Source organism: Mycobacterium sp. NPDC003449 (assembly GCF_053588415.1).
In genome coordinates this window covers 1-57,312 of sequence record NZ_JBSFPX010000013.1, presented here as the reverse complement: position 1 = coordinate 57,312, position 57,312 = coordinate 1, and the positions used below count along the sequence as shown (strand labels likewise).

Below are 57,312 nucleotides of genomic sequence, written 5' to 3'. Positions count from 1 at the left end.
GCGAGGATATGGAATCCGGCGATCTGCACGCACCGCCGTTCCGGTTCTTCGGTAACGCCGACGGGGTGTTCTTCATGTTCGATCCGCTGCGCGTGCAGTCGATCCGCGATCAGCTGCACGATCTGCTGCCTGCCCAGCTGTTCAGCGGGGGCGACCCCCGTTCGGTGCTGAGCAATCTGCTCACCGCGTCGGGCCACGGCCAGCCCAAGCTCGCGGTGATCCTGTCCAAGTTCGACGTGCTGCGCGCGCTGCGCGACGTCGAGGGCTCGGAGTGGAGCCTGGTGATGTCCAACGGCGGGGCGGCCTACCTGCGCGACACCTCCGACGGCCACCACTACGACGAGGCGGGCGCCCAGCTGCTGCACGAGGAGGTGCGCAGCCTGCTGATCCGGCTGCACGGCGGCGCCATCGTGGCGGCCGTGGAGAACCCGGCGAGCGGCATCCGGTTGCCCACCCGCTATTTCGCGGTGTCCGCGCTGGGGCATCCGCCCAACGGAAACCGGTTGCACGCCAGGGGGATCGCCCCGTTCCGGTGCGTGGACCCGGTGCGCTGGGTGACCAGTGGATTCGGGGTGCTGTAGGGCGCGTCCGCCGCGCTCTTTATGGTGGGCTGCGTGGGTAGCAACCAGCGCGCGAAGATCGTGATGAGCGACGACGAGATCGCCGGGTTCATCGAACGCAGCCGGACCGCCACCATGGCCACGGTGCTGCCCGACGGCAGACCGCACCTGGTCGCCATGTGGTACGCGGTGCTCGACGGCGAGGTGTGGTTCGAGACGAAGGCCAAATCGCAGAAGGCGGTCAACCTACGGCGCGACCCGACCATCACCGTGATGATCGAGGACGGCCTGACCTATGACACCCTGCGCGGGGTCTCCATCGACGGCAGGGCCGAGATCATCGATGACCCGGAAACCCTTCTGCGGGTGGGGATCAGCGTATGGGAACGCTACACCGGGCCCTACACCGAGGAGATGCGGCCGTTCGTCGACCAGATGATGAACAACCGCATCGCGGTCCGGGTGGTGCCGGGCCGGCTGCGCAGCTGGGATCACCGCAAACTCGGTATGCCCGAGATGCCGGTCGGCGGGAGCACCGCCCAGTATCTGGCGGTTGAGGCCGGCTAACCCGAGGGCCGCGGCCGGGGCTTGAGCCGCGCATTCGGCAGCGGCGGTGCGGGCAGGCGCTGGAGACCGCCGTCGCGGCCGACATACCCGTGCACCTCGCCGAACCGGACGTCGCCGGCCTGCCACAGCTCCCGGTAGGCGGCGATATCGGCGTGGCTGCGGCCGACGAAGTTCCACCACATCACCAGCTCCTCCTCGAACGGTGGCCCGCCCAGCAGGATCAGCCGGGCCGGGCTGTCGCCGCGGTTGGCGAGGTGCAGCGCCGTGGCGCCGGGTGCCTGATACGCCAGATCGGCCGGCTCCAGCGCGGTGCCCGCCACCTCGACCGAGCCCCGGTCGAGCAGGACGCCATGTTCGAAGGACGGGTCGACGTCGAGGGCCAGATCGGCGCCGGGGTCGAGGTCGACCTGGGCGCCCAGCAACGGGGTGAAGGTATGCACGGGGGAGTGCGCATCGGCCAGCTCCCCGAGAAACACCCGCAGAGTGGCGCCGTCGACGGTGCGTGGCTGCGGTGCGTGGTGGGCGAAGTCGCGGCCGGTGTCGCGGTCGGAGTCGGGTAGGGCCACCCACAGCTGCACCCCGTGCAGGGTCGAGGTGTTGTCCGTCGACACCTCGGAATGGCAGATCCCGGCCCCGGCCGTCATCAGGTTGAGCTCACCCGGGTGGATCAGGGCGTGCACTCCGGCGCTGTCGCGGTGTTCGATCTCCCCGGCGAACAGCCAACTGACGGTCTGCAATCCGGTGTGCGGATGCGGGGGCACGTCCATGCCGGTGCCGCCGCGGACCTGGTGCGGCCCGTAGTGGTCGGCGAAGCACCACGCGCCGATCAGGGACCGTTCCCGTTGCGGCAGGGTGCGCCGGACCAGGAGCGCCCTCGGGCCACCGAGCGGCACCTCACGTGCATGCAGGACGCCGGTGAATGCCGAAGCGCCACAGGTGACCTCGGCGGGGGCGGGATCGGTGTTGCTCATGCGGTTGCCTCGCAGGCTCGGCTCCCGCATTCCCACCCGATGATTCGCTCGCAAGCGTCGCTCATGAACGCCACGCTAGTGCGGTTCCGTCGCGGGGGAGTGCGGTTAGCATGGCGCCATGACCCGGGCACTGACCGCCGATGACATCCGCGGCGCTGATTTTCCGAAGCCGCCGATCGGCAAGCGGGGCTACGACAAGAAGTCGGTGGACGACTTTCTGCAGCTGGTCGCGCGCCGCCTGGAGGGGCGGGGCCATCTGAGCGCCGAGGACGTCCGCAACATCGCCTTCCCGAAACCGCCAGTGTTGCAGCGCGGCTACGACGAGGATGAGGTGGATCGCCTGCTCGACGATGTGGTCGCCACTCTCGAGCGGTGACCGTCGGACGGTAGCAACAAGTTTGGGGACGGTGCCGGCACTGCGCCTCGCGGCGAGTGGTCGCTCGAAGCGACGGTTCTAGGTGTGGGGCCCGGGGCAATGCCCGACACCGTCGAGCTGTGTAACGACACGCCCCGGGCCCGTATTCCTCCCCCACTGGAAAGCTGCCTCCCCGCTGCCGTCCCCTCGAAAGCGGCAGCGAGAAGGCCTGGTAGCAAGCTTCTGGATCAGACCGCAGTTCAGGCGACGGCGTCGGGAAACACCAGCCGCGTCTTGCGCATCGGGTAGCCGTTGCGCTCGGCCAGCGAGCGCAGCTGCTTGAGCGCGAAGCTACGGCCACGGCCCCCCTCGGGGACCATGATGCCCGCCCACAGCCCTTCGGCCTTCGGCAGTTCGCAGGCCTCGCGGGCGCACAACCAGCGCCGCGGGCATTCGCGGCAGATGGCCTTGGCTGCGTCGTCGGGGGTGGAGGTCCACCGTTCCGGGTCGGCGGTGCACACGCCGAGCGGGATTCCGTTGGCCATCAGTGCGGTCATGGTGCGTCTCCTGTTAGGGATTTCGTTGCGGTGTCCACCGCGTTGGGAGGAACGCTATAGGAAGAACCGTAGCGATGCAACAGTTTGACGTGAAGTCGCCGGTCGCGCGTTATCGCATTTTGTATACGCAATGACGCAATACAACCAGCGTAAAGCCGGGTTAACTCCAAAACCGCACGTCAGCGCCGTGTTATTGACTCCGGCATCAACCGTGGCATCGGTGCGGTTCGTACCGGTCCCAAGACGTAGCACCGAAATGGTTTGCTGGGACCCGCCGTCAGTCGAGGCGTAGCGGTGCTGCGGTCTGGGGTTAGGATTGACGGGTCCCGGCGGTCCACTCCAGCAGCCGAACCGAGCAGAGAGAACTTCAGCGAGGAACTCATTCCGAGATGACAGACGCGGAGTACGACCTCGCCACCGGCGAATTCGACGTCGGCCTGATCCGCGCCGGAGCGGCCGCCGCCGCGCGCAGGCGCGAACTCGACATCAGCCAGCGCAGCCTGGCCGCGGACGGCATCATCAACGCCGGCGCGCTGATCGCCTTCGAGAAGGGCCGCAGCTGGCCGCGTGAACGCACCCGCCTCAAGCTCGAAGAGGTGTTGCGCTGGCCGCCGGGGAGCATCGCGCGGCTACGACAGGGGGGATCGGTGCCCGCCGCGGTATCCGCCGTGCCCCCTCCGGCCGCGGTTCCCGCCGCCGCGTCACCGCCCCGCGCGATGCCGGCGCCCGCCGGGGTGACGAGCAGCGACGAGGTGCCGCTGATCGCGCAGGCCGTGCTGACGGCGGTGAACACCCTGGAGACGACGATCGAAAGCCTGCCCGCGGTCACCGATCCCGAATTCACTCCGAGGGCCACGGCGGTCCTCGGCGATCTGCGGCAGCTCGAAGCGGTGGCAGCGCGGGCCGCCCGGATCAGCATGGTGACCCCGCCCCTGATCAAGGCGCTGAGCGCGGTACGTCGCCACATCGACGGGCTGACGATGCGCGCGGCGACCGCTCCCGGTGCGACGCTGGGGCAGCGGCTCTACGCCGCCCGGCGCGATGCCAACCTCACCATCGCTGAAACCGCGCAGGCGGCAGGCGTTCCCGAAGACGCCGTGGCCCAGGCCGAAGCCGAACACCCGGTGGACGCGGGCACCGTGCACGCCATCGAGGCGCTGGTCGCGGCGCTGCGGTAACCGACTCAGTGCCGGTCGTCGCTCTTCGGGAAATGGTGCGCCAGCATCGCGGCGATCTCCAGGAACTTGCGTCGCACCGGCGTCGACATCTCGCGGGTGTTGACCACGCCGCCGGGCCGCAGGTGGCCGTCGAAGGGCACCTCCACGACGGCCTGGCCCTGACCGGAGAACTGACCGGCCAGGATCGAACGGGTGCGTTTGTCGGCATGCCCGTCGGAGTCGTTGAGCACCACCACAGTGCGCTGCAACAGCTCGGTCATCCCGCGGGCGGACAGCCAGTCCAGGGTCTGGCCGGCCGTGGCGGCCCCGTCGACCCACGGTGAGGACACCACGATCAGGGCGTCGAGGTCGCGCAGCACCTCCTGTGTGACCGGCGAATCCATTGTGGAGCTGCAGTCGACCACCGAGATGGAGAAGTGTTTGTCCAGCCGGCTGGTGGCCTCGCGGTAGATCGCCGCGTCCAGCACCCGGCGCCGCGCGGGTGTGCCCTCGCCGGCCAGGACGAACAGCCCGGCCGAATTGTTGCCCACCCGGCTGCGGACGTCGGCGAAGGTGTCCAGGTGCTTGTCGGAGGCCAACTCCCAGTACGAGCTGTGGGCCTGCGGGTCGATGCGGCTGCCCAACTTGCCGAATGAGGTGTCGGCATCGATGGCCACCACCCGGTCGTCCTGGCGGAGCTCGGCGAAGATCGAGCCGATGCTGGCCGAGACCGTGGTCTTGCCGACCCCGCCCTTGCCCATCACCCCGATCTTGTAATGCCCACGCAGGACGCTCTTGATGGTCGCCTCGAGCTCGGTCTGGCGGACATCCTCGGGTGAGGGCCCCGGATTGATCAGGCCGAAGGTGGCCCGGTAGACGAACAGCCGCCAACCGCCGCTCGGCGGCTGACGGCGCGGCGGTACCAGATCGTTGACCCGGATCCGGTCGGCATAGGACCCCTGCGGGTGGGCGGGCGGCGCGCCGGGATCGGAGGCGAACCCGCCGTCGGGCGGCCAGGGAGCACCCGGGGCCGGGGCGCCGTATGGCTGCTGCGGCTGCTGCGGCCCGGGTGGGCCCGGCGGCTGCTGGGGCGGCGTCGGCCAGCCCGGCGCCTGCGGTGCCCACGGGTCCGGCGGGTACGCGCTCGGCGCGACCGGGTGACCATCATGCGGCGCGGGAGGCGGGGACGGCTGGGGTTGGACCGGTTGCGCCGTTTGGGTCGCCTGGGACTCGCGGAACGAGGTCCGGGCCCGTTCGGCGTCGGGGTCGGCGGGAACCCCGTGACCGGAATCCCCGGCGTCCACGTTCGCGGCCTGCGGGTGCGCCGGATCGACGGGTGGCCGGCCGGGTATCGACGGCGGCTCGGGCGCCCTTCTGGTCGGGCGGGTCGGCCCGTCGGGTTCGAAATCGGACTCCTCGGGTCCTGTCCAGCCAAGCTCTCTACGCAAGGTGTCGTCGGGGTCGGTCACGACTAAATCTCCTCCGAAAAGTCACACGCGATGAGAATCTCGACCGCACTCAAAGTATCGGCTACAACCCAAGATGACCGAAGGGCCCATGCGGTTCCGGAGGCCAGCAAACGAAGCCCGGGTCGGCGGTGGGCACGGGTTCGGCCGGGCCAACGCGGTGCGGGTTGCGCGGCCGGAGGTGCCGTCGGCGTCATCGCGGGTAAACGCCCTGTGGCATGGCGAATCCGCACGTGGAACCGCCCGGTCCGGTCGCCTCGGAGGTGGCGTCCCCGGCTCGAAATTGGTGCGCCGCGGGTGGTGAACCCGCTGGTAATCTCGGTTCCGGCGGAGGGGAGGCCGGGATGAGATCGGGCAGCGATGCGGTCGAGTTTGGCAAATCCGGATTCGGCGACGCTCGGATCGTGTCTGCCGCCGAGTCCCCGATTCTGGCCGCAGGCCAGCGCGTCATCGGGGGCATGGGAGCCACGACCGGAGTGGGCGAACCGGAGGACGGTATGCGGTTCGGCGAGGGTGCGCAGCGCTTCCGGGCCGCCGGCCGGACGCTGATCGGTGCGGTCCCCGGCGACGGCTGGGCCGGCGCCGGTTCGTCGGCCTATACCGACCGGACCGACGAACTTGTCGGCCGAACCGGGGCCATGGTCCGGGCGGACGAACTGGTGGCCTCGGTGCTGTCCCGGCAGGCCGAGCAGATCGCGGCCACCCGCGACGGGCTGTACGCGCAGTCCGGCTGGCTCGCCGATATGAGCCGGATGACCGGGGCGGCGGGCCTTCCCGCTATCGGCCCGGCCGCGCGGGCCAGGGCCGAGTTGGCGATGGTGGCCAGATCGGTCGGTGAGTCGACCGATCAGCTCATGACGATGCAGGACAACGCCACCGCCAACGCCGCCGAGGTACGGGATGCGGTGAGCCTCTATGCCGGGATCTCCGGAGCTGAGACACCCGATGACGATTCCGACCCGCCCCTCGGACGGCTGGCCGAGGACCCCGCCCATGAGCCCGAGGAGCCGGAGGAGCCGGCAAGTGCGCCTTCGGGCGGTGACGCCACCGAGAACCCGGCGCCGGCCGTGGAATCGGCGGCCGCGCAACCCCAGACCGCACCGGCGCCGCCGGCGGCCACCGGAGCGGGGGCCGGGTCCGGCGCGGACATCGCGGGTGCGCTGGCCGGGGTGATGGGGTCGATCCTCGGCTCGCTGACCGGCCTGCTCGGCGGCGTCGCGCAGACGGCAGGTCAGGCCGCCCAGACCGCCACCCAGGCCGCGCAACCGGTCGACCCCGTCGGCGCCGACCGGATCGACGAGGCCACCGAGGTCGACGAGCCCGCCGAGCGCGATGAGGGCAAAGACGATGAGCCCGCAGACGACGGCCGCGACGGCACCGGGGAACCGGCCGACGGCGAGGCCTTGGCCGAGGGACCCCGCGAGTCCGGTCCGGACGACGATTCCGCTGGAGAGGGTGACGCGGGTGCCGCGATGACGCTGCCGCCGGATCTGCAGGTCGCGTCGATGCGGGGCGCCGGTCCGGAGCCGGCGCCGGTGCTGGTGGAAGCGGATTTGGAACAGGCCCAGCTACGTGCGCCGGGGGCGGCTAGATTAGAGCCCGATACTCCCGGATTTGTTGCGGTCGTCGCGACCTAGCGGGTGCGGGATATCAGGAGTCGAGGGGATTCATGTCGGGAGATTTGCGGGTTACGCCCGCGCATTTGCGCGAACTGTCGGCCAAACAGGAGCAGGCCGCGGCCGCCCTGACCGCGGCCACCCAGGCGGTCGACGGTGTGGACGCCGCCGTGCGCGGGTCGCACGGACCGATCTCGTGGTCGACGGCCGCTGCCGTCGCGGCGGCCCAGAATGCCCGCCGGGCCGCGGGCACCGGGATCGCGACGGTGTCGCAGGAGCTCGGTGCGAAGCTGACCAGCGCCGCGGGCCGCTACGACGGCACCGACGCGTCAATGGGCGTCGCCATCGACGAGACGGTCCGGTAGGGGCAGCGATGACATCCGCCTATGACACCGGACAGGGCGCGCCCCATATCGACGATGTGGTCGCGGTAGAGGTGACCATCGACGGCATGCTGGTCATCGCCGACAAGCTCCAACTCGCCGACTTCCCGCCCTCGCTGGGGATCCGGTTGAACATTCCCCAGCCCGATCTGCGCAAGATCGTCTGGGAACAGGTGGAACGCGATCTCACTGCCCAGAGTGTGCTGGACGTGTTCGGTGCACCGCATCCCGAGGTCGCGGCCATGCTCGACACTCTCAGCCGGGCCGACCGCACCCTGGAGGGGCGCTGGTGGCGCCGTAGCGCCGGGCAGATGATCCGGTTCGTGGTGTGCCGCAAGGGTGCCCGCCATGTCGTCGCCGCCCGCGACAACGACATGCTGGTGCTGCAGCGGGTGGCCCCGCAGGTGGGGCTGGCCGGCATGGTGATGACGGTGCTGGGCGAGGGCTCGCCGGCGAGCGTCGAGCCGCTGACCGGAGTCGCGGCCACCCTGGCCAACTGCCGCACCGCCAATGAGCTGACCGGTTACGGTATTCCGCCGACCTCGGCGCGGATCTACGCCGGGATCATCTCCGAGCCCGACGGCTGGGTGGAGATCGTGGCCACCGAACGGCACCCGGGCGGAACCAGCTCGCAGGTGGATGTCGCGGCCGGGGTGCTGGATTCCAAGCAGGGCCGGATCGTCTCGATTCCCCGCAAGGTGAACGGCGAGCTGTACGGCAGCTTCCTGTCCGGGACCAAGGACAATCTGCAGCGCGCCCTGGACGGTCTGGTGGAGTTCCTGCCGTCCGGGTCGTGGTTCGACAAGCCCGAGGCGGACAGCCCCCATTCGCATTGAGAGAGGCCGCGACGGTGGGTGACATGCCGCCATTCGATCCGGACGACGCTGACGATCACGACAGCCTCGCGGCGCTGGATTTCGTCTACGCGCCCGCCGGCGCCGAACCTGCCGAGGACCAACCGGGGGTTCCGTTGTTCTCGGTCACCAATCCGCCCGAGACCGTCACGGTCTCGGCGTATATGGACGGCCGGGTGCACCGGATCGAGCTGGCGCCGAAGGCCGTCGACATGACCGAACGCGATCTCGCCGACGAGATCGTGCTCATCGCGGACCTGGCCGGTCAGCAGGGCCGATCCGCCCAGCACTCGCTCATGCTCGAGGGCATGCGCGAGTATGGACACGACGATTTGGCAACCCGAGACTTTCTGACCCGTGAATTGAACCTGCCCACGCCCGAGCAGGCTGAAGATGCCCGGGCTCAGGTCTTTTCGACCCGTTACGGAGGCGACCATGGCTGACCCCCTCGCTGGGATGTTCGGTAGTGCGGTCGGCATGCTGTCCAGCTCGCCGGCCCGCGCCCTGGAGATCTTCACCGAGATCACCAACTACGACGAATCCGCGTGCGACGCTTGGGTGGGACGGATCCGGTGCGGTGACACCGACCGGGTGACCCTGTTCCGGGCCTGGTATTCGCGGTCGAACTTCGGCCAACTGGCCGGGGCGGCCGAGATCTCGATGAACGGGCTCAACGCGCGGATCCCGATCGGCGGCATCTACGGCCGCGACATCAGTTACCCGATCAACTCGCCGTTGGCGATCACCATGGGTTTCGCGGTGCAGGAGGCCGCCGAGGGCAACTACGCCGATGCGATGGAAACCTTGGAGGCCGCCCCGGCGGGGGGCTCGGACCATCTGGTGTCGTGGGTCAAGGCGGTGATCTACGGTGCGGCGCAGCGCTGGACCGACGTCATCGAAGAGGTCCGCGGCGCGGACCGGTGGCCGGACAAGTTCCTGGCGGCGGCGGCGGGGGTGGCGCACGGGGTCGCGGCGGCCAACTTGGGATTGTTCACCGAGGCCGATCGTCGGTTGACCGAGGCCAACGACACCCCGGCCGGGCAGGCCTGCGCCCCGGCGATCGCCTGGTACCTGGCCATGGCGCGGCGCAACCAGGGCAACGAAGAGTCCGCCGTGGTGCTGTTGGAATGGCTGCAGGCCAATTTTCCGGAGCCGAAAGTCACTGCGGCGCTCAAGGATCCGGCGTACCGACTGGAAACCACCACGGCCGAGCAGATCGCCGCCCGCAAGGATCCGTGGGACCCGGCCAGCGTGGTCGCCGACACCTCGGCCCGGGAGAAGCTGCTGGCCGAGGCCCAGGCCGAACTCGACCGGCAGATCGGTCTGAGCCGGGTCAAGGAGCAGATCGAGGCGTACCGGGCGGCCACCCAGATGGCCAGGATCCGTGCCGCCCGCGGGATGAAGGTCGCCCAGACCTCCAAGCACATGATCTTCGCCGGGCCGCCAGGCACCGGCAAGACCACGATCGCCCGGGTGGTGGCCAACATCCTGGCCGGCCTCGGGGTGATCGCCGAACCCAAGCTGATCGAGACCTCCCGCAAGGACTTCGTGGCCGAGTACGAGGGCCAGTCGGCGGTCAAGACCGCCAAGGCCATCGACCGCGCGCTGGGCGGGGTGCTGTTCATCGACGAGGCCTACACGCTGGTGCAGGAGCGCGACGGCCGGGCCGATCCGTTCGGCACCGAGGCGCTGGACACGCTGCTGGCCCGGATGGAGAACGACCGGGACCGTCTGGTGGTGATCATCGCCGGCTACAGCAACGACATCGACCGGCTGCTGGAGGCCAACGACGGCCTGCGGTCGCGTTTCGCCACCCGCATCGAGTTCGACTCGTACTCGCCCGATGACATTGTCGAGATCGCCAAAGTCATTGCTAAATCTAATGACTCGGATCTGGACGACGAGGCCGGCAAGCGGGTGCACGAGGCCGCGGCGTTGCTCAGCCAGCGCAGGCTGAATGGCAAGCCGGCCCTGGACATCGCCGGCAACGGGCGATACGCGCGCCAGCTGGTGGAGGCCGGCGAGCAGAACCGCGATATGCGGCTGGCCCGGACCCTGGACTTCGAAAGCCTGGGTGTGGAGCAGCTCAGCGAGATCAACGGTGAGGATATGGCGACAGCGATTGCGGCGGTGCACAGCCGCCTGAACATCGGCGAATAGGCAAGCGATGGCAGGGTTTCGGCTCACCACCAAGGTCCAGGTCAGCGGCTGGCGCTTTTTGTTGCGCCGCGTCGAGCACGCCATCGTGCGCCGGGACACCAGGATGTTCGACGATCCACTGCAGTTCTACAGCCGAGCCGTGTTCGCCGGGGTGGTCATCTCGGTGCTGGTCTGCCTTGGCGCGGTGCTGTTGGCGTATTTCAAACCGCTGGGTAAGCAGGGCAGCGACCAATTGCTGGTGGATCGCAACACCAATCAGCTGTACGTGATGATGCCCGGCACCAACCAGTTGCGGCCGGTCTACAACCTGACCTCGGCGCGGCTGGTGCTCGGCAACGCCGGCAATCCGGTCGCGGTCAAGTCTGAAGACCTCAACCGGCTGGCCAAGGGCCAGTCCATCGGCATTCCCGGCGCCCCGTACGCCACGTCGACCGGCGCACCCGCGTCGGCGTGGACGCTGTGCGACACCGTCGCCAAACCGGACAGCTCGGCACCGGAGGTCGAGAAGTCGATCCTGATCCAGTCGTTGGACCCGTCGGCCGGCGCGATGCGCCCCGATCAGGGCATGTTGGTGTCATTCGAGGGCGCCAACTGGCTGATTACCGAGGGCGGGCGACACACCATCGACCTGGCCGACCGGGCAGTCACCTCGGCGGTCGGCATCCCGGTGACGGCCAGGCCGACGCCCGTGTCGGAGGGACTTTTCAACGCCCTTCCCAATATGGGGCCGTGGCAGTTGCCGCAGATCCCGGCCGCGGGCGCGCCGAATACGCTTGGGCTACCCGCCAATCTGGTGATCGGCTCGGTGTTCCGGACCGCCACCGAGGACGAGCCGCAGCATTACGTGGTGCTGCCCGATGGGGTGGCGCGGGTCAACGGCACCACTGCCGCGGCGCTGCGGGCGACCAACTCCTACGGACTGCTGCAGCCGCCCGCGGTGGAGGCCAGCGTGGTCGCCAGGATCCCGGAGCAGGTGTATGTGTCGCCACTTCCGGACAAGGCACTGAAGATGCTACTGCGCCAGGAGGCCCCGGTGCTGTGCTGGTCCTGGCAGCGAGCACCCGGGGACCAGGCTCCCAAAACCACGGTCATCGTCGGCCGCCGGCTGCCGATCACGTCTGCTTCGCTCGGTACCGGCATCGACCAGATCGACGGTGACGCAACGGTTTATATCGATGGTGGGCAGTTCGTGCGGTTGCAGTCGCCGGATCCGCGGGTGGGGGAGAGCCTCTATTACATCGACCCGCAAGGTGTGCGCTACGGCATCGCCAATGACGACGCGGCGAGCAAGCTGGGGCTGTCCGGTCCGGTGAACGCGCCGTGGCAGGTGGTGGGTCTGCTGGTGGAGGGCCCGGTGCTGTCGAAGGAGGCGGCGTTGCTGGAGCACGACACCCTTCCGTCGGATCCGAATCCGCGCAAGGTCGAAGAGAGACAAGGGTCATGACGACGAGGAAGTTCACCCCGACGATCAAGCGCGGGCCGCGGCTGACCCCGGGTGAGATCAATGTGACCCCGCCGGACGATCTCGGCATCGAGATCCCGCCGTCGGGCATTCAGAAGGCGCTGCCCTGGGTGATGGGCGGCTGCATGATCGGCATGCTCGCGATCATGGCATTCACCGGTATCCGGCAGCTGTCGCCGTACATGCTGATGATGCCGCTGATGATGGTCATGGGGACGGTCGGATTCATGGCGGGCGGCGGACCCGGGGGCAAACGGGTACCCGAGATCAATGCCGACCGTAAGGAATACCTGCGCTATCTGGCGGGCCTGCGGACCAGGGTGACGTCGTCGGCGTCGGCGCAGGTGGCGTTCTTCAGCTACCACGCACCGCATCCCGACGACCTCCTTTCGGTCATCGGCACCCACCGGCAGTGGTCACGGCAGGCGAACTCCGACTTCTTCGGCGCGGCCCGGATCGGCATCGGCGCCGAGCCCGCGGTTGACCGGTTGCTCAAACCGAACACCAGCGGTGAACTGTCCGGCCCACAGGGCGCACCACAACCGCATCTGGAACCCGTCAGTCATATGTGGGTGACCAAGTTCCTGCGCACCCACGGCCTGGTCCATGACTGCCCCAAACTCGTTCAGCTGCGCACTTTTCCGACGATCGCCGTGGGCGGCGACCCGGAGGGGGCCGCGGGTCTGCTGACCGCGATGGTCTGCCAGTTGGCGGTCTTCCACCCACCGGATCTGGTGCAGATCCGGGTGCTCACCGACAACCCGGAGGATCCGAACTGGGCCTGGCTGAAGTGGTTGCCGCACACCCAGCATCAGACCGACACCGATGCGGCCGGCCCCACCCGATTGGTCTACACCCGCCCCGACGGGTTGTCGGATCTGACCGCACGCGGACCGCACAGCGCCGACGCGGCGCCGGGCGGCCCCTATGTGGTGGTGGTCGACCTGACCGGCGGCAAGGCCGGGTTCCCGGTGGACGGCCGGGCGGGCGTCACGGTGCTGACGCTGGGCAATCATCGGGGGTCGGCCTACAAGCTGCGGGTCGACGCGGACGGGACGGCCGACGACAAGCTGCCGAACCAGAGTTTTCGTGAGGTCACCCGGGTCAGCGACCGGATGCGGCCGGCCCAGGCCAACCGGATCGCGCGCAAACTGGCCGGCTGGTCGATCACCGGGACGATCATCGACAAGAACGTCCGGGTGCAGAAAAAGGTCTCCACCGAATGGCATCACCTGGTGGGCGCCAAGACGGTCGAAGAGGTCACCCCGGCCCGTTGGCGGATGTACACCGACACCGATCGGGACCGGCTCAGGATCCCGTTCGGTCACGAACTCAAATCCGGCGAGATCATGCACCTCGACATCAAGGAGGGTGCGGAGTTCGGCGCCGGACCGCACGGCATGCTGATCGGCACCACCGGTTCGGGTAAGTCGGAGTTCCTGCGGACTCTGATCCTGTCGTTGGTGGCCACCCACCACCCCGATCAGATCAACCTGTTGCTCACCGACTTCAAGGGTGGCTCGACGTTCCTCGGCATGGAGAAGCTGCCGCACACCGCCGCGGTCGTCACCAATATGGAGGAGGAGGCCGAACTCGTCGGCCGTATGGGTGAGGTGCTGACCGGTGAACTGGACCGGCGCCAGTCGATCCTGCGTCAGGCCGGTATGCAGGTGGGCGCCGCGGGTGCGCTGTCGGGTGTGGCCGAGTATGAGAAGCACCGCGAACGCGGCGCCGATCTGCCGCCGCTGCCGACCCTGTTCGTGGTGGTCGACGAGTTCGCCGAACTGCTGCAGAACCACCCCGACTTCCTCGCCCTCTTCGACCGGATCTGTCGGGTTGGGCGCTCGCTCCGGGTACACCTGCTGCTGGCCACCCAGTCGCTGAACACCGGCGGTGCGCGCATCGACAAGCTCGAACCCAACCTCACGTACCGGATCGCGTTGCGCACCACCAGTTCGTCGGAATCCAAGATGGTGATCGGCACCCCGGAGGCGCAGTACATCACCAACAAGGAGAGTGGTGTCGGGTTCCTGCGGGTGGGCATGGAGGATCCGGTGAAGTTCCGCAGCGTCTACACCGGCAACAACCATGTGCCCGCCGAGATCGAATCGGTCGACGGCAAACCCAAGCCGAAGGCGCAACGCCAGGCCAAGGTGCGGATCCACCAATTCACCACAACCCCGATCTTCGATACGGCGGTGTCCTAAATGAGTACAGAGGCCGAACCGCGGGTGCTGCGCGAGGTGGTGCTCGGACAGCTGGGGACCGGTGAGAGCCGGGCGTACAAGATGTGGCTGCCGCCGTTGACCGATCCCACCCCGGTCAACGAGCTGATCGAGCGTGATTATCAGCGTAGGCCGCTGCGGTTCGGGCTCGGGATCATGGACGAGCCCCGCCGGCACCGCCAGGAGGTGTGGGGTGTCGACGTTTCGGCGGCGGGCGGCAACATCGCGATCGGTGGTGCGCCCCAGACCGGTAAGTCGACATTCCTGCAGACGCTGGTGCTGTCGGCGGCGGCCACCCATTCGCCACGGCAGGTGCAGTTCTACTGCATCGACCTCGGCGGCGGCGGCCTGATGTACCTGGAGGATTTGCCGCACGTCGGTGGTGTGGTCACCCGCGCCGAACCCGATCGGGTGAACCGCGCCGTGGCCGAGGTCAAGACGGTGCTACGGGCCCGTGAGCAGGTATTCAAGCAATACCGGGTGGGGTCGATCGCGGCCTACCGCGATATGCGCGACGATCCCAACAGTCCCGCGGCGCAGGACCCGTTCGGCGATGTGTTCCTGGTGATCGACGGCTGGCCGGCCTTCGTCGCGGAGTTCCCCGACCTGGAACCGACCATCCAGGACCTGGCTGGTCAGGGGCTGGCCTACGGTGTGCACGTCGTGATCGCCACCCCGCGCTGGACCGAGCTCAAGTCCCGGGTCCGCGACTATCTGGGGACCAAGGTCGAATTCCGGCTCGGTGACGTGAACGAGACCCAGATCGACCGGATCACCCGGGAGATCCCGGCGAACCGGCCGGGCCGTGCGGTCTCGATGGAGAAATTCCACCTGATGATGGGGGTGCCGCGGCTGGACGGTGTGCACAGCGCCGACAACATCGTCAACGCCATATCGTCTGCGGTGGAACAGATTTCGTCCCGCCACACCGATCATGCCCCGCAGGTGCGGGTGTTGCCGGACAAGATCTACCTGCATCAGTTGGATACCAACCCGCCGGGACCGGACGCCGATTACCGGACCAGGTGGCAGGTACCGCTGGGATTGCGCGAATCCGACCTGTCGGTCGCCTACAACCAGATGAGTGTGACTCCGCACCTGCTGATCTTCGGCGCACCGAAGTCGGGGAAGACCCGGATCGCGCAGGCGGTGGCGCAGGCGATCTGCGCACGCAACAGCCCGCAGCAGGTGCGGTTCATGCTAGCCGACTACCGGTCGGGTCTGCTCGATGCGGTGCCGGAGACCCACCTGCTCGACGCCGCCGCGATCAACCGGAACCAGGCGACCTTGGAAATATCGATCCAGGCGCTGGCCTCAGAACTGCAGAAGCGTCTTCCGCCGCCCGATCTGACCACCGCACAACTGCGGGCGCGATCCTGGTGGAAAGGTCCCGACGTGGTGCTGTTGGTCGATGACTGGCACATGATCGTCGCCGCCTCGGGCATGGCACCACCGATGGGGCCGTTGGCTCCGCTGTTGCCTGCCGCCGCCGATATCGGTCTGCACATCATCGTGACGTGCCAGATGAGCCAGGCGCAGCGGGCGACGATGGACAAGTTCGTCGGTACGGCCTATGGCGCCGGTTCACCGACCTTGTTCCTGTCCGGGGAGAAGAACGACTTCCCGTCGCGGGAGATCATTGTCAAGAAACGGCCCCCTGGCCAGGCGTTTCTGGTTACACCCGACGGCAAAGAGGTCATTCAGGCGGCCTATGTCGACCTACCCGAAGAAGAAGTGTTCTCACCACCCCCGGAGGGCAGTTAGTATTTGTTCAACGCACTCAGCAACGCTGGCGGCGGCCCGCCAGCAAAGGATTCGGGGGACAGATTCCTTGACCGTCTGGCAAATCGCTGCCATACCGTCCGCGAGTGCTTGTCCATAAGATTTGTGAAAACGAAAAGGAGTCCACGCAAATGGAACCGTTGATGCACAATCCGGGTGCCGAAGCCGTCGCGGCACAGGTCATCGCAAACGCGGCCCGTGGTCTGGCCGGTGGCACCACCGCCTCGGCGGCAGTGACCGGACTGGCGCCTGCCGGAGCGGACGAGGTCTCGTTGATGGCTGCCGCCGGCTTCGCGTTCGAAGGTGTCGAGGCCCTGACGCAGAACACGTTCGCGCAGGAAGAGCTGGCGCGCGCCGGCACGGCGTATTCGCAGGCCGCCGCCACATATGCCGCCGTTGATGCGGCCCAGGCCACCACGTTCTAGCCGGCCGAGCCGCGCTCGCCAGTAGATAGGTCATCGCCAATGGTCGCGCTTCCACTGCCGCCGATCTGGGCCGCATTGCCGCCGGAGGTGAACACCGCGCGCTTGATGCTCGGTGCCGGCCCGGCGCCCATGCTCCAGGCGGTAGCGGGCTGGGAGGGTCTGGCGGTCCTGTTGGAGAGCCAGGCAGCCGAGTTGGCTGGGGCGCTCAGCAATCTGACATCGGTGTGGAGCGGCGCAGCAAGCGAACGCGCTGTCTCAGCAACCATGCCGATGGTCGTCTGGCTGCATACGACGGCAATGCAGGCCCAGAAGCGGGCGCTGCAGGCCGGGGCTCAGGCGAGCTCTTACAGTCTGGCGATGGCGACGACGCCGCCGATCCCGGAGATCGAGCAGAACCACGTCACCAACGCCACCCTGAACGCCACCAACTTCCTCGGCATCAACACCGTGCCGATCGGGCTCAACGAGATGGACTATTTCGTCCGGATGTGGAATCAGGCAGCGGGAGCGATGGACGGCTATCAGGCCGAAACCACCGCCAACCTAATGTTCGAGCCGATCATGCCGATGCAGCCGATCGTGATACCCGGCGTGGGCGAGACCGGTGCGGCTGCGGTGCTCGCCTCGACGGCGCCGCGGACCGCGGAGGGTGTGCTCCGTAATGGAATGGTGACGGGGCTCGGGATGCTGGCCAGCGCCGAATCCGCCAAGTTGACGGCCGGGCGTATCGGGTCGGGAATCGACGGTGCGGAGCGCGCGGCCGAGAGCGGAGCCCAGAAGGGCCAACAGGCGGGCCAACAGCAGGGTCAGCAAGAGCAGGGTGGCCAGGCCATGCAGCAAGGTATGCAGATGGCCATGCAGATGGGGTCGCAGGCGGCCCAGGTTCCAGCGCAGTTGGGCCAGATGTTCCAGAGTCAGATGCAGACGATCACCCAGCCGCTGCAGCAGGTCACCCAGATGGTCAGCCAGTTCAGCGGAATGGGCGGCGCCGACAGGACCATGCAGGTCGGACTGATGGGGGCCAGTCCGTTCTCCAGTCACCCGATGCTGGGCGGCAGCGGGCCGGCCTCGGGAGCCGGTCTGGTGCGAGCTGCGTCGCTACCCGGCGCGGGCGGTACACCGGCGCGCACACCGCTGTTGTCGGGAATGTTGGGCATCAGCGGGGAGCCGAAGCCGATGCTCGGAGGAGCCGGGTCGGGTGCGGGTGGCCCGGTCGCACCGGTCGGCGGCGGTTCCGGCGGCGGCGCTCCGGTGGCACCCGCGAGCAAGAACGACAAGAAGAGTGAGCCGAACAAGGACGGGATTGTCGCGCCGACCGCGCTCACCTATAACGACGACGCCGACGATGACGACGACTGGTGAGTCGTCGACCGATAACAGACTTTCCGGCCTAGGGGTCGGGAGACTCGCCATTCTGTGGTGGGGACACAGGAAGAAAGGGACGAACTCAAATGACGAACATGGAAACAGATGCTGCAGTCCTCGCCAAAGAGGCCAGCAACTTCGATCGGATCGCGGGTGAACTCGACGGCGTGATGAAGCACGTCGACAGTGTCGCCGGCGGCCTCGTGTCGACGTGGCAAGGGGAATCGGGTGGCGCGGTGCAGCAGGCGTTCCTCCGGTACCAGGAAGCCGCGGCGAAGCAGCGGCAGGAACTGAGCGATATCTCTACGAACATTCATGGTTCCGGTACCCAGTACACCGCGACCGACTCGGATCAGGCGTCCGCCGTGCATCAGGTCGCGAGCAGCCTCGGCCTGAATCACTGATCGCGACCAACCAACTAATCAGGAGGAGTGAGTTATGTCAGGACAGCAGGTATGGACATTCGGTGCGATCGAAGGTGCAGCGGGCGACGTGCACGGGTCCGCAAAGGTCGTTGAGGGTCTGCTGACGGAGGGCAAGGGATCCCTCGCGGCGCTGCAGTCGGTGTGGCAGGGTCAAGGTCTGGATTCGTACCAGTCCGTTCAGATGCGCTGGGACACCACCGCCGCTGAGCTCAATACCGCTCTGTCGAACCTCGCGAACACCATCAGCGAGGCCGGTCAGGCCATGATGCACACCGAAGGCAGCGTCGCCAGCTCGTTCGGTGGCTAGTTCTCGCGATGCACAACTGGTGGGCGGAAGTCGACCTGGGTAAGCCGGGTCGAACCCGCCCACCATGTGTGCTTGGGTGTAAAGATCACAACCATCTGCATTTACTTTGAGGGGTTCCAATGTCGGCCGACTATGACCGGCTCTTCCATTCGTCGGAACCGGACAAGCCGGTCGACGATGCCACGATCACCGTGGACCGAGACGCCATTGCGAACATGATCTCGTCGACCAGGCCGGTACCGGTGAACGAGGCAAGCTCCACCGAGCATCCGGTCACGCCGATGCCGACCGCGCCGGAAACACAGACCCAGGCGGCGCCGTCCCGGCATGCCGAGACCGCGCCGCAGATGCCGCCGCCGATGCCGCCGCCGCCGGCCAGCGCACCGCAGTGGCCGCAGAACCCCCTGTTGCGGGCTCCGCAGGGGCAGCAGCAGTTCGCAGCGGGCGCGCGCCATGAACAGCAACGGGCGATGCCCGAACCGGCGGCGCGGGTGGCGCCCGGGCCGGCACCGTCGCAGTTCAACGATTTCGATCCGGAGATCAGCGGGGCATGGCGCGCAGGCCAGGCCATCCCGGCACCCAGCGCGCCCGGCCCCACGTCGGCCGCCTCCATGGGCAACCATCGCGCCATCGACGCGCTGTCACACGTCGGGGTGAAGACCGCGGTCAAGATGCCCTCGCAGCGGGGTTGGCGGCGCTGGCTGTATCTCATGACCCGGATCAACATGGGGCTGTCGCCCGACGAGACTTACGAACTGGAATTGCACAACCGGATCCGCCGTAATGCGCGTGATTCGTATCAGATCGGCGTGTTCGGGCTGAAGGGCGGCGTCGGCAAGACCGCGGTCACCGTCGCGCTCGGATCGGCGATGGCCAAGATCCGCGGTGACCGCATCCTGGCGATCGACGCCGACCCAGACGGCGGTAATCTCGCCGACCGGGCCGGGCGGCAGTCGGCGGCGACCGTCTCGGATCTGTTGGCCGATCAGGAATTGGCCCGCTACAACGACATTCGTGCTTACACCAGCATGAACTCCTCCAACCTTGAGGTGTTGTCCTCGGAGGACTACAGCGGTGCCCAACGAGAGTTCAACGACGACGACTGGAAGGGCGCGACAAACGTCGTGTCCCGCTACTACAACCTGGTTCTCGCCGACTGCGGTGCCGGCCTGTTCCAGAAGTCCTCGCGCGGTGTGCTGTCCACGGTCTCGGGCATGGTGATCGTGGCGAGCGCATCGATCGATGGTGCCCGCCAGGCCGCGGTCACGATGGATTGGCTGCGTCAGAACGGATATCAGGATCTGCTCGGCCGGTCCTGTGTGGTGATCAACCATGTCACGCCGGGTAAGCCGAATGTCGACGTCGAGGATCTCGTGCAGCAGTTCGAGCGGCATGTCCCGCCCGGCCGGGTGCTGGTGCTGCCGTGGGACAAGCACATCGCTGCGGGTACCGAGATCCAGCTGGATCTGCTCGGAGATACGTTCCAGCGGCGCATCACCGAGCTGGCCGCCGCCCTGTCAGACGACTTCGACAGGCTTGAACGCCGTTGACCGCCACCGCCGCCGCCGCCGACTCGTCGAGTGTGACGCCGGGCCGGCCGTCGACCACCCGGGTCACGGTCCTCACCGGTAAGCGGTTGACCGATCTGGTGCTGCCCGCATCGGCGCCGATCGAGACATACATCGACGAGACCGTGAGCGTGCTCGGCGATCTGCTTGAGGACACACCCAAAGAGACCCTGGCCGGGTTCGATTTCAGCGAGCAGGGGGTCTGGGCGTTCGCACGTCCCGGTGCGCCGCCGCTGAAGGCCGACGAATCGCTCGACGACGCCGGGGTGGTGGACGGTTCGTTGCTGACCTTGGTGTCGGTCAGCCGCACCGAGCGCTACCGGCCGTTGGTCGAGGATGTGATCGACGCGATCGCTGTCCTCGACGAAACCCCGATCTTCGAACGTCGTTCGCTCAATCGGTTTGTCGGACTGGCTATCCCGATTGTCGCCGCTGCGATCACGGTGATGTCCCTCGTCGCATGGAGCCAGACCGGTCACAGCTGGTTCTGGCCGGTGGCGCTGGGACTGTTCGGCCTGGGGATGCTGGGCGGAAGTTTCGCGGCGACGAGCCGTTACGACAACATCGACATGGCCGAGAGCCTCCTGATGGCCGCGACGGTGCTACTGGGCGGCGCTGCGGCGCTGGCGGTTCCGTTGCCGGAAGGTGTCGACGGGCTCGGGGCTCCACAGATCGCCGGGGCCTCAGCCGTGGTGTTGCTGTTGACGCTGGCGACCCGCGGTGGCCCGCGCCAGCGCGCCGAGGTGGCCTCGTTCATGGCGGTGCTGTCGATCGCGGTCACCGCCGCGGCCGTGGCGTTCGGCTACGGGTGGGGAACCTGGGTGCCGGCCGGCGCGATCGCGTTCGGGCTGATCGTGGTGACCAACGCGGCGAAACTCACTGTCGCCGTGGCGCGTATCGCCCTGCCGCCGATCCCGGCGCCCGGCGAGACCGTGTCCAACGACGAACTCCTGGACCCGGTCATCACACCCGATGAGGTCGACGACGCGTCGCCCACCTGGAAGGCGATCATCGAGTCGGTACCGGAATCGGCTGCGCGGCTGCACGAACGCAGCCAATTGACGCGCCAGCTGCTGATCGGTTTCCTCTCGGCCGGGGCGCTGGTCCTGGCGGTCGGCGCGATCGCGGTCGTGGTGCAGGGGCATTTCTTCCTGCACAGCATGATCGTCGCCGGCCTGGTAACCGTCATCTGTGGCTTCCGGTCCCGGCTGTACGCCGAACGCTGGTGCGCCTGGTCGCTGCTCGCCGCCGGGATCACGGTCCCGACCGGCGTGATGGTGCGACTCTGCCTCTGGTATCCGGAGCGCGCCTGGATGGTACTGGCGGTCTACGCCGCGCTCGGCCTGGTTGCGGTGATCACCATCGGCGCGACCGACAGCGCGCGCCGGACATCCCCGGTGACCAAGCGCATCCTCGAACTGTTCGACGGTGCCGCCATTGCCGCGGTGATTCCTCTGCTGTTGTGGATTGCCGGCGTGTACGACCTGCTGAGAAACCTGCGCCTGCACTGATGGCGCGCGCACGGCATGTTGCGACCGTCATTGGGGTTTGTGTGGCCGTCGCCGGGTGTGGCTCGACGGTGAATGGAAGTGCGTACCCCGCTGCAGATTTGGGCATCTCGCCGCCGGCGCCTCCACCGCCTCCGGTGGTGTTTCCCGCCGCTGATGCGGCAGCGAAGTTGCTGACCCGCGGTGAACTGGAAGCGTTGGTCGGCGGAACAGAGATGACCGAGCTTCAGTCGCACACCGAGCAGGACCCCAGGTCCGACGGTGTCGAGCCTGAGAATTGTCGCTACCGAGGGTTGGCGGGCATGACGTTTACCTACGTGGTGGCGCAGGCGATGGCGGGAAATACCAACCGGGCGAAGGAAGGCCCGATCGCGGCGCAGGTCATCGCTGTTTTCGCGGACCGTAATGAGTCGGCCGCATTGCTCGATCGCACCCGAAGTGATTGGGCGTCCTGCCCTCCGGGGCAGGCGTTCACAGTCGGCGATCAACACTGGGTTGCCGGGGAGATCACCGACGCCGCGGACGACCGCATCAGTTCAATTGTGGACAACCAGGACGTGCCCGGTGGTACGTGTCGGCATGTGATGTCCAGGCGGGCCAACGTGACAGTGGAAACGGTCGCGTGCGGCAAGGGTGACACCACGACTCAGGCAAATGCGATCGCCGACCGGTTGCTCGCGAAGTTCCCTGGATAAGTGCATTCGGCAGCCACTGACTTTCCTTAAGCTCAATCGGACACAGATCACTCAGGGGGAACCATGAACCAGCCCGGACCCGACGGGACCCAAGCCTGGCCCGGCCGTCCAACAGCACCAGAATCCGAGCAACCTGGCACCCCTCCTGAGCCTGAGCCCGATCTCGGTTCAGCCCCCACCGTCGAAGTTCGGGCGTCGAGCCGACCCCAGCAACCACCGCCCGGTCCGTCGCCCACCGACGCCACCATGGAGGCCGCGGCCTGGCATCGACAGCAACAGGGCCAGCAGCCACCGGCACCACCAAGGCAGCCGTCTCAGAACCCTCCACCGCAGGGATATGTCAGCGCGCCCCAACAGTTCGGCACCCCCGGTGCGCCGCCCCCGCAGTTCAGTGCACCCAGCGTTCCGCGTACACCGCCGCCTCACCAGGCGGCGCCGCAGTACCCGCCGGGCCAGTACCAGCAGCCCGCCGGACCGGTTGGCGGCTATCCCCCCGGCTCGTACCCTCAGCAGTCGTGGGGTCCGGCGCCGCACGCGGGCATACCGGTGGCGCCGGTGGCGGCGAGGAACAGGCCCAAGGGTTCACGTCGCACGCTTCTACTGGTCGCTGGCGGTGCGGTGGTGCTATTGGCCGCGGTGGCCATCTTGGGCTTTGTCCTGCCCAGCGCCCTTGGCGGTAAAGAGTTGAACGTCGAAGCCGCGCAGACCGGCGTCCACGATGTTCTCACCGACAAGACCAGGGGCTACGGGGCCGCCAGTGTCACCGGCGTGAAATGCAACGACGGGCAAAATCCAGAGGTGAAAAAGGGCGCAACGTTCACGTGCAACGTGACGATCGACGGGAAGCCGCGCAAAGTCACCGCCACGTTCACCGATGATGACGGCGCATACGAGGTCGGTCGCCCTCAGTAGGTGACGCTGCGGGCCACGCTATTGAATCTGTCGCGACAGTTCCGGGACCAGGGCGTCGTTGAGATGCTGGTTGGCGAGATACCCCCCGGGACCGGTAAGCGCAGCGACGGTGTCGGGATCGTCGACGATCACCAACTTGCCTTGGTATCCGTTGAACTGAGGTGGCAATCCGGCGAAACCCCCGCTGCCGGCAGCGGAGTCGGTCCGAATGACGACGAGTGCGTCCGTCTCGATGCTGTACACCCCAGCCGGGTCGGGCATCGGTCGAGTTTCGCCGGTGTCGGTGGGTTTGGTCGCGAGATCCTGCCGATACCGGAATCCGATGCTCTCCAGGTAGTCGGCGGCAGTTGACGGAGTCAGGACCTCTGCGACACCGGTATCCGAGTAGATCACCGCCTCAACGGATTTCCCGGAAAATGCCGGGTTCTGATTCTTCACATCATCCTGCTGTGACCGCACTCCGTCGATGAGTTGCTTGGCCTTGTCGTCATACCCGAGGATCTGGCCGACCCAGGTCAGGTGGTTCTGCCACCTCCATTTCTCGGCGGCGTCGGTGGGTCGGGTCACTGTCGGCGCGATCGCCTCGAGCTTGGCGAAGGTGCTGTCATCGAGGTCTCCAGTAGCGATGATGACGTCCGGTTTGGCGGCGGCCACCGCAGAGGTATCGGTGAACCCCGTCAGGACGGCCGGGTCGCTGGTGACCGCCGACTGCTCCCAGCCGGGTAGCGCGCTGGTGGGGGAACCGATCGCCACCGGCTGGACGCCGAGTGCGAGCACGGCGTCGGCATCGCCTGGCCCGATCGCGGCCACCGCCTTCGGCCGTGCGGTCAGTTCAGTGGTGCCGTGAACGTGACTGAGCGTTCGGGCCGAATATGACGGCTCACCTGGGCCTCGGTTCAGCGCCCATACTCCCGCGCCCCCGGCAGCCAGCACGACGGCGATCACTGCTGCGGCGATCAGCATCCGTTTGCGGCTTTGGCCGGATTGCCCAGAACCCTTGGGCCGTACCGATTCGGCGGGTGGGCCCGCGAACGGCGCTGCCTCGGTATGGACCTGGTTCGGGGCGGAATACCAGCCGCTCGGATAGGTGACCTCGGGTTGCGGGTAGTAGGGCGGATCGGTCTGGGCCGGCGCAACCGGTGACGGTGGTGACGGCCACCCGGTACCGCCCCGCCCCGGCGGGACCGGACGCGTCTTGATCACCGTGGTGGTGTCATCGAGCGCTGCCGCCGCGTCGGCCGCGAGTTCGCGAGCGGATTGATAGCGCTGGCGGGGGTCCTTGGCCATGGCTTTGGCGACGACCGCGTCGATGGCCGGCGGCAGATGAGGCAACCGGTCGGTAGGCCTTGGCGGAGGCAGCGATAGATGCCCGGTGGTCACGGCGAGGGCGCCGCCGCCGTCTCCGGCGAACGGGGTTTTCCCGGTCAGCATGCGGTACATCGAGCAGCCCAACGCGTAGATATCGGCGCGGTGGTCGACCTTTTCACCGGTCAGCGATTCCGGCGCGGCGTAGGCGAGGCTCGCCATGACCATGCCGGTCTGGGTCAGGTGAATATCGTCATCGGCCGCTCGCGCAATCCCGAAGTCAGCCAGGAAGATTCGCTCATCGTTCTCGGCGAGCAGGAAGTTGGCGGGCTTGACGTCACGGTGCAGCAGCCCTCGCCGGTGCGCATAGTCGAGGGCGTCAGCCACCGCGGCGACGATCTTCACCGTCCGCGCCGGAGTCATCCGGCTCTTGAGCGTCTCGCGGTCGGCGTCGCTGCCGGCCACATACTGCATGGCAATCCAGAGCAGACCGTCCTGCGTCTCACCGCGGTCATACACCGAAACGATGTGCGGATGGTCCAACTGGGCCGCCAGGTCGGCCTCCCGAAGGAACCGCACCCGGAAATGATCGGCCCGCGTGCGGTCGGAGTGCAGCACCTTCAGGGCATCCGATCGCGGCAGGGTGGGATGAGCCACGCGATACACCGTGCCCATCCCGCCTTCACCGAGGACAGCCTCGATCCGGTAGCCGGCCACCACCGATCCCACGTCGAGCGCCATGGCTGAAGGTCCCCCGATCTACGATCCGTCGACAGTTGCGCGAGCGTCGATCATGAAGCCACCAGCATCGCGTATTGCGCTGCGGTTAGTTGATGGGCGTCGGTCATTTGAGGCGACTGCGCCTCAATGACGTATCGGTCTGCGACCACGACGCACGTGACGACCGACACGCGCCTTCCTTCGCTCTGAGAACACCGCGATCCCTCCAGCCGAGGCACCGCTGCGATCGGTGTGCCGCCCGACTCCGCGGCGTCCTTGGAGAACTGCTCGGCGACTTTTTCGGCGGCTTCGTTGTCGCGCGCCTGATAGACGATGGCACGTCCGACACTCCGCAGGTCCACGCCATTGCTGTCGAACAACTCCTTCGACGTCGCCGGTGATCCCATGAAGTGCAGCGTGGCATGTGGTCCGTACACCAGGTCCCCGACGCCCCCGATGGTCACACGGTCGGTTTGCGGCACGGTTTTGGCCGAAAGTCCCGTCTCGTCCAGACGCAGGTCTGCCCGCTTGGCAGGGTCGTCGGGAGCAAAGCCGTCGATGGCAGGCAGTTGGAGATCCAACGTCTTGTTGATCAGGGATACCGAATGGTCGAGGCCGTCGACGCTGCGCGCATTTTGCATCAGGACAAAGGGTCCGTGCGCCGTGTACGCCGTGACGATTGCCGACGGTGCGGTAGTTCCGAGATTTGTGAATTCATAGGTCGAGGCACGTGTTTCGGGACGATCCGGTATGGGGACCGGTTGAGCGGTTGGTACGTCCCTATCGATGATGCCGGGCACGAGGTCCAATTCGGCGAACCCGGCGGCTGCTGCCGATGCCGCCGGGGCGTCCGGGAACCACATCACTGTGTTGCTCAGGCTGGTTCCTTTGGGTTCCGAGTCGCGTGTCGAGATGAATCCGGAAATGAAGTTGTGTTCTTTCGCAGCCGCCGCATGCCTGCTCAGCATGACGGGTCTGAGCGCGTCAGCGTCTTTGAGAACGCTGGTCCCCGAACCCGCCTTCGACAATGCCGGATCGACCTCCCACGGGCCGATGACATGCTCTGCCATGCGAGCTGCCTCGACTTCCGCACCTCGTTCAGGAGACCCGGCCGGCCCGAGTGGGGAACGCGGTTTGGTGGGGTAGTTGCCGGTGTCCAGGGCCGCGAGGTCCACCTCACCCGGTGCGGGAGGTGCCAGGTGGGCAGACCCGTCCACAACGGTGGCACTGCAACCTGGGACAACAAGCGCGATAGCGGCGAGTGCTACGACGACTTTCGCAGAACTACGCGACGACCGACTCTTCATCGCAGCCCCCGATCCGTCGGCACATTTGGAAACTTACCGCCCCACAGTGTCCCCAGCGGATGACGCATGGCTATCCCGGAATCTTGGCAAGAATTCGGTCGGCGACAGTGTTGGCCGCAGGTGTGGCGTCATCGTCACGGCACACCATCGATTCGACCACAACGTTCGCCTTACCGACTGCAACCTGGTGGCAGTTGCGTGGTAGGCCATCGCGCTTGATGGTCGTGCCGAGGCGGCCCGACTCATTGCTCACCGGGTACGGCACCCAGCGCTGGTTGTCTGCACCGACCTCGATGAAGAAGATGTCGCCGTCGTGGCACCGCCGCCAATGGTCTTCGATATATGTCAGTGCCTGAGCCACCTCGTGGGGCGATTGAAAAATCGCCACCGCCTGCTCGACAGATTGCCAAGTTCGCTCCCCGACTCCGCGGTTGACGTTTCCGGTCACGGCGGGCTTATTGGCGGTCAACCCTTCGGAGGTAACGATCGCGCGCGACATGCACGCCCACGGCTCGATCTTGGTTGCCATCAGCCGCGGCTCGGTATAGGCCTGCAGCTCGGTGAGCTCCTTCTCGCCGATGATCTCGGCGAGTTCGCCCCGCTTCAGCAGCAGGTCAGGCCCCTTGGCGGACGGAACCAGTGCGGGAGCCGCGGACGTGGGAGAGGCAGCCGAGGACGTCGAGCCAGTGGCGCCATCCGATTCCGCCCGATGAGCCTGGCCGTTCGTCGTGGTTGGCGAACAGGCCACCGCAAGCGCCGCGGCGCCGGCCACCATCGCCACGCGCCGCCATCGTGCACGAAGCTCATCACGTGTTGACATTGGTATCCCCCTACTGGTTATCGCTACAGATGCGTGAGCCACGCGTGTAGACGTCTGATCGCGGCTGCATCGTCGGGAGCCAGCGACTCGTCGGATTCGGCCGCCAAGATCGTCGCGGGGGCCACCTGAATCGCGTTCGCGGCCTCGTCGACAGTGATCTGCGCTTCGTGTCTGGCCTGGAAAAGCTTTTGACCTGAGGTTGCGCCCGGCTCCGCTGCCGCGCGCAGCATCACCTGCCGGTACATCCTGCGGATCCGGCTCAGCGTCATCATCAACTCCGGCGCACCGGCCGCTGATTGAGCGGCATTCGCCGACAACGCCTCCAGGCGGCGTAGTTCGGGGAGTGTTCTCCTGGACCATTCCTGAAAACCGGCGGCGGTCACCGACCCCATGGTCGTGCTGATCGTGGCGAGCGCGACGTCGACGGCCTGGGTCAGGATCGGCGGGTCGATGGCGGCGGTGGTGTTGACGACCTGCTCATCCGGGTCATGCGTTGCGATCAGTGCCGTGGTCCCGGGATCGGGCTCCGGGTGCGGTTCCGCGGTAGGTACGGCCTCAGCGTCGCCAGGCTGGGGCATCCGGAGGCTGAACGAGACAGCGATGCCGTCCTCGGCGGATCCGAGGTGGATCGCCAGCCCGTCGACAACAGAAAACTCGCGTTGCCGCACGCCGTCGAGAAACGAACCATTTGTGCTCTGGTCGGTTGCCTGCCAAGTCCCGTCATCGGCTGGTGCGATGCGAAGGTGCTTGGTGGAGATACCCGGATGATCGATGACCACCTGCGCGGTCGATTCACGTCCGATGGTGATCGGAGCATCGGCGGCTTCGACGACGTACAGCCTCCCGTCGACAACAATGATCAACGTGGGCGGCTGTGGCGGCACCGACTGTTCGCTGCCCGGCGTCATCGACACGCAACCCCTTTCCTGACGCATCGCTGCGAGAACGCTACCCCGAAACCGCGCTACGGAGCTGCGCGTCATCGATTGCCGAGCCGGAAATTCGTGCATCGGACCGGCTTCGCGCTGCTATAGGGTCGGAGCATCCGTCGCAGCGTACAAGCGATGGAGTGTGCGGGGGAATGTCGCGTTGTCTCCTGCGCGCTGTCCCTGTCGCATTTGCCAGCCCGGGGCTGGCAGACACACCCAGTAAGAGGTGGCCGATGAGCACCCTGCGTCGATTCGTGACCGCGGTGATTGCGGTGACCGCCGTTGCGGCGCTCGCCTGCGGTTGCGGCGGCTCGGTCAACGGCCAGGCATCCTCACCGCTCTACGACCCTCTGCGGGTGGCGGGAGTTGAGGCGGTCGACGGGCCCAGCGGGGTCCGCGACGGTGCGGCCAGCCCGACCGGCGATGTGGAAGGTACCGACGGCGGTGAGATCGACCGGCTCGCAACACTGGGCGTCAACGATGTCACCGAATACTGGGAAGAGAACTATGACCAGTTTCTCGACGGGCGTTTTCGCTCGGTCGAAAATCTGCTGTCGTACGACTCTGACGATCCGGCCAGCCCTCGGGTGTGTGGCGCGCCCACCTTCGATTCACCGAATGCCTTTTTCTGCCCCAAACTTTGGCTCATGGCATGGGACCGCGCCTTCATGGTTCCGGTCACCAAGAAGTACTTCGGCGACGCCACGGTCGCCGGCCTGATCGCCCACGAATATGGCCACGCCGTGCAGAACATGGCCGATCTGGTCAACATCCTCACCGACGTGATCGTGCGGGAGCAGCAGGCCGACTGCTTCGCCGGAAACTACATGCGGTGGGTCACCGATGGCCACTCCCCGCGATTCAGCCTCAGCACCGGTGACGGGTTGACCCATGTCCTGGCCGGTTTGATCGCCAGTCGCGACCCGATCATCACACCCGAAACCGATCAACTCATCGAAGAGGGGCATGGGACGGCCCTGGACCGCGTCTCGGCATTCCAGATCGGCTACATGGACGGACCCGGTGCCTGTGCCGCCATCGATATGGACGAAATAGAGAGTCGCCGCGGCGACCTGCCGCTGGTCTTGCAGAACGACTCGCTCGGAGACCAACAGAGCGGCGAAGTGCCGATCGACCGCGACGTCATCACCACCCTTGTCGACCAACTCGGCCGAATCTTCCCGCTGGACAACAAACCCACATTGTCCTTCGACAACGACTCCGATTGCGGTGGGTCCGCGGCGAAGTACTGTTCGGACACCAACACCATCGCGGTCGATCTCGATGAGCTGTCGAAATTGGCCGAGCCCAAGGACGAGTCCGAGGGCGCTCTGATCCAGGGTGACGACACCGCGCTGTCCATCGTTATGTCGCGGTACGCCCTTGCGGTCCAACATGAACGAAGTGTTTCTCTCAACACCCCATATGCCAGTTTGCGGACTGCTTGCCTGACCGGGGTGGCGCACCGCCACATGCTCGAGTCCGACGGGGACAATCCCGGCCTGGTCCTCACCGCCGGCGATGTCGATGAAGCGGTGGCGGGCCTGCTGACCAACGGCCAGGCGGCCGCTGATGAGGACGGTAATGCCGCACCTGCGGGTTTCAGCCGGATCGTCGCGTTCCGGTCCGGGCTGGCCAATGAGCAGGATCTCTGCTTCGAGCGGTATTCCAGCGAGGAAGAGAACGCTTAAAGATCGGTCATCATCGGACGGCTGACCCTGCTCGGCTTCGGCAACGTCACTCGGGACGGGTGACGCCCAGGAATTATGCGCCCACGGCCCCGGATGGTGACCGTTAAGCTGATTGATGGTTTGGCATCGGTGGTGTGAGGGGATGGCTGATGGGGGCTCCTGAACTGCGGGTCGATGAGGCGGCTTTGCATTGGGATCCTGCGGAGGTGACTGTGCCGCTGGTACCGGCGATTCCGGAGGGTGCTCCGGGTCCTGATGCGATGAGTTGGTTGGTTTCGGCGGTGACGCCCACGATCGCTGACGATGCCAGGCAGAAGGTTGCTGAGACGCGTGCTCGTGAGGAGCAGTTCGCGGCGAATCTGCTTGCGGCGAGAAACGCCTATCGCGGTACGGACGGCGCGGGCAGCGATCAGATCAATGCCGCAGCCGGTGGCTTGTCTGGTCCTGCTAGTTCTGCTGCTGCGGGGGGCCCTGGCGGTTCGGCCGCGTCGGCATCGGCGGCGTCGGCATCGGCGGCGTCGGGAGGTGGCGATGCCGGTGTGAGTCAGTTGAGTCAGTTGATGGGTGTGGCGATGCAGGTCGGGCAGCAGGCCGTTCAGGCTCCGATGCAGATGGCCGGCATGGCTGGTCAGCTTCCGCAGACCGTCGTGCAGGGTGTGCAGGGCATCGTGCAGCAGGCGAGTCAGGGTTCGGGGAAACCTGGTGAGGGTGACGGGGGCGCCGGCGAGAATGGCGCCGACGGTGGGGACCCAGTTGGCGAGCACGTCCCGGCATCGGCTGAGGACAAGCCGGAAGACAAGAAGGACGACGAGAAGGCGAAGGGCGAGAAGCCTGGGGACGACGATAAGCGGCCGGAGGTAGCGGCGGGGGCCGAGTCCGGCCAGGATCAGCGGGCGCCGATTGAGGCGCCGCACGGGCAACCGTCGGTTCCCGGTGGGATGCCCAGGCACCGGCGGTTGGATGATGCATCACCGGAGGTTGCCTTGTGAGTAGTTGCGTTCACCCGACTGGGGTGTGGGGTCGTCTCGGGCTGGGGGTACACCGGTGAGTGTGCCTCCGCCGCCTCCGCCCCCCGGTTCGATGCCGCCGGGCGGGCCCTACCAGCCGCCCCACGGTGGTGGCTCGGGTTACCCGGGGCCTGGGTTTCCACAATCGTCGTGGCAGCAGCCCGCGGTCCCCAAGAAGCGGGGCAATGGGTGGAAGTGGGGGTTGGGAGCCGTTGCGCTGCTGGCGGTTATCGGTGTGACGGCTGCGGTGACGTTGACTGTCGCGGACAAGGGGAATGGTGGCGGCGGGTCACCGACCGACACGCCTCAGTCGATTACTGGTGCCGCGAACCCAGACATCGCCAGCGCCAACGACACCGGACCGGTGGCGGTGATTACGGAAGACCCCTCGTGTGCAGCAGCGAGGCCGATCATCAACACCTGGGTCAGCAAGACTAAGAATGGTTGGGAGGGTCGAGACTCGTCGATTCCGGCCACTGCTTGGACCCCGGAAGTACGCAATCAGTATGAAGAAGCTGGCCAAGCGATGACGGTAGCTGCCGATCAAATGTTGCCTTTGGCGAAACTTTCCCCGCACCGAGTAATGCGCGAACTCTATTCGCAGTTCATGGCCTACGCGCGTGCTTATGCCGACAATATTCCGACTTACTCGCCACCTGTCGACCACCTCGCACGTGTCACGAACGGTGCGGCTGACTCCATCGCGAACATCTGCGCAGCGATCGACTTTGGATCTGCGGCCGCAAGGGGCCCGTTTGTAACGCGCCTAGCTGAGCCTACCGAGGTCGCCCCGATAGGGGATCTCGCTCAGCCACAGCGTTTTCTAACGGGTCCGAATCCGGTTTGTATGGATTGGGATACCGCTGTCACCCAATTCGCTGACGAAACTGTTGATTGGCGTAAAGTTAATCCCGAAATTTCCGCAGGAGAATGGACGCCGGAACAAAAAGCTGTCAATGAACAGGTTATTCCGATAATGAAACGACTTGCTAGTCAACTGAATGTTCTGGGCGATAGAAGCGAAAGCCCAATATTTCGTGACTTTGCCCAACTTTCAGTGCAGTATCGACGCGCAATCGCTGAGGCGGTTCCTACTTACACTCCGGCCGACGATTATCTCGCGACTGCGGCGGCAAGTTTGTCTGGGATGGTTAACTCAGCGTGTCGAGCGGTTAGTAGCTGACGTGACGAAGGCTTTAGATGTTCGTAGTCGAACGGCGTGACGCACGATGACTATCCAGCCTGATAATAGCGACTACGGGGGGCAGACGGTTACGGGTGCAGGCTGGCCGAACGTCGATGAAGAAGACGTTGCTGCGGTGCGACGTGACTTCGAAGAACTTCTTTTGCGCCTAGCGTTGGTAGTTATTCCCGCCCTAAGTGATCAAAAAATGAAGCTAGCCGACTCCTGGGAGGGCGGTGGGGCGCAAGCGGCGCTCGATGAGGCTGGTCAAATCATCGGCGAGCAAGAGCGGAATGGCCATCTGATAGCTGATGTGATTGCGAAACTGAGGGTAATCGAAGCGGACATAGCTGGCACTAAAGGGCTAGTGAACCTGAAGGCGCAAGAGGTCCAACGCAATTGTGAGAAGATTATGTCGCGGGAGGTGGGTAAAGATGAGAAAGATACCCGCCAGGACGACGCAGATAAAGAAGTTGCCGATGGATACAACGAGAACGTTAAAACCGTGTCGGACTCGGCAATAACCTTAGCGAATAAATTGAAAGTACCTGTCGGCACGCCCGGCGCGGACGGAAAAGTGCCGTCTCCCCCACCGCCACCGGAGGAAACGAGTGGTGACCGCAGTGCTGGTGTAGAGGGGGCTCCAGTCTCTGCAGGTGCTCCTGATCCCTTCCCGGTGCCGGTCCAGGCAGGTCCCCGCATGCCCGCTTGGCGCAATGGAGGCGTAGAGGGTGGCTCGGTATCAGGCGGCGCTCCTAAGGCCCCGGTGGTGCGAACCGATGGAGGGCCGGCGACTGGTGGCCGACCTGACGGGGTAAGTACGCCGGATCTTTCTGCACCGTCAACCCTTGGGGCAGATCCGCGACAATCCAATCCAAGCACGCCAACTGCGCCTGCTATGCCCACAAGCGGCGGTGCTCCTGGCTCGCCGTCCACGACGAGTGGCGGTTCCCAAGGACCGCAGACATCACTCACCTCGACTGGGAGCTCGAAGTCGGAAGGCACATCACCAACGACAGCCGCTGGCACTCCGGCGAATCCGGCTGCCGCAGGCGCCAAACCGGCCACACCTCTGGACCAGCTCCAGAAGGGTATGGCTGACGCCGCGAAGGCGGGTGGTGCGCCGCAGTCGTCGACTTCACCGTCGCAGCCGCTCGGTGCGCCCGCAGCCTCACAGCCGCTCGGTGGGCCGCCACCGGCACAGGCTCCGACGGCCGCACCACCCCCGACGCCGGCCGCCGGGTCGTCGGGCATGCCCGGCGCGGGTTCGGCGCCGGTGAGTGCGGGCCCGAGCGCCGGTGCGCCGTCGGGTTCTCCGATGCCGTTGGGGCCGCCACCGACAGCTCCGCCGGCTGGGCCGACCCCTCCGGCACCGGGCGCGGTACCCGGAGGGCCGCCGGTTGTTCCGGCCGGCGCCGCCTCGGGTGGTGCTCAGGTTGCGCCGATTCCGGTGTCGGCCCGGCGGGCCGAACAGGACGCCGTCGCCCGCGCGTTGCGGCCCTCGGGTGCCGATCCGTTGGAGGTGGTGCGGCGGATTGCCGCAGCGCTCAACGCCCCACCGTCGATTCCTAAGCTGCCGTGGAAATTCGCCTGGGCCGTCGGTATGACGGTTGAGGGCACTGTCATTCTGGCGAACACCTACGGGATGGCGTATATCCCCAACGGTGTGAATCTTCCGGACACCGTGAAGATGGTGTCAGCTGACGAATCGATTCCGCCCGCCGAACGTGCGAAATGGGTGGGACACCCATATGTGGCCCTGCAGGGATGGGTGCAGCATCACGACCAGCGCTTGCGGGCCGTGTTCGGGACCGAGGAGCAGTTGCAGGGTATTGATCCCGGTGCCGCCAAGATCGTATTGACGCCGGTCGACATTCCCGACAACGGCACCATGCAGGGGCGCAGCCGCCTAGAGGTTATCGCCCCGGATGTGGCCGCCCGCCTCGCCGAGGTCCCCGACACGGGGTTGACCGATCTGCTGCCGGTGCGCCCGGCTGATGACACGCCGCCTGTCGACCAGGCCGATCAACTGTGGTTCGAGTCGATCAAGCCATTGATGCGGAAGGGATCAAACACCGGTACCGCACACCTTGAGGCGTTCGTGACGTACGCGAATCATGAATACGAACTGGCGCTTCATCGTGCGCATACCGCGGCTGCCGCGGTCGCGCAGCGATCAGCGATCGCCGATTGGATCTACTGGCAACACGTCAGTGTTCTGATCAGCGATGCCCTGGGAAGCCAGGTAACGGCGTAAACATTTGCCGTGCAGGTGTTTACGCGGTCTACCGATCGTCGGCGGTGATCTGAGCGACCGTCTCATCGAGCCGCTCCCGATCCGCCTCGATCGCCGCGCTCGCCTCGGCGGTGGCCTTCTGTAGCGCCTCGTTGACACGTTGCTCGACGACCTGAGCGCCCAGACGCAGCAGCACGCCGTCCTCGATGTAGACCGCCTTCAAATGGTGATGGCCGTTCAACGTGACTTCGACGGTGTCGGTTTCGTCTGCAGCAGTGAAGGTCTCGGTGTCCATCTTGTGCAACTGGTCATCCATGAGCGACTGCAAGCGCTGCGCTTGACGGAGCACTGCCGCCACCTGCGGGTGGATCTCGTCGGTCATTTGTCGCCTTTACCATCCGGTGCGGGCCTGCGGCGGCTCTGCCGGCCGATGACACCTTCGCTGTGGGCGCGATCCTCGGTGTACATGTCTTCGTCGGGAGCCAGCTTCGGGTCACGGCGTTTCTCCTTGCCCTGGCCCTGCCCACCACCGGCGCCGTGGCCCATACCGCCCATGCCGCCGCCCATACCGGGTGCTCCCGAAGCCCCGGGCGCACCCGGCCCCGCGACACCGCGCGCTCCGGCGGGTGATGCGGCAACCGTTTCCGCACCGACCGGCGCCCCCAGGGGCGTGGACGGCACGCCGCCCCCACCCCCGCCGCCGGCGCCGGAGCCCCCTCCGGCCCCTCCGCCGGCCCCGGAGCCACCGCCCCCGAGACCGGCAGGACGCAGGCTAGGTTCATCGAGCTTCGGCATGCCGGGCGCACCCCCGCCGGGTAGTCCACCGCCGGATGGTGAGCCACCGCCGGCGGGTGAGCCGCCACCAGCCGATGGCGACCCTCCGCCAGACGGTGATCCCGACTCGGGCTTGCCCGCTTCCGGATTCGCACCGGCGGGCGATACTGCCGGGTCGCCGCCGGGCATCCCTGCCGGTGATGGCGTTCCTCCCGATGCGCCTCCGGTGCCCCCGGAACCGCTGCCGCCTCCGCTCGTTCCACCGCCACCTGGACCGCCCGGCGCGCCCGGCCCGCCCGGCGTTTGCGGGCTGCGATCAGGGACGTCTGCGGCCTTCACGGGTGTTGCGGGGTAGGCGCCATCGGGCGGGTCGGGAGCGTAGACATCCAAGAGGTTGGCCCCGTTGGCGTATCGCGACTGTGAATCGCCCGATCGGTTCTGGTAGGACTCGTAATTGTTCGCCTGGAAGTTCAGGTCCTGCGAGAGGAAGAAGTCCTTCTCGGCCTCGTCGGGATGAGTGCCCCTTTCTGCGAGGTGAACGTCATCGAGTTTGCGGGTTTCTTTAGCCAACTCTTCCGCTTTGGCCACGACCTCGTAGATCCACGACTCGTGTCTGCGCAGGGCGCCCTCGGCGGCCTCTGCGGCAGCCCCTTCCCAGGAAACGTTGGCCATGGAGGACTTTGACGCACGGTCCTTCAATGCGGTGGCGAGCTGATCCAGACCCTCGGCGAAGGCTCGCAGGCTTGCCCCCTGGTCGGTCGCGGCGATGTGATCGACGGCCTTTATCCAGTCCTCGTGGTCGTCCGGACTGGGTTTGGCGGGGTTCTGACCGATCGGTGCGGGCAGGGAGGGCGGAAGATCGGGGTTGACCGACACCGATTCGGTGCTGGGGCCCGGGCCGGACCCATCACCGGACATGGAGCGGTCGAGTCCTGCCTTCTTGTGATCGTCGATGGTTTGATATGCGGACGCGGCGGCCTTCAGGCATGCAGCCAAGCGTTTCGCCTCGGCCTCGCCGGCCTTGAGGACTCCCTCGAGGCGATCGCGGGAGCTGCAGATTATCGCCACGCCTTGACCGGCGGCGGTGAGCTGGCACGGCGCGACTGGTGCCGCGGGCACCGTCGGCCATGTGCCGGTGATGTCCTCGGCCTTGGCGGTCAGGGTTTCTGCCGTGACTTTAAGGAAGGTATGCGATCCACCCATCTCGTCCCTCTACTGTTCTAGCGCCATCTGATAGCGGCTCTCTTCACGCGGATTGATCAGCTGGATCGGCAGCTGCCGGTGCCGCGGCGTGTCGATGAAGTTGGGCCGCAGGATCACCCGGCCGACGCCCTGGTGCGGGCCGAGGTAGGTGGTGGACCCGGGCCAGGCGATGCGGGGCACCCGGCCGACCCGGCCGTTGATCATGGTGGCGAACTCGCGGAACTGCGAGCCCAGGGTGACCACCGCGCCCGACGCCGCCGACCGGATCACGAACTGCGTGAACAACCGGGCGTCGCCGAGGTTGATGCTGACGTCGACGTCGTCGAACGGCATGTACACCGGGTAGCGGTCCGATGTCTCACCGACGAGCACGCCGGCCGATCCGATCGGCAGTTCGTAATGCCGGTCGGTCACCGGGGTGAGGCCTTGCAGCGCCGCTCGCTGCCCGCCATACAGGCAGGAAAAACCGCGCGGGGTAGCGGGATTGGCCAACGTGGTCAGCAGTACCGTCGAGGCGGGTGCGACACCGGGACGGACCCGGACCCGGGTGGTGGTGTGGTCGGCCCGCGCCGACCACCACACGTCGGGGCCGCCCGGCGCGTTGTAGGCCGCGGTGAAGGTACTGCGGCCCTTGATCGCCGACCAGGTCTCCTTCTCGTAGCTGATCTCGGTGGCCTTGTCATAATCGTCGAAGCTGCGTGAGCAGCGCGCGTCGATACCGTTGCTGGCCAACTGATCCGCGATCCGGGTAGCCGACGCCACCAGGTAGCGGGCCAGGCCCGACACCCCGGAGTCCCGTCGCTGCGCGGAGCGCCGGGTCCGCTCCGGGTCGGCGCGCAGCACGATCCAGGTCCGGCGGTTGGCCGGTGCGGGGTAGGGCCCGACGACCTGTTCGTAGAGCGCCACGAGACTGGCCGGTGCGGTCTTGCCGACCCGGTACCCGGCCGACACCACGTCGGCTTCCAGGTCCGGGCAGTGCGCCTCGAGTAGCGCCTCGACCAACTTGGTGCTGACCATGTCGTCGGTCACCGCGTTGCCGTTCACGATCACCGTCGGTGTGAAAGGCCTTGGCACCAACTCGATCACGGCGATCAGATAGTCGCCCTGCCAGCGTACCGCGACGTGATCGCCGGGCAGAACGGTCGCCCCCACGGCCGGCTCGGAGGCGATATCGGGGGTGCTGCGGTGGCGTCGGCGCCACGAGAAGATGGCCCTGATCCACCCGGTAACCCGGTAACCGCGGATGGTGAGCACCGAGAAGATCGCGATCAGCGCCGCCAGCGTGATCCCCAACCACATCAGGTTGAAGTGCCCGCAGATGGCGATGCAGGCCGGGATCAGCGTCGCCGCCCAGATGCCGTGGCCGGTGGTGAACCGAAAACCGAACTGCCGCAGGAAGTTCATCGGCGTCGCCTCAGCGCGCGCCGGGCCATCGCCGCGATCCCGAGGATCAGCGCCAGTGAGACCCCGGCCACCACCACTGCGGTGATCGGGCCGCGGTCCGGCGGCGGGATGTACACCGGCGGCGGCACTTCTTTCACCCGGAACGGCGCCTTCTCCGGGCCGTCGGGCACCTCCCAGGTGAGGGCGGCGACGGGGTCGACCACACCGGCGCCGACATAGTTGTCCACGCCGCCACCGGGATGCCGCGCCGTCGAGGTGATCCGGTTGATCACCTGCGCCGGGGTCAGATCCGGGAAGCGCTGTTTGACCAGCGCCGCCAGACCCGACACGTAGGCCGCGGAGAACGAGGTCCCGTTCAGCGGTACCGGGCCGTCCTCCCCGGGGGTCGCGTTGATCGGATTGCCGTCGTAGCCGAGCGCGACCAGGTTCTCGCCGGGGGCGGCGGCCCCGACCCACGGGCCCGACATCGAGAAATTGCTGGGCTGGCCGTTCTGGCCGATGCTGCCCACGGTCAGCACCAGCGGGTCGTACCAGGCCGGGCTGACGATCGTCTGCACCTCGCGCCACCCGCGCGGATCGGACGGGATCGACGGGTTGGGCGGCGGATTCTGCGAGCAGTCCTGGCCGGTGTTGCCGGCCGCCACGACGATGACCACGCCCTTGATGTTGACCGCGTAGTTGATGGCCGCCCCGAGGCTGGTCTCGTCGATGCGGCGGGTCACCTTGTAGCAGGCGGCCTCGCTGATGTTGATCACCTGCGCGCCCAGGTTGGCGGCATGCACCACGGCCCGGGCCAGGCTGCGGATCGAGCCGGCAGTCTGGGTGGTGTTCGGATCGTTGGGGTCCTGCCGGGCCCCCTTGGGCTGGAAGGCAACCGACGTCTGGCGCAGCGAAATCAGTCGCGCGTCCGGCGCCACACCGACGAAACCGTCCGTCGGCGAGGGTCGGCCGGCAATGATGGACGCGGTCATCGTGCCGTGGGCGTCACAGTCCGACATCCCGTTGCCCGCTGCGTCGACGAAATCGCCCCCGGGTTCGGCAGGTACCCGCGGTGACCCGTTCACCCCGGTGTCGATCACCGCGACAGTTATCCCGGCGCCGGTTGCGAACTTCTGCGCTTCCGGCAGCCGCAGGTAGTCGGTCGCCCACGGCTTGTCGGCGAAGTTCGAGTTCGGCATGACCGTCGGGGCCGCGCAGATCTTGCGCTGCTCGGTGGGCTGGTCAGGGCCCGTCTCATCAGGGGGAACGGCGCCCGCATCGATCGTGGGCGGATCGATCGCCCACGCCGGCGGCGCACTCAACAGGGCCAACAACAGAGCCAGCACCATCACGGCTACGCGCTGCACGCCTCACACTCCCCCAACGACATTCGAACCGCTTGTAGTGTGCTGGTGCACTTTCAGCAAACAAATCTGCATCTGCTGTGAAAGGCATCATCTCACGTCAAGCCAGCTGGCTGATTGCAACCAGGCAATCATAAGGGTGCATTGATCAGCCCGAGCACGCTTATTGGCAGGACCGCGCGCGGCAACCTGCGGGCGCCCGACCGTCGGTGACGGGTGGCGATTACTGTCACCGGGGCGTGGGCCGTATTCGAGAAACGCAACATCGGCTCTTAATCGAAGGCACGGATCGAGGGGGACACCCAAATGCGAAAAGTTCTGGCGGCGGCGATTCTGGTAGCGGCCGGTTTGTTGGGAGCGTGCTCGTCCGGCGCCGACGAGCCCGGCGGCGTGGCCAAGGACAAGTTGGCGTCCGAGGTCAAAACGCAGCTGGAGGCCCAGGTCGGGTCCAAGGCCGATTCGGTCACCTGTGACGGGAACCTGGAAGCCAAGGTGGGCGCGACGCAGAAGTGCGAGCTGACCGCGGAGGGCGCCAAGCTGGGCGTGACCGTCAAGGCGACTGCGGTGGACGGCGACAACGTGAAATTCGACGCCAAGGTCGACGACGAGCCGATGCCGTGAGCGGAGCGGATCGGCTGGACAAATTCGTGTCACGGGGACCGGTTACCGCGGGATAGCATCGCTGGGCAAGGAGTTACTCAGCGCTGGCGCGTGTCCTGGGGTCGACGAATGTCACCACCGGACCTCGAACCCGCAGCGCTATGAGCGGGGGTTCGTCGGGTGAGCCAGTCGGTTGAAGTTGTTGTGTCGGAGCTGCATTCGGCGGCGTCACGTCTGCGCGACGCCGGTCAGCGGCTGCAGGATGGCTTGTCCGGCGTGGATCTTGAGACCAGTCAGATGCTCGGTTCTGGGTGGAAGAGTGACGCTGCGTCGGCGTTCGGAACTGCCTGGGATCAGTGGCATTCCGGTGCGGGGCAGGTGGTGCGTGGCCTGCAGACCATGGCGGATCTGCTGACCGTGGCGGGCAAGGAGTACGCCAAGACCGACGAACAATCCGCTGGGGCGGTGTCCTCGTCGTTTGACGGCGGGGGCGGATCAACCACGGGAGGAGCCCCGAGCACCGGGGCGGGGCCCACCGGGCCGGCCGGACTCACGGGCAGCGGCGGTCCGGGCGGGCCTGGCGGTGGGGATGCCGCGGGGCAGTTGGCGTCGCAGCTGACGCAAGCGGCATCGCAGGCCGGCGAATCTGTCGGCCAGGTGCCGGGCCAGTTGGCGCAGTCCCTCGGGCAGGCGGGGCAGACCATCGCCGGACTGGTGACGCAGGCAGTGCAGGCGGGCGGTGACGCGGCGTCAGCGGACGAAGACGAGCGAAAAGACCCCGACCACGAAGACGACTCGGACAGCGACGGCGAGCGCCCCGCCCGCCGCACAGTGGAGAAACTTTGCCAACGGACTCTCGGTGTTTCAGGAGGACCTGGCCGCGGTGAAGACGGCGGTCTCCGTGCAGGACATCCCCGAACGAGGAAACATTGACAGTGCGCTGACCGATCTGCACGTGGGGTTTTCAGGCCTGTCGGAGCACGCATCGGTGACTGCGGATGCGATCGAGGATTTCGCGACCGGTGTGCAGGAGACTCAGGATGCGATCCGCCGACTGCTGGATCGACTGTCGCTGAGCGGCCTGTTCGACACCCTCAAAGGTATCTTCACCGGCGACGGGGACCGGATCCTGCGAGAAGTCGCCGACGACGTCAAGGCGGTGTTGTCGAACCTCCAACGCCAGGTCCAAGGGGTCGTCGGGATGTTGGAGCAACTCACCGAGGCGATCGGAGAAGCTGCCGACGCACTGCAGAAGTGGGTGAGACCGCAACTGGAGGAGTTGTTCGGTGATCAGGTCGGTGGCGCGATGGCCGACGCGTTCACGCTCTACACCGACTTCCAGGTCGGTCTCACCACTGGTCTGATCAACACCGTCGCCGGCACCGTGGCGATGGCGGACCCGGAAACCTGGGCAGGCATGTACGAAGTGGCCAAGTCGGTCATGGAGGATCCCTCGAAGCTGCCCGGCGTGCTGGAAACCATGGGCAAGGAATTCGTTGCGTGGGACAAGTGGTCGGGTGACCATCCGGGCCGGGCCGCAGGAGAGGCGGCATTCAACGTCGCGTCGCTGTTCGCCCCGGGCGGTCCTCTGACGAAGACCGGAACCGTGGCCAAGGGGGTGAGGGCGGCCAAGGGTCTGCTGAAGGACGGAGAACTCGGCCCGCTCGGCAAGCTCACCGGATTGGGTCGAGGCTCAGACACGCTGGACGGGTTGGGCGATCTCGATAAGCTCGGTGCCAAGGCTCCCGAGGTTCCCGAATTCACGCCGTCGCAGGGCGTCCCGCAGTCTGTCCTTGATCCCAAGGCGCCCGGCGGGGCCGACGCGCCCGCCGGTCCTCGTGGTCTGGAAGGTTCCGCGGGTCCGCCCGACCCGCCGGGAGGACCGGGTGCTCGTGGTGGCGGCGACGGCCCGCCACCTGATCCACCCGGACGCGCCACCGGCCCGTCGGAGTCCGGCCCGGGCCGAACGGACGGGCCGTCTTCGCAGACTGTAGGCCCCTCGGGACCGACGACGGACTCGCCGCGAAGCACCGAACCGTCGGCGCCGGGCCACGGCCCTTCGGCCGGTGAACCGATCTCGCCAGGTGGCCAGCACACCCCCGAATCAGCCGGTCCGACAAGCCCTCACGATGCGGGCAATGCCTCTCCCGACCCTGAATCTCCTGCGGCCGGCCATCACGGCGCGGACCCCGACAGCCATGGTCACGGACCCGCAGCCGAGGACCGAGGGCATGGCTCCGGAGGCGTCGACCCGACTCACCGGTCAGGCGACGCACCGTCGCCGACCGAACACCACCAGTCGGGCACCGGCGAGCATAACGGCCGGCACGAGGAACGGAACCACTCCGCTTCTGACCGTCAGCACACCCCCGCGCCCGACGCGCATCCGCGGGATGGGCGCGAGGGCGCCATGGCAGATCCCGGTACCCATCGCGATCAGTCACACACGCCCAGCGGCAGCGCCGCGGTGCGGTATGACTCCGGCGGGACGACGCCGGGTACTCCCATAGCCGGTATGCCGATGGCCCCCCACGCCTCCGGGCCGGCTCACACTTCCGGCACGCCTCATACAACCACTGACGGTCAGGGTTCGTCCGGGAGGGCGCAGACGTCCGACACCTCGACTCGCCCCGCGGAATCCAGGTCCATGCAAGGAAGTTCACCGGAGCACACGCGCGCACAGTCGCCGGCTGCGACCGGGCCGACTCCCGACAGCACGCCGCATGCACCGGTCAAACCCGCTGCAGCGCAAGTCTCTGGCGAGGCGATCCGGCCTGGGGCGGAGTCACACACCCCTAACCCCGGCGATCGCGTACGCGACAGCGCCCCCGCCGCTACTCATGACCCATCGGGCGGCATACGGGATGACCGACCAGGGAATCTATCTGGGCCGCAGGGCAACTCCGACACCGGCGTTGGTAGTGGTCATAGTCAGCCCGGGGACCATGCGGGACCGACGGGCAACCCGGCCGATGCCCGCGTGTATGGGCCTGGACAGCTGGGGCCACTCGAGAGCTACCGCCACCAGCACGACGTCGAACGCGCACTGCGCACCTCCGATGGCCAGTACCAGCGGCACGCAGATCCCCGCACCAATCCCTACGGCGACCTGATCAATGACGGTGGACCTACTGTCGATGGCCGCAGCAACAACTGTGTGGACTGCTCGCTGTCGGCATTGTCCTCGTTCAGGGGCGAACCGACCGTCGCGGTGCCCCGGCACCTTGATGAGCTACCCAACGGGGTACTCGACACCAGGTCCGGCGAACAGAACGGCTTGCGCCGTGCCGCCGGCTGGATCGGCAGCGGAATGCTGGAGTTTGCCGGGCAGCCCATCGCCAAACAGTTCGATGCGCTCCATCAGTACGTTGACAACCTTGGCCCCGGGTCGAGTGCACTGGTCGTCAACGGCTGGCATGGTCGTGACCCCAGCACCGGTGACTTTCTGAACCATCCGGACGGTACCCCGGTGACCGACGGCGCCCATGCGACCGTTGTGGTGTATCCCGACGGTGCGGATGGGCCGGTGTGGTGGGACCCGCAGGACGGATCAACATCCGACACACCGCCGTCCTGGATGGTCGACAACGCATCGTATTTGGAGTTCACACCGATCGAACCGAGTCGAGGAGCACACGATGGTGGAATTGGCGACCAGGGAACAGGCACTGGCGTATCTGGAGCAGATGTCGCCGACCGAGACGTTTCAGGTGCATCCGTTCAAGGGGGGATGGGTGGCCACGACGGTGCTGAGCCCGGAGCAGGTGAGAGCGGGCCAGAGCGTGGGGTCGGCTCGTCTGGTGATCGATTCGGAGACGGGGATCATCTACCAGTATCCGAGCTGGCCGACGGTGAGAGTGGCGGAAGCCCACACGACGTTCAAACAGACGGGGGTCAACCGCGCGGGCCGTCGGATCTATCCAGATCAGTGGACGATCACGGTTCGGCGGATCGGGGAGGACGACCAGACGATCACCTATCAGCTGACGGCGGAGTCGTTGACCGATCCACCGGAAGCGACCCAGCAGCATTCCCTCACGATCGCGAAGCGGAACTATCAGGTCACGCCGAGCGATCCGGTGTCCAGGAGAGCGGGGGCTCGCCTCGAGGCGACGCACCGGAGCCAGGGCAGTTGGCCGGAACGGGAAACCATCGGCTATTAGCCGACGACAGCGCCAACCCGACTCGGATCGATGCGGCGCACGGTGATTCGTTCGAGCCGTCGAGAATCTCGACAGGATCCGACGCAGACGCTAAGGGTGTCCACCGAGCGGATACGTCGAGCCAGACAGCCGAAACAGCCTCCGCCCCAATCACTCACGACAGCAGGTCTGCGCCAGCGGAGTGGTCGCACGATGCGACTGTCGATGAGAGTGCGAGCTCTCCGCCGGCCGATGAACCACGCGTGGATCGGCCGGGAGATTACGTACGCGACTACGACTCAGACGGTCGGACGATTCCGACTGATCAACTTGTCCATCCTGAGGCGGGCTTGTTAGACCAAGGGCTACTCGATGCCGCGGTGTCGAATCCCAATCGGGTCAGCGAGGCATTGTCGGCAGGTGCGCCCAGCACACATCCGGAGATACAGAACTTGGTTACGACTGCATACGACCCCTTAGGCGGGATGACAGAGGACGCGTGGAACCGCGAATTTTGGCCTAGCGGTGAGCGCGATGCACACGGGAACCCCGACCTAGTATGGCCAGATCAGCAACTCCACCCCCAGGGTTTCGCTACGCCGGAGTCGCGGATACCCGCGGTGCTGCACCCTGGTGAGATGTTTGACAGGTATGGTCCCGGATTCGGCCAGTTCGGGTCGCCGGTGGGCACCGCGTTCCCAGACCGCGCGCTTCCACCGCAGAGTCTTGATGCTGGTTACCATCGCTATGAAGTCGTACGGCCCGTACCGATCTGGCAAGGCCCGATAGCCCCTGCAATGGGTCAGCCGGGCGGAGGTATTCAATATTACTTCCCAAACTCGATTGTTGACCTAGTAAACGCCGGTTACTTGAAAGAGACGCAGCTGTGAACTTGACCGAACTCGCCCGAGTGTTGACGGCAATCGGTATCGCCCCTGAGGTATTAGCGCTCGGTGGGCACGCGGATTATTCATGGTGTATCGAGCAATCCGACGATGGATTGTGGGAAGTCTATTGGTACGAACGTGGCACCAAGAACGGATTGGTCCGACTGGCCAATGAATCGGATGCATGCTTCCAGTTAGTGGGCCGCCTCTCGTATAGCCAGCTCCTAGCGGGGGCTATCCGGATGGCATAGACGGCAGATTCGACCGGTCGTTCTGCTTTTGTTTGCCAACGAATTGCGCAGACTACGCCTTTGGCCGTTGAGATGGGATCATCCGACAGATGACACCTGATGTCGATATCTCGAGAGATTTGGCAGATTGGGTGCGCTTGGCCGGTTACGAGGTTACGCAAGCATCGCAAGAAGAAATCAAGCCAGGGTCGACGCACGATGACCGCACGATAATTGGTGCTAATCTGGGCGAGTTCGTTACTTCATCACCGCGAAGTCAAGCGGATGGATTGTCGTAACTGATTCTCGTAGGATGGCTGAGGAAGGTTTCGTATTCGCTGGCGAGTCGATGAGAGTGGTCGAACTGTTCTCTACGGGAAATGTGGATTGTCGGCGAGGTTTGCGCGGATCTTCCATCGCTTAGGTATCCACGTACGGTTCAAGACCTGGTCAGCGGCTACCGCATAGAGACGAGGATGTTCGATGGAAGTGAGAACCTTGCGTTAATCAACTCCGAGGACGCGATGATTGCCGTGACAGGGTCCGGGAAAATTGCCGGAACTGCTGAATTAGCCGCACTTTCTCTCTATTTGACAGCGTCAACCGAAGCTATCAAATCTTCGTACCTCGATCCCGTCGCCATGCCATTGTTCTACCCTTCGGGGGAGTAGTGGCATCGTGTAGTCGGGCGCTGTGGGACCAAGGTCTACCGCAAGTAACGAACCCCACCCAAACGCAGGCCTAAGCGCTTGTCACCGCCCTGGCGACAGTGCCCCTTGGGGTGGTGGACTTGGGATCGGCGTGGGTTCACGCGTTGTGATCAACGAGTCGTGGTGAATGCTAGGCGATTTGACGTTGTTCGGCGAGGGGTTCGGCCGCCTGCTGTTTGGCGGTGATCACTGTGCGCAGTTCGGCCATGGAGACCTCGGACAGGTAGCGGCGGGTGACCTGCCATTCGTCGTGGGCTTCGATGACCACGGCGGTGGCCAGGCGTAGGAACGCTGCGGGGTTGGGGAAGATCTCCACGACGTCGGCGCGGCGTTTGATCTCCTTGTTGAGCCGTTCGATCGGGTTGTTCGACCAGATCTTCTGCCAGTGGGTGCGTGGGAACGCGGTGAACGCCAGCACGTCAGCTTTGGCCTCATCCATCATCGCAGCCACTTTCGGAAAGCTCGATGACAGTGTGTCGGCGACCTGATCCCACTGTGCGCCGACCTCGTGCGGGTCGGTGTGGGCGAAGATCGTCTTGACCGCCGCGGTCACCGCCGGGGCGTGCTTGGCGGCGACGGCGCCGTGCAGGTTGCGCATGAAGTGCACTCGACAGCGCTGCCAGGACGATCCGGCGAACTGCTGGGCCACCGCGGCCTTGAGGCCGGCGTGGGCATCGGAGATCACCAGGTGCACCCCGGCCAGGCCGCGGGCCTTCAAGGCGGCCAGAAACTCCCGCCAGAACTCAAAGGACTCGCTGTCACCGACTGCAGTCCCGAGGACTTCGCGGGTGCCGTCGAGGGACACTCCGGTGGCCACGACCAACGCCTGGGAGACCACATGGGCCCCGACGCGGACTTTGCAGAACGTGGCATCACAGAACACGTACGGGAACGTGGTGTGGGTCAGGCTGCGGGTGCGCAAGGCCTCGATCTCCTTGTCCAGACCGGCGCAGATGCGTGAGACCTCCGATTTCGACACCCCCGATCCGACTCCCATGGCGGCGACCAGGTCATCGACGCTGCGGGTGGATACGCCGTGGACGTAGGCCTCCATGATCACTGCATGCAGTGCTTTGTCGATGCGGCGCCGACGCTCCAACAGCGACGGGAAGAAGGATCCGGCCCGCAGTTTGGGGATCTGGATCTCGACGTCGCCGGCGGTGGTCGAGACCGTCTTGGGGCGATGCCCATTGCGCTGGGTGGCGCGGTCGGTGCTGCGTTGGTAGCGGCCGGCGCCGATCACCTCGGTGGCCTCGGCTTCGATCAGCGCCTGCAACCCCGCCCGGATCAACTCGGCGAACACCGCACCGGCATCAGCAGACTTCAAGGAATCGAGCTGGGCGAGCAAGGCAGAATGGTCGTGGGTCATCGCGTGGTGTGTCCTTTGCTTGAGTCACTTTGGTCGGTAACTCATTGACCACTACGCGATGGCCCACCCCAACACCCTCAACGACACACCGGAGCCGGTCCGCACCGGTCAGCCTCAGGCCCGAAACCCCACCACTCCAGGGGACTTAGCCGCCCTGGCCTAGCCTGGGTTCCGCAAGCAGCTCAACGCAACGCGGCAAGGGGGAGCGATGATCATCGCACCTGAGTTGGGTCACTTTGGTCAGTTTTCGGGAGCTGCAGGTCGCTGAGCTGCGGTGATGTTTCGGCTTAGTGCACCTGCTAGGCACTAATTTGGGCCAGTAGGCTGCCTGGATGGTCTGGATTCGGCGAGTGCGCACCGCATCGGGCGCGACCGCAGTCCAGATCGCCGAATCCGTCAACGGGCGCCGCCGGATCCTCCGTCATGTGGGTTCTGCGCGTGATGACGCCGAGCTGGGTCTGCTCATCGAGGAGGCCCGCCGACTGTTGGCCGATGACACCCAGGGCGAGTTGGATCTGGGGATCACCCCGAAAGCCGTTCGGGCCCATATGGTTGCACCACCGGGCAACACATTGTTCACCGACGAACCGATGCCGCGGCAGCTGGTGGTGCGTCCGCAGGTACTCAAGAGCAGCAGCGGGCTGCTCTACAACGTCCTGGCGCAGGTGTATGTCAGCCTGGGGTTCGACGACGCGGTCAGCGACGAGGTCTTCCGGGACCTAGTGATCGCCCGCGTGGTGGAACCGACCAGCCTGCTCGACGTCGATCGGGTCCTGGCCGAGCTGGGACGTACCTCGGTGTCGTTGTCGACCCGCAAACGCACCCTGCGACGAGCATGTGCCGGTGGCTACCGCGACCAGATCGCCGCAGCGTGCTTCGCCCACGCCCGCACCGCCGGTGATGTCAGCCTGGTGCTCTACGACGTCACCACGCTCTACTTCGAGGCCGACAAGGAAGACGACCTGCGCCGCGTCGGCTACTCCAAAGAACGCCGCGTGGACCCGCAGATCGTGGTCGGACTGCTCGTCGACCGGCGCGGGTTCCCCTTGGAGATCGGCTGTTTCGAAGGCAACAAGGCCGAAACACTGACGATCGTGCCCATCGTCAAAGCCTTCCAGGCCCGCCACGACATCACTGACATGGTCGTCGTCGCCGATGCCGGAATGCTCGCCGCAGGGAATCTGCGCGAGCTCGACGAGGCCGGGTTGCGGTTCATCGTCGGATCCAGGGTCACCAAAGCGCCCAATGATCTGGCCTCGCACTTCCACTGGCACGGCGATTTCTTCACCGACGGCCAGATCATCGACACCATCACTCCCCGCGATCACCGCGGCACCGCCACCAAGACCAGCGACCCCAAACGCAAAGCCGAGCCCGTCTGGGATCCGGGCACCCACACCAAGTCGTGGCGGGCGGTGTGGGCGTACTCCACCAAACGGGCGGTGCGCGACACCAAGACCTTGAATCTGCAGGAGAACAAGGCCCGCGCAGTCGTGGCCGGCGAGAAGGCCGCGCGGGTACCGCGGTTCATCAAGAACCGCAACGGTTCCCAAGAAATCGACGAGGCATCGTTGCAGCGGGCGCGGCGTTTGGTCGGGCTCAAGGGCTACGTCACCAACATCGACGCCGCGCTGATGCCCGCGACCGAAGTGATCGCCAGCTACCACGACCTCTGGCACGTCGAGGCGTCCTTCCGGATGTCAAAATCCGACCTCGCCGCCCGGCCTATGTTCGCCCGCACCCGCGACGCCATCGAAGCTCACCTGACGATCGTGTTCACCGCCCTGGCCGTCAGCCGCGAAGTCCAAACCCGGACCGGGCTGTCACTGCGCCGCTTCCTGCGCACCCTCAAACCCCTGCGATCGGCCACCATCGACCTCAACGGCGTCATCGCCACCTACCCGCCAGCCATAAACAACGAGGTCAAGACGATTCTCGACGCACTGGGGGCCGAAATCTCAAGGCACTAAGGCGAATGACCCAACTCGGGGCGCTTGTCACCGCCCTGGCCTAGCCTGGGTTCCGCAAGCAGCTCAACGCAACGCGGCAAGGGGGAGCGATGATCATCGCAGTGTTCTGTCGGAAGGTTCGGCCGGGCGTCACGATGGACGACTTCGTGACGGCGTGGGCGCCGGAGGGCGGGGACCCGTATCCGGCCGAGGTCGAGGTGGGTGTGGACCCGGCCGACCCCACGCGGTTTCTGACGATCGTGAAGTTCGACGGCGATCTCGGCGCTTTCCAGGCGGCTATGCCGCGACTGATCCATCCGGACTCGCACAGCAGGCTCGACGCGCTGGTGGAATCGACTGAGCTGGAAAGCGTTTACGAGTCGGTCGCCGTCAGCGTGTAGCAGGAGGAACTAGGCGTCGAGGTCCTGTTCCACCAGACCGGCGACGGTGGCCAGGGCATCGGCATCATCGGAAGCGACGGTCACCTGCGCACCGTTGCCGGCGCCGAGCGTCATGATCATCAACGCCGAGCCGGCGTCCACCGGGTCACCGCCGTCGACCGACAAGGTGACGGGCACCCCGGCGTTGACGACGGCCTCGGCGATGATGGCGGCGGGCCGGGCGTGCAGGCCGATGGCCGAGCCGACGGTGACGGTCTTGCTGGGCATGGTTTCTCCTTTGGGTGGGTTACCGAATGGGTGGGTTACCGAATCTAGGTGGTGGCCAACGCCGGAGCCTCCGGCGCACCGACAGCGGGTTTGGCGAACTGTTTGGCCGTGACGACGGCCAGCGCCCCGACGACGGTGCCGGCGGCCAGCGCGACCAGGAACCACCCCAGGTTGCCGATCGCGAAGAATACGAAGATGCCGCCGTGCGGCGCCTTGAGGGTGACATCGAAGGCCATGACCAGCGCCCCGGTCACCGCACCGCCGCACATCATCGACGGGATCACCCGCAGCGGATCGGCCGCGGCGAACGGGATGGCGCCCTCCGAGATGAACGAGGCACCCAACAGCCATGCCGCCCGGCCGTTTTCCCGCTCGGGCTCGGTGAACAGCCCCGGCCGCACCGTCGACGCCAGTGCCATCGCGAGCGGCGGCACCATACCGGCCGCCATCACCGCGGCCATGATCCGCAGCGACGCCGGGTCGGCGATGTTGAGCCCCGCGGTGGCGAACGCGTAGGCCGCCTTGTTGACCGGGCCGCCCAGGTCGAAGCACATCATCAGGCCGAGGATCACGCCGAGCAGGATCGCCGAGGTACCCGACATCCCGCCGAGCCAGTCGGTCAGCCCGGAGGTCAGCGCCGCCAGCGGGCGGCCGAGCAGCAGGAACATCGCCAGCCCGACGATCAACGACGCGCACAGCGGGATCACCACCACCGGCATCAACCCGCGCGCCCATTGCGGCACGCCGAGCCGGCTGATCCACAGCGCCGCGAATCCGGCCACCAAGCCGCCGACGATACCGCCGATGAACCCGGCGCCGACGAACACGGCCACCGCCCCGGCGGTGAAACCCGGTGCGATACCGGGCCGGTCGGCGATCGCGAAGGCGATGTAGCCGGCCAGCGCAGGCACCAGGAAACCGAATGCAAGCTTGCCGATGGTGAACAGCACCGCCCCCAGATACTGCATCAGACCGCCGTCGGGCAGGTTGGTCAGCGAGTTGGAGGTGGCGATGATGTAGCCGAGCGGATCGCTCTGCCCGTCGGGCGCATTGCCGATGTCGTAACCGGCCAGCAGGAACCCGAGCGCGATCAGCAGACCGCCCGCCGCGACGAACGGGATCATGTAGCTGACCCCGGTGAGCAGGATCTGCCGGGTCCTGGTGCCCCAACCCAGCCCGCCGGCCGACGGCGGTACGGCCGCCGCCGCGGCATCGCCGGCAACCCGGGCCGCGTCGGGATCGGCTGCCGCGGAGACGGCTTCGGCGATCATCTGATCGGGTTCGTTGATGGCGCGTTTCACCCCGGACGCGATGACGGGTTTATCCGCGAACCGGGCCCGGTCCTTGACACCGACGTCGGTGGCGAAGATGACGGCATCGGCGTCGGCGATGGTCTGCGCCGACAGGGGAGTGCTGCCCGACGATCCCTGGGTTTCGACGGTGAACGTGACGCCGGCGCGTTCGGCGGCCAGCTTGAGCGAGTCGGCGGCCATATAGGTGTGGGCTATACCGGTGGGGCAGGCGGTGATTGCGACGATCGCGGTGGCTTTCGCCGGTTCGGGAGCCGGCTCAGCGGCCGGGGCCGGGGCGGGGGACGGACTGACCACCTCGTCCACCAGCGCCACCACCTCATCGGAGGTCGCCGCGGCCCGCAACGACTCGACGAACTCGGTGCGCACCAGTGCGCGGGCCAGGCTGGACAACAGCTTCATATGTTCGGCCCCACCGGATTCCGGCGCGGCGATCAGGAACACCAGATCCGCGGGCCCGTCGGGAGCACCGAAGTCCACACCCGGCGCCAACCGGGCGAACCCGATGGTCGGCACGTCAACAAACGCCGAGCGGCAGTGCGGGATGGCGATCCCACCGGGCAGCCCGGTCGCGGACTGGCCCTCGCGGGCCATGGCGGCACCGATCAGACCGTCGGCGTCGCTGGAGCGGCCGGCCCCGGCGAGCGCGCCGGCCAGGCGGCCGATGACGGCCTCCTTGTCGCCGTCGACGTCCGCATCGAGCAGGACGAGATCGGGCGTGATGATCGGTTGGTTCATAGCGGTACCTTCGTGGCGTTGATGACTACGGCGTCGAGGTCGAGTTGGGCGGGTGACGGCAGGGCCGAGCCGGGCAGCGCGGCGGCGGCGCTGCCGTAGCCGACGGCCATCCGTAGCCGCCGTGGCGATTCGGCACCGCCGACCGCGGCCCGCAGATAACCGGCGAGGGCGGCGTCACCGGCGCCGACGGTGCTGCACGGCACGATCGGTGGCGGGCCGGCAGTCCAGGCGCCGACGCTGTTCACCAGCACCGCGCCCGCCGCGCCAAGGGTGGCCAGCACGGCGCCGACGCCCCGGTCCACCAGCTGGGCGGCGGCAGCGACGACCGGCGCCGGATCGCCCGCGGCGGCGGCTTCTTCGAGGGTGACAACGGGAACACCGGCGAGGCCGGCGAGCTCTTCGGCGTTCGGCTTGATCAAATCCGGTGTGGCGACCTCGAATCCGGAGGCTAGCGCGGCCAGCGGGCCCTCGGAAGTGTCAACCGCGACCCGGCAGGGCAGCGGCCCGAGCCGCGCGGTCAGCCGGGCATACCAGTCGTCGGGCACCCCGGGCGGCAGCGATCCACACAGCACCACCCAGGCCGCGTCCTGTGCCTGGGTCAGCACGCACTCGGTCAACGCTTCGAGTGCGGTGGCGTCCAGCTCCGGCCCAGGCTCGTTGAGTTTGGTTGTGGTACCGTCGGATTCGGTGATGGTGAGGTTGGTCCGTACGGACCCGGCGATCGGCACCGTCGTGCACGGAACGCCGTAGCCCCGCAGTGCCCCGAGCAGCGGATCGTCGGGGGCGCAGGGCAATACGGCCAGCGCATCGACGTGGGCCAGGGTCAGCGCCCGCGCCACGTTGACACCCTTGCCGCCGGGCTCGACCGTCACCGATCCGGCCCGCTGCACCGCACCGCGGGTCAGCGGGGATCCGAGGGTGACGGTGCGGTCGAGGCTGGGGTTGGGGGTGACGGTGACGATCATGCGACGACCACCTCGACGCCGTGCTCGGTCAGCTGCCCGCGATCGGCGGCGCCGATTCCGGAGTCCGTGACCAGGGCGTCCACGCTGCCGATCGTCGCGAAGCTGACCAGGTCTTCGCGACCGACCTTGGATGAATCAGCGGTGACCACAACGTAATTCGCGGCCCGCACCATGGCGCGTTTGACCGCGGCCTCGTCGCTGTCGGGGGTGGAGAGGCCATGCCGGGTGGTGATGCCATTGGTGCCGATGAAGGCGACGTCCACGCGCAGCGCGTCGAGCACCCGCAACGCCGGTTCGCCCACCGCGGCTTGGGTCAGGCCGCGCACCCGCCCGCCCAGCAGTTGCAGGGTGACCGACGGCAGGGTGGCCAGCCGGGCCGCGATCGGCACCGAGTTGGTCACCACCGTCAGCTCCCGGTCGGTGGGTAGTTGGGCGGCGACCCGGGCGGTGGTGGTTCCGGCGTCGAGCAGCACGCTGGCTCCGGTGAGCGGAAAGAAGTCGACCGCCGCGGCGGCGATCGCATCCTTCTGGTCGGCGTGGGTGGTCTCGCGCTCGCCGACACCGGGCTCGACCAGATGCAGGGTCGAGGTGGGCACGGCACCGCCGTGGACTCGGCGCAACACTCCTGCCTTGTCCAGCACGGCGAGGTCGCGCCGCACGGTTTCGGTGGTCACGTCGTAGGTTTGGGCGAGTTCGGCGACCGAGGCGCGCCCCCGGCTCATCACCAGGGTGGCGATGGCCTGTTGGCGTTCCTCGGCGTACATGGCCCTCCGATTGTGTGGGTGCGAATGTTGATATGAGTTGTTTTACGCCCGAGCGTGTTGACTTGTCAAGAGTTTTGAGTAACCTGGGTCACATGAGCAGCACTTCCCCGGCGACCTCACTATCGGTCCTGCACGGTGTGCCCGTTGTGCCCGGCGTGCGGTACGCCCCGGTCATCCGGCCCGGCCGGCCTCCCGTCCCGGACACCTCCGGACCCGACATCGCCGAAGCGGAGCGGCCGGCCGAGTCGGCACGGTTCACCGCCGCGGCCGCCGCCGTGGCCACCCGCCTGCGCGAGCGGGCCGCCCACGCCACCGGCGCCGCATCCGAGGTGCTGGCCGCCACCGCTGGGCTCGCCCAGGATCGGGCCTGGCTGGGCGCGGCCGAGAAACGCATCGGCGCCGGGACCCCGGCCGTGCGCGCGGTATGTGAGGCCGTCGACCAGTTCGTGGACCTGTTCACCCAGCTCGGCGGGCTGATGGCCGAGCGGGTCACCGACCTGCGCGATATCCGGGACCGCGTGGTCGCCGAATTGTCCGGGCTACCGGAACCCGGAGTGCCGCTGCCCGACGCCCCGTCCATCCTGTGCGCCGACGACCTGGCTCCGGCCGACACCGCGGGGCTGGACCCGGCGCTGGTGGTGGGCCTTGCGACGACCCTGGGCGGGCCGACCAGCCACACCGCGATCATCGCCCGTCAACTCGGCATCCCGTGCGTCGTTGCCGTACCCGGGCTCGACGGCGTCGCCGCAGGGACCGTGGTCCTACTCGACGGCACCGCGGGCACCGTCACCGTCGACCCCGACCCGGCCGAGGCCGCCGAGACGATGGCCGCCGCCGAACGCGACGCCGCGCTCACCGACCGGTGGGCCGGGCCGGGTGCCACCGCCGACGGTCACGCCGTCGCGGTTCTGGCCAATGTCCAGGACGGCGCCGCGGCCCGCGCCGCGCGCGCCACCCCGGCCGAAGGCGTCGGCCTGTTCCGCACCGAGCTGTGCTTCCTCAACCGCGACACCGAACCGACCGTCGACGAGCAGGCCCGGATCTACGCTGAGGTCCTCGACGCGTTCGCCGGGCAGAAGGTGGTCATCCGCACCCTGGACGCGGGCTCGGACAAGCCGCTGAAGTTCGCCGGGCATCCCGACGAGGCCAACCCTGCCCTGGGGGTGCGCGGCATCCGGGTCGCCGAGGCCAACCCGGGCCTGCTGGAGCGGCAGTTGCAGGCGGTCGCCGCGGCCGCGCGGGCCACCGGCAGTCAGCCGTGGGTGATGGCGCCGATGATCGCCACCGCCGCGGAGGCGAAAAACTTTGCCGCCCAGGCCCGTTCGAACGGTCTGACCCCCGGGGTGATGATCGAGGTGCCGGCCGCGGCGCTGCTGGCCGGCAAGATCCTGGAGCACGTCGACTTCCTGTCGATCGGCACCAACGATCTGGCGCAGTACACGATGGCCGCCGACCGGATGTCGGCCGATCTGGCCACCCTGACCGATCCGTGGCAGCCCGCCGTGCTGGCACTGGTGGCGATGGCCGCGCGGGCCGGGTCGGCCGCGGGCAAGCCGGTCGGGGTGTGCGGGGAGGCCGCCGCCGATCCGCTGCTGGCCTGCGTGCTGGTGGGGCTCGGTGTGACGTCGCTGTCGGCGGCCGCCGCGGCCCTCCCGGCGGTCGGGGCCCGGCTGTCGCGGGTCACGTTGCGGCAGTGCCGCGACGCCGCCGATGCGGTGCTGGCGACGGCCACTGCCGCCGAGGCCCGCGCCGCCGCAGTGTCGGCCCTGTCCTGACGCGAGCAGACATGCCGGTACCCGAAATGGCGCGAAATGGGGTACCGCCGTGTCTGCTCGCCAGCAAGGAGTAGGGCCGGATGGAATAATCGGACCGTAGTCCGGTTATAGAGGTATCAGCTCAGATACCCCCAGGAGGTACCAATGCCAGCCATCAGCGCCGACACCTTGACCCTGCCGCGTATCGCGGCTCCGAAAGCCACCGACACCGAACGTCCGGTGCGGTCCATCACCACCGGCCCGCGTGGCTACGAGGGTGAGGGCTTCCCCGTCGTCCGGGCATTCGCCGGGGTCAGCGCCGCCGACCTGGACCCGTTCGTCCACATGGACCAGATGGGTGAGATCGAATACGAGCCGGGCGAACCGCGGGGCACCGATTGGCACCCGCACCGCGGATTCGAGACCGTCACCTACATGATCGACGGCCGGTTCGCCCACCAGGACTCGCACGGCGGCGGCGGTCTGATCACCGACGGCGCCACCCAGTGGATGACGGCGGGATCGGGCATCCTGCACATCGAGACACCGCCCGCCGAGCTCGTCGAGAGCGGCGGCGTGTTCCACGGCGTCCAGCTGTGGGTGAACCTGCCCAAGAAGGACAAGTTCGCGGCACCCCGCTACCAGGCCATCGAGGGCAACGAGGTCGAGTTGCTGTCCTCCGAGGACGGCGGCGCACTGGTGCGCATCATCGCCGGCGAGATCGACGGCAAGCCGGGGCCGGGTAACACGCATACGCCGATCACGTTGGCGCACGCCACCGTCGAACCGGGCGCGCAGCTCAACCTGCCGTGGAACCGCGAGTTCAACGCCCTGGTCTATGTGCTGAGCGGGCGCGGAAGCATTGGCCCGGTGGCCCACCCGATCCAGCAGGGCCAGCTGGCGGTGTTCGGTCCGGGCGACCGGATCACCGTGGCCGCCGACGGTAGCCAGGATTCGAACCGGCCCGCACTGGAGATCCTGATCCTGGGCGGCAAGCCGATTCGGGAACCGGTGTTCCACTACGGCCCGTTCGTGATGAACTCCAAGTCGGAGTTGATCCAGGCGATGGAGGATTACAACGCCGGCAAGTTCGGGCAGATCCCGCCGGGTGCCCTGATGCCGCACCGGCCGTTGAGCTGACCCGGTTAGTCCACCGGCTCGGCGGGCTGGGGGTAGAGCAACTCCAGCTCGCCGAGGTTGGCGGCGACCGTCACCAACGGCAGGGCCGCCGAAACCGCCAGCCCGTCATCGGTGGCCTCGGCCCGCAACGCCAACACCAGCGAGTCGCCGATCGGAACCAGCGTCGAGGTGGGGTCGGCACGGGTGAGCCGGGCGCAGATGGCCGCCGCGTGTTCCTCGATCACCGCCCTGGTCTGCTCGTAGACCCCGAGCGGCGGCGGCACCACATCGGCGATCAGCTCGGCGGCACCGCGCACCCTGATCGCGCGGCTGGCCGCCCGCACAACCGGGGCACGCTGGTCGCTGGGCCCGCCGTTCTCCGAAAGGTATTGCCGCACCGCATCATCGAGTGTGCGCGAGGCCGACAGGCTGTCATTGCCCAGCGCGATCACCCGGTTGGTGGAGGCCTCGAACGCACCGCGCGTCGCGCGCAGCACCGCGGCCTTGAGAAAATCGGCGCCGACCAGCCGGGCCCGGTCGACGGCCTGCGTCACCGTCACTCTCGCACCTCGCGGCCACAGCAGCACCGACACCACGATGCCGACCAGAGCCCCGACCACCACATCCTCGACCCGGATCAGTCCCACCCGCCACCCGGTCGGGACGATCAGGTTGAAGTTGATCAGGACCATCATGGTGAACGCGGCCTGCCCGGCGATGAACGATCCCACCTCGGGCACATACGCCGACCCGAAAGCGACCAACGGCAACAGGATCCACAGCACCACCGGGTCCACCCCGACCAGTTCGATCAGCAGTGCGCCCAGCACGAAACCGATCGCGGTGCCCGCCACGGCCCGCAACA

51 protein-coding genes and 2 pseudogenes (1 of these 53 only partly in view) are annotated in these 57,312 nt (G+C 66.9%); 35 read left to right on the top strand and 18 right to left on the bottom strand.

Features of this window, described 5'->3' with window-relative positions:
• Positions 1–581, top strand: partial view of a hypothetical protein gene (locus tag ACWDTP_RS06420; protein ID WP_450017709.1) — the 3' portion only. 577 nt of this gene lie to the left of the window's left edge; 581 of the gene's 1,158 nt are visible here — the last part of the coding sequence; its start codon lies beyond the left edge, outside the window; it ends in the stop codon at positions 579–581.
• Between the two features lie 33 nt (positions 582–614).
• Positions 615–1,127 carry a pyridoxamine 5'-phosphate oxidase family protein gene (locus ACWDTP_RS06415; protein ID WP_450017707.1) on the top strand — a complete coding sequence of 171 codons (513 nt, stop codon included), beginning with the start codon at positions 615–617 and terminating at the stop codon, positions 1,125–1,127.
• Here ACWDTP_RS06415 and ACWDTP_RS06410 read toward each other — a convergent pair.
• Entirely contained in the window at positions 1,124–2,098 is a 975-nt protein-coding gene (locus ACWDTP_RS06410; protein ID WP_450017705.1) for a pirin family protein, read from the bottom strand. The two genes, ACWDTP_RS06415 and ACWDTP_RS06410, sit on opposite strands and share 4 nt — an antisense overlap.
• A gap of 118 nt (positions 2,099–2,216) precedes the next feature.
• Between ACWDTP_RS06410 and ACWDTP_RS06405 the strand changes: the two genes are divergently transcribed.
• Entirely contained in the window at positions 2,217–2,474 is a 258-nt protein-coding gene (locus ACWDTP_RS06405) for a DivIVA domain-containing protein (RefSeq protein WP_450017703.1), read from the top strand.
• Positions 2,475–2,713: 239 nt separating this feature from the next.
• On the opposite strand, the gene ACWDTP_RS06400 is transcribed toward ACWDTP_RS06405, so the two are convergent.
• On the bottom strand, positions 2,714–3,010 hold the full coding sequence (locus ACWDTP_RS06400; RefSeq protein WP_450017701.1) for a WhiB family transcriptional regulator: 297 nt from the start codon (positions 3,008–3,010) through the stop codon (positions 2,714–2,716).
• Between the two features lie 389 nt (positions 3,011–3,399).
• Between ACWDTP_RS06400 and ACWDTP_RS06395 the strand changes: the two genes are divergently transcribed.
• The gene (locus tag ACWDTP_RS06395; protein ID WP_450017699.1) at positions 3,400–4,188 is read left to right on the top strand and encodes a transcriptional regulator; all 789 of its coding nucleotides are present in this window, start codon (positions 3,400–3,402) and stop codon (positions 4,186–4,188) included.
• A gap of 5 nt (positions 4,189–4,193) precedes the next feature.
• Here ACWDTP_RS06395 and ACWDTP_RS06390 read toward each other — a convergent pair whose 3' ends face one another.
• Complete coding sequence (locus ACWDTP_RS06390; RefSeq protein ID WP_450017697.1) at positions 4,194–5,636, bottom strand: nucleotide-binding protein; 1,443 nt, start codon at positions 5,634–5,636, stop codon at positions 4,194–4,196.
• A gap of 341 nt (positions 5,637–5,977) precedes the next feature.
• Here ACWDTP_RS06390 and ACWDTP_RS06385 point away from each other — a divergent pair, with 341 nt between their 5' ends.
• From ACWDTP_RS06385 to ACWDTP_RS06310, 16 genes are all read left to right on the top strand, one after another.
• Positions 5,978–7,270, top strand: a complete 1,293-nt coding sequence (locus tag ACWDTP_RS06385) for an EspA/EspE family type VII secretion system effector (protein WP_450017695.1) — start codon at positions 5,978–5,980, stop codon at positions 7,268–7,270.
• A 32-nt stretch (positions 7,271–7,302) separates the two neighbouring features.
• The gene (locus ACWDTP_RS06380) at positions 7,303–7,614 is read left to right on the top strand and encodes an ESX-1 secretion-associated protein (protein ID WP_450017693.1); all 312 of its coding nucleotides are present in this window, start codon (positions 7,303–7,305) and stop codon (positions 7,612–7,614) included.
• Positions 7,615–7,622: 8 nt separating this feature from the next.
• Positions 7,623–8,468 carry an ESX secretion-associated protein EspG gene (locus ACWDTP_RS06375; protein WP_450017691.1) on the top strand — a complete coding sequence of 282 codons (846 nt, stop codon included), beginning with the start codon at positions 7,623–7,625 and terminating at the stop codon, positions 8,466–8,468.
• A gap of 14 nt (positions 8,469–8,482) precedes the next feature.
• Positions 8,483–8,929, top strand: coding sequence for a YbaB/EbfC family DNA-binding protein (locus ACWDTP_RS06370; RefSeq protein ID WP_450017689.1), 447 nt, complete (start codon positions 8,483–8,485; stop codon positions 8,927–8,929).
• A complete protein-coding gene (eccA, locus tag ACWDTP_RS06365) occupies positions 8,922–10,646 on the top strand; it encodes a type VII secretion AAA-ATPase EccA (RefSeq protein WP_450017687.1) in 1,725 nt (574 codons plus the stop codon). The genes ACWDTP_RS06370 and eccA overlap by 8 nt, the downstream gene beginning before the upstream one ends.
• A 7-nt stretch (positions 10,647–10,653) precedes the next feature.
• A complete protein-coding gene (gene eccB, locus ACWDTP_RS06360) occupies positions 10,654–12,090 on the top strand; it encodes a type VII secretion protein EccB (RefSeq protein ID WP_450017686.1) in 1,437 nt (478 codons plus the stop codon).
• Positions 12,087–14,315, top strand: a complete 2,229-nt coding sequence (eccCa, locus tag ACWDTP_RS06355) for a type VII secretion protein EccCa (protein ID WP_450017684.1) — start codon at positions 12,087–12,089, stop codon at positions 14,313–14,315. The genes eccB and eccCa overlap by 4 nt, the downstream gene beginning before the upstream one ends.
• On the top strand, positions 14,316–16,097 hold the full coding sequence (eccCb, locus tag ACWDTP_RS06350) for a type VII secretion protein EccCb (RefSeq protein WP_450017682.1): 1,782 nt from the start codon (positions 14,316–14,318) through the stop codon (positions 16,095–16,097).
• A 149-nt stretch (positions 16,098–16,246) separates the two neighbouring features.
• Positions 16,247–16,540 carry a PE family protein gene (locus ACWDTP_RS06345; RefSeq protein WP_450017680.1) on the top strand — a complete coding sequence of 98 codons (294 nt, stop codon included), beginning with the start codon at positions 16,247–16,249 and terminating at the stop codon, positions 16,538–16,540.
• Between the two features lie 39 nt (positions 16,541–16,579).
• On the top strand, positions 16,580–17,902 hold the full coding sequence (locus tag ACWDTP_RS06340) for a PPE family protein (RefSeq protein WP_450017678.1): 1,323 nt from the start codon (positions 16,580–16,582) through the stop codon (positions 17,900–17,902).
• An 89-nt stretch (positions 17,903–17,991) separates the two neighbouring features.
• Positions 17,992–18,309: a WXG100 family type VII secretion target gene (locus ACWDTP_RS06335; protein WP_450017676.1), complete on the top strand. Its 318-nt coding sequence runs from the start codon at positions 17,992–17,994 to the stop codon at positions 18,307–18,309.
• Between the two features lie 34 nt (positions 18,310–18,343).
• On the top strand, positions 18,344–18,637 hold the full coding sequence (locus ACWDTP_RS06330; protein ID WP_450017674.1) for a WXG100 family type VII secretion target: 294 nt from the start codon (positions 18,344–18,346) through the stop codon (positions 18,635–18,637).
• Positions 18,638–18,756: 119 nt separating this feature from the next.
• Positions 18,757–20,187, top strand: a complete 1,431-nt coding sequence (locus ACWDTP_RS06325) for an ESX-1 associated ATP-binding protein EpsI N-terminal domain-containing protein (protein ID WP_450017672.1) — start codon at positions 18,757–18,759, stop codon at positions 20,185–20,187.
• The gene (gene eccD, locus ACWDTP_RS06320) at positions 20,184–21,716 is read left to right on the top strand and encodes a type VII secretion integral membrane protein EccD (protein WP_450017670.1); all 1,533 of its coding nucleotides are present in this window, start codon (positions 20,184–20,186) and stop codon (positions 21,714–21,716) included. Before ACWDTP_RS06325 ends, eccD begins: the two co-directional genes overlap by 4 nt.
• A gap of 134 nt (positions 21,717–21,850) precedes the next feature.
• Positions 21,851–22,408 carry a sensor domain-containing protein gene (locus ACWDTP_RS06315; protein WP_450017668.1) on the top strand — a complete coding sequence of 186 codons (558 nt, stop codon included), beginning with the start codon at positions 21,851–21,853 and terminating at the stop codon, positions 22,406–22,408.
• Positions 22,409–23,044: 636 nt separating this feature from the next.
• On the top strand, positions 23,045–23,320 hold the full coding sequence (locus ACWDTP_RS06310) for a DUF4333 domain-containing protein (protein WP_450017733.1): 276 nt from the start codon (positions 23,045–23,047) through the stop codon (positions 23,318–23,320).
• An 18-nt stretch (positions 23,321–23,338) separates the two neighbouring features.
• On the opposite strand, the gene ACWDTP_RS06305 is transcribed toward ACWDTP_RS06310, so the two are convergent.
• From ACWDTP_RS06305 to ACWDTP_RS06290, 4 genes are all read right to left on the bottom strand, one after another.
• Complete coding sequence (locus tag ACWDTP_RS06305) at positions 23,339–25,366, bottom strand: serine/threonine-protein kinase (protein WP_450017666.1); 2,028 nt, start codon at positions 25,364–25,366, stop codon at positions 23,339–23,341.
• Positions 25,367–25,416: 50 nt separating this feature from the next.
• Positions 25,417–26,652, bottom strand: coding sequence for a DUF7373 family lipoprotein (locus ACWDTP_RS06300; RefSeq protein ID WP_450017664.1), 1,236 nt, complete (start codon positions 26,650–26,652; stop codon positions 25,417–25,419).
• A 70-nt stretch (positions 26,653–26,722) separates the two neighbouring features.
• The gene (locus tag ACWDTP_RS06295; RefSeq protein WP_450017731.1) at positions 26,723–27,427 is read right to left on the bottom strand and encodes a sensor domain-containing protein; all 705 of its coding nucleotides are present in this window, start codon (positions 27,425–27,427) and stop codon (positions 26,723–26,725) included.
• 68 nt (positions 27,428–27,495) lie between these two features.
• The gene (locus ACWDTP_RS06290) at positions 27,496–28,380 is read right to left on the bottom strand and encodes an FHA domain-containing protein (RefSeq protein WP_450017663.1); all 885 of its coding nucleotides are present in this window, start codon (positions 28,378–28,380) and stop codon (positions 27,496–27,498) included.
• 254 nt (positions 28,381–28,634) lie between these two features.
• Between ACWDTP_RS06290 and ACWDTP_RS06285 the strand changes: the two genes are divergently transcribed.
• The 4 genes from ACWDTP_RS06285 (at position 28,635) to ACWDTP_RS06270 (ending at position 34,539) form a co-directional block, all read left to right on the top strand.
• Positions 28,635–30,092, top strand: coding sequence for a peptidase (locus ACWDTP_RS06285; RefSeq protein WP_450017661.1), 1,458 nt, complete (start codon positions 28,635–28,637; stop codon positions 30,090–30,092).
• 149 nt (positions 30,093–30,241) lie between these two features.
• The gene (locus tag ACWDTP_RS06280; RefSeq protein ID WP_450017659.1) at positions 30,242–31,081 is read left to right on the top strand and encodes a hypothetical protein; all 840 of its coding nucleotides are present in this window, start codon (positions 30,242–30,244) and stop codon (positions 31,079–31,081) included.
• 220 nt (positions 31,082–31,301) lie between these two features.
• Positions 31,302–32,282, top strand: a complete 981-nt coding sequence (locus ACWDTP_RS06275; RefSeq protein ID WP_450017657.1) for a hypothetical protein — start codon at positions 31,302–31,304, stop codon at positions 32,280–32,282.
• A gap of 1,450 nt (positions 32,283–33,732) precedes the next feature.
• Complete coding sequence (locus ACWDTP_RS06270; protein WP_450017655.1) at positions 33,733–34,539, top strand: secretion protein EccK; 807 nt, start codon at positions 33,733–33,735, stop codon at positions 34,537–34,539.
• 28 nt (positions 34,540–34,567) lie between these two features.
• Here the strand turns inward: ACWDTP_RS06270 and ACWDTP_RS06265 are convergent, their stop codons facing one another.
• From ACWDTP_RS06265 to mycP, 4 genes are read right to left on the bottom strand one after another with little or no spacing between them, the layout of a single operon-like run.
• A complete protein-coding gene (locus ACWDTP_RS06265) occupies positions 34,568–34,900 on the bottom strand; it encodes a YbaB/EbfC family nucleoid-associated protein (protein ID WP_450017653.1) in 333 nt (110 codons plus the stop codon).
• Positions 34,897–36,495 (bottom strand): PPE domain-containing protein, encoded by a 1,599-nt coding sequence (locus ACWDTP_RS06260; protein ID WP_450017651.1) that lies wholly within the window; start codon positions 36,493–36,495, stop codon positions 34,897–34,899. The genes ACWDTP_RS06265 and ACWDTP_RS06260 overlap by 4 nt, the downstream gene beginning before the upstream one ends.
• 9 nt (positions 36,496–36,504) lie before the next feature.
• Entirely contained in the window at positions 36,505–37,899 is a 1,395-nt protein-coding gene (gene eccE, locus ACWDTP_RS06255; protein ID WP_450017649.1) for a type VII secretion protein EccE, read from the bottom strand.
• Entirely contained in the window at positions 37,896–39,245 is a 1,350-nt protein-coding gene (gene mycP / locus ACWDTP_RS06250; protein WP_450017647.1) for a type VII secretion-associated serine protease mycosin, read from the bottom strand. Before mycP ends, eccE begins: the two co-directional genes overlap by 4 nt.
• A gap of 303 nt (positions 39,246–39,548) precedes the next feature.
• On the opposite strand from mycP, the gene ACWDTP_RS06245 reads away from it, so the two are divergent.
• Positions 39,549–39,863, top strand: coding sequence for a DUF4333 domain-containing protein (locus ACWDTP_RS06245; protein WP_450017645.1), 315 nt, complete (start codon positions 39,549–39,551; stop codon positions 39,861–39,863).
• A gap of 159 nt (positions 39,864–40,022) precedes the next feature.
• On the top strand, positions 40,023–40,775 hold the full coding sequence (locus ACWDTP_RS06240) for a WXG100 family type VII secretion target (protein WP_450017643.1): 753 nt from the start codon (positions 40,023–40,025) through the stop codon (positions 40,773–40,775).
• 31 nt (positions 40,776–40,806) lie between these two features.
• On the opposite strand, the gene ACWDTP_RS06235 is transcribed toward ACWDTP_RS06240, so the two are convergent.
• Positions 40,807–41,367: a hypothetical protein gene (locus ACWDTP_RS06235; protein WP_450017737.1), complete on the bottom strand. Its 561-nt coding sequence runs from the start codon at positions 41,365–41,367 to the stop codon at positions 40,807–40,809.
• On the opposite strand from ACWDTP_RS06235, the pseudogene ACWDTP_RS06230 reads away from it, so the two are divergent.
• From ACWDTP_RS06230 to ACWDTP_RS06210, 5 genes and pseudogenes are all read left to right on the top strand, one after another.
• A pseudogene (locus tag ACWDTP_RS06230) lies at positions 41,260–43,332 on the top strand (toxin glutamine deamidase domain-containing protein); the annotation flags it as partial. The gene ACWDTP_RS06235 and the pseudogene ACWDTP_RS06230 sit on opposite strands and share 108 nt — an antisense overlap.
• 148 nt (positions 43,333–43,480) lie before the next feature.
• Positions 43,481–44,005, top strand: a complete 525-nt coding sequence (locus ACWDTP_RS06225; RefSeq protein ID WP_450017735.1) for a hypothetical protein — start codon at positions 43,481–43,483, stop codon at positions 44,003–44,005.
• A 464-nt stretch (positions 44,006–44,469) separates the two neighbouring features.
• Positions 44,470–44,874, top strand: a complete 405-nt coding sequence (locus ACWDTP_RS06220) for a TNT domain-containing protein (protein WP_450017729.1) — start codon at positions 44,470–44,472, stop codon at positions 44,872–44,874.
• A gap of 486 nt (positions 44,875–45,360) precedes the next feature.
• A pseudogene (locus ACWDTP_RS06215) lies at positions 45,361–45,525 on the top strand (hypothetical protein); the annotation flags it as partial.
• A complete protein-coding gene (locus ACWDTP_RS06210) occupies positions 45,482–45,772 on the top strand; it encodes an Imm61 family immunity protein (protein WP_450017641.1) in 291 nt (96 codons plus the stop codon). The pseudogene ACWDTP_RS06215 and the gene ACWDTP_RS06210, both read left to right, overlap by 44 nt.
• 169 nt (positions 45,773–45,941) lie before the next feature.
• Here the strand turns inward: ACWDTP_RS06210 and ACWDTP_RS06205 are convergent, their stop codons facing one another.
• On the bottom strand, positions 45,942–47,180 hold the full coding sequence (locus ACWDTP_RS06205; protein ID WP_450017639.1) for an IS256 family transposase: 1,239 nt from the start codon (positions 47,178–47,180) through the stop codon (positions 45,942–45,944).
• A gap of 332 nt (positions 47,181–47,512) precedes the next feature.
• On the opposite strand from ACWDTP_RS06205, the gene ACWDTP_RS06200 reads away from it, so the two are divergent.
• Together ACWDTP_RS06200 and ACWDTP_RS06195 are read left to right on the top strand one after the other, a co-directional pair.
• Positions 47,513–49,150: an IS1634 family transposase gene (locus tag ACWDTP_RS06200; protein WP_450017637.1), complete on the top strand. Its 1,638-nt coding sequence runs from the start codon at positions 47,513–47,515 to the stop codon at positions 49,148–49,150.
• Between the two features lie 134 nt (positions 49,151–49,284).
• Positions 49,285–49,530, top strand: a complete 246-nt coding sequence (locus ACWDTP_RS06195) for a hypothetical protein (RefSeq protein ID WP_450017635.1) — start codon at positions 49,285–49,287, stop codon at positions 49,528–49,530.
• 9 nt (positions 49,531–49,539) lie between these two features.
• On the opposite strand, the gene ACWDTP_RS06190 is transcribed toward ACWDTP_RS06195, so the two are convergent.
• From ACWDTP_RS06190 to ACWDTP_RS06175, 4 genes are read right to left on the bottom strand one after another with little or no spacing between them, the layout of a single operon-like run.
• Complete coding sequence (locus tag ACWDTP_RS06190) at positions 49,540–49,797, bottom strand: HPr family phosphocarrier protein (protein ID WP_450017634.1); 258 nt, start codon at positions 49,795–49,797, stop codon at positions 49,540–49,542.
• 44 nt (positions 49,798–49,841) lie between these two features.
• Positions 49,842–51,845 (bottom strand): PTS fructose transporter subunit IIABC, encoded by a 2,004-nt coding sequence (locus ACWDTP_RS06185; RefSeq protein ID WP_450017632.1) that lies wholly within the window; start codon positions 51,843–51,845, stop codon positions 49,842–49,844.
• The gene (locus ACWDTP_RS06180; protein ID WP_450017630.1) at positions 51,842–52,810 is read right to left on the bottom strand and encodes a 1-phosphofructokinase family hexose kinase; all 969 of its coding nucleotides are present in this window, start codon (positions 52,808–52,810) and stop codon (positions 51,842–51,844) included. The genes ACWDTP_RS06185 and ACWDTP_RS06180 overlap by 4 nt, the downstream gene beginning before the upstream one ends.
• Positions 52,807–53,574 carry a DeoR/GlpR family DNA-binding transcription regulator gene (locus ACWDTP_RS06175; RefSeq protein ID WP_450017628.1) on the bottom strand — a complete coding sequence of 256 codons (768 nt, stop codon included), beginning with the start codon at positions 53,572–53,574 and terminating at the stop codon, positions 52,807–52,809. Before ACWDTP_RS06175 ends, ACWDTP_RS06180 begins: the two co-directional genes overlap by 4 nt.
• Before the next feature lie 32 nt (positions 53,575–53,606).
• On the opposite strand from ACWDTP_RS06175, the gene ptsP reads away from it, so the two are divergent.
• On the top strand, positions 53,607–55,349 hold the full coding sequence (gene ptsP / locus ACWDTP_RS06170) for a phosphoenolpyruvate--protein phosphotransferase (RefSeq protein ID WP_450017626.1): 1,743 nt from the start codon (positions 53,607–53,609) through the stop codon (positions 55,347–55,349).
• Positions 55,350–55,493: 144 nt separating this feature from the next.
• Positions 55,494–56,468, top strand: coding sequence for a pirin family protein (locus ACWDTP_RS06165; protein WP_450017625.1), 975 nt, complete (start codon positions 55,494–55,496; stop codon positions 56,466–56,468).
• Between the two features lie 5 nt (positions 56,469–56,473).
• Here the strand turns inward: ACWDTP_RS06165 and ACWDTP_RS06160 are convergent.
• On the bottom strand, positions 56,474–57,312 hold an 839-nt coding region (locus tag ACWDTP_RS06160; protein ID WP_450017623.1), incomplete at its 5' end, for an FUSC family protein.

Excerpts from the sequence above, each read along its gene's own strand:
- ACWDTP_RS06410 (WP_450017705.1), bottom strand. The coding sequence starts at position 2,098 with ATGAGCAACACCGATCCCGCCCCCGCCGAGGTCACCTGTGGCGCTTCG.
- ACWDTP_RS06405 (WP_450017703.1), top strand. The coding sequence starts at position 2,217 with ATGACCCGGGCACTGACCGCCGATGACATCCGCGGCGCTGATTTTCCG.
- ACWDTP_RS06400 (WP_450017701.1), bottom strand. The coding sequence starts at position 3,010 with ATGACCGCACTGATGGCCAACGGAATCCCGCTCGGCGTGTGCACCGCC.
- ACWDTP_RS06395 (WP_450017699.1), top strand. The coding sequence starts at position 3,400 with ATGACAGACGCGGAGTACGACCTCGCCACCGGCGAATTCGACGTCGGC.
- ACWDTP_RS06385 (WP_450017695.1), top strand. The coding sequence starts at position 5,978 with ATGAGATCGGGCAGCGATGCGGTCGAGTTTGGCAAATCCGGATTCGGC.
- ACWDTP_RS06380 (WP_450017693.1), top strand. The coding sequence starts at position 7,303 with ATGTCGGGAGATTTGCGGGTTACGCCCGCGCATTTGCGCGAACTGTCG.
- ACWDTP_RS06375 (WP_450017691.1), top strand. The coding sequence starts at position 7,623 with ATGACATCCGCCTATGACACCGGACAGGGCGCGCCCCATATCGACGAT.
- eccA (WP_450017687.1), top strand. The coding sequence starts at position 8,922 with ATGGCTGACCCCCTCGCTGGGATGTTCGGTAGTGCGGTCGGCATGCTG.
- eccB (WP_450017686.1), top strand. The coding sequence starts at position 10,654 with ATGGCAGGGTTTCGGCTCACCACCAAGGTCCAGGTCAGCGGCTGGCGC.
- eccCa (WP_450017684.1), top strand. The coding sequence starts at position 12,087 with ATGACGACGAGGAAGTTCACCCCGACGATCAAGCGCGGGCCGCGGCTG.
- eccCb (WP_450017682.1), top strand. The coding sequence starts at position 14,316 with ATGAGTACAGAGGCCGAACCGCGGGTGCTGCGCGAGGTGGTGCTCGGA.
- ACWDTP_RS06345 (WP_450017680.1), top strand. The coding sequence starts at position 16,247 with ATGGAACCGTTGATGCACAATCCGGGTGCCGAAGCCGTCGCGGCACAG.
- ACWDTP_RS06340 (WP_450017678.1), top strand. The coding sequence starts at position 16,580 with ATGGTCGCGCTTCCACTGCCGCCGATCTGGGCCGCATTGCCGCCGGAG.
- ACWDTP_RS06335 (WP_450017676.1), top strand. The coding sequence starts at position 17,992 with ATGACGAACATGGAAACAGATGCTGCAGTCCTCGCCAAAGAGGCCAGC.
- ACWDTP_RS06330 (WP_450017674.1), top strand. The coding sequence starts at position 18,344 with ATGTCAGGACAGCAGGTATGGACATTCGGTGCGATCGAAGGTGCAGCG.
- ACWDTP_RS06325 (WP_450017672.1), top strand. The coding sequence starts at position 18,757 with ATGTCGGCCGACTATGACCGGCTCTTCCATTCGTCGGAACCGGACAAG.
- ACWDTP_RS06305 (WP_450017666.1), bottom strand. The coding sequence starts at position 25,366 with ATGGCGCTCGACGTGGGATCGGTGGTGGCCGGCTACCGGATCGAGGCT.
- ACWDTP_RS06300 (WP_450017664.1), bottom strand. The coding sequence starts at position 26,652 with ATGAAGAGTCGGTCGTCGCGTAGTTCTGCGAAAGTCGTCGTAGCACTC.
- ACWDTP_RS06295 (WP_450017731.1), bottom strand. The coding sequence starts at position 27,427 with ATGGTGGCCGGCGCCGCGGCGCTTGCGGTGGCCTGTTCGCCAACCACG.
- ACWDTP_RS06290 (WP_450017663.1), bottom strand. The coding sequence starts at position 28,380 with ATGACGCCGGGCAGCGAACAGTCGGTGCCGCCACAGCCGCCCACGTTG.
- ACWDTP_RS06285 (WP_450017661.1), top strand. The coding sequence starts at position 28,635 with ATGAGCACCCTGCGTCGATTCGTGACCGCGGTGATTGCGGTGACCGCC.
- ACWDTP_RS06280 (WP_450017659.1), top strand. The coding sequence starts at position 30,242 with ATGGGGGCTCCTGAACTGCGGGTCGATGAGGCGGCTTTGCATTGGGAT.
- ACWDTP_RS06265 (WP_450017653.1), bottom strand. The coding sequence starts at position 34,900 with ATGACCGACGAGATCCACCCGCAGGTGGCGGCAGTGCTCCGTCAAGCG.
- ACWDTP_RS06260 (WP_450017651.1), bottom strand. The coding sequence starts at position 36,495 with ATGGGTGGATCGCATACCTTCCTTAAAGTCACGGCAGAAACCCTGACC.
- eccE (WP_450017649.1), bottom strand. The coding sequence starts at position 37,899 with ATGAACTTCCTGCGGCAGTTCGGTTTTCGGTTCACCACCGGCCACGGC.
- ACWDTP_RS06245 (WP_450017645.1), top strand. The coding sequence starts at position 39,549 with ATGCGAAAAGTTCTGGCGGCGGCGATTCTGGTAGCGGCCGGTTTGTTG.
- ACWDTP_RS06235 (WP_450017737.1), bottom strand. The coding sequence starts at position 41,367 with ATGGTCACCCGACCACTTGTCCCACGCAACGAATTCCTTGCCCATGGT.
- ACWDTP_RS06225 (WP_450017735.1), top strand. The coding sequence starts at position 43,481 with ATGGTGGAATTGGCGACCAGGGAACAGGCACTGGCGTATCTGGAGCAG.
- ACWDTP_RS06220 (WP_450017729.1), top strand. The coding sequence starts at position 44,470 with ATGACAGAGGACGCGTGGAACCGCGAATTTTGGCCTAGCGGTGAGCGC.
- ACWDTP_RS06210 (WP_450017641.1), top strand. The coding sequence starts at position 45,482 with ATGTGGATTGTCGGCGAGGTTTGCGCGGATCTTCCATCGCTTAGGTAT.
- ACWDTP_RS06205 (WP_450017639.1), bottom strand. The coding sequence starts at position 47,180 with ATGACCCACGACCATTCTGCCTTGCTCGCCCAGCTCGATTCCTTGAAG.
- ACWDTP_RS06200 (WP_450017637.1), top strand. The coding sequence starts at position 47,513 with ATGGTCTGGATTCGGCGAGTGCGCACCGCATCGGGCGCGACCGCAGTC.
- ACWDTP_RS06195 (WP_450017635.1), top strand. The coding sequence starts at position 49,285 with ATGGACGACTTCGTGACGGCGTGGGCGCCGGAGGGCGGGGACCCGTAT.
- ACWDTP_RS06190 (WP_450017634.1), bottom strand. The coding sequence starts at position 49,797 with ATGCCCAGCAAGACCGTCACCGTCGGCTCGGCCATCGGCCTGCACGCC.
- ACWDTP_RS06185 (WP_450017632.1), bottom strand. The coding sequence starts at position 51,845 with ATGAACCAACCGATCATCACGCCCGATCTCGTCCTGCTCGATGCGGAC.
- ACWDTP_RS06180 (WP_450017630.1), bottom strand. The coding sequence starts at position 52,810 with ATGATCGTCACCGTCACCCCCAACCCCAGCCTCGACCGCACCGTCACC.
- ACWDTP_RS06175 (WP_450017628.1), bottom strand. The coding sequence starts at position 53,574 with ATGTACGCCGAGGAACGCCAACAGGCCATCGCCACCCTGGTGATGAGC.
- ptsP (WP_450017626.1), top strand. The coding sequence starts at position 53,607 with ATGAGTTGTTTTACGCCCGAGCGTGTTGACTTGTCAAGAGTTTTGAGT.
- ACWDTP_RS06165 (WP_450017625.1), top strand. The coding sequence starts at position 55,494 with ATGCCAGCCATCAGCGCCGACACCTTGACCCTGCCGCGTATCGCGGCT.